Annotated in this window: 49 protein-coding genes (1 of these 49 cut by a window edge); 11 read left to right on the top strand and 38 right to left on the bottom strand. The window is 66.2% G+C overall.

Annotation, left to right across the window (positions count from 1 at the left end; all coding sequences use genetic code 11):
* Positions 1-67: 67 nt before the first annotated feature.
* From ACXJMY_RS20190 to ACXJMY_RS20180, 3 genes are all read right to left on the bottom strand, one after another.
* The gene (locus tag ACXJMY_RS20190; protein ID WP_456621095.1) at positions 68-1273 is read right to left on the bottom strand and encodes an NAD(P)/FAD-dependent oxidoreductase; all 1206 of its coding nucleotides are present in this window, start codon (positions 1271-1273) and stop codon (positions 68-70) included.
* 43 nt (positions 1274-1316) lie between these two features.
* Complete coding sequence (locus ACXJMY_RS20185) at positions 1317-2147, bottom strand: alpha/beta fold hydrolase (RefSeq protein ID WP_456621110.1); 831 nt, start codon at positions 2145-2147, stop codon at positions 1317-1319.
* A 258-nt stretch (positions 2148-2405) separates the two neighbouring features.
* Positions 2406-3356, bottom strand: coding sequence for a helix-turn-helix transcriptional regulator (locus ACXJMY_RS20180; protein ID WP_456621094.1), 951 nt, complete (start codon positions 3354-3356; stop codon positions 2406-2408).
* A gap of 480 nt (positions 3357-3836) precedes the next feature.
* Here ACXJMY_RS20180 and ACXJMY_RS20175 point away from each other — a divergent pair, with 480 nt between their 5' ends.
* Positions 3837-4769 carry a helix-turn-helix domain-containing protein gene (locus tag ACXJMY_RS20175; RefSeq protein WP_456621093.1) on the top strand — a complete coding sequence of 311 codons (933 nt, stop codon included), beginning with the start codon at positions 3837-3839 and terminating at the stop codon, positions 4767-4769.
* A 29-nt stretch (positions 4770-4798) separates the two neighbouring features.
* Here the strand turns inward: ACXJMY_RS20175 and ACXJMY_RS20170 are convergent, their stop codons facing one another.
* From ACXJMY_RS20170 to ACXJMY_RS20135, 8 genes are all read right to left on the bottom strand, one after another.
* Positions 4799-5725, bottom strand: a complete 927-nt coding sequence (locus ACXJMY_RS20170; RefSeq protein WP_456621092.1) for a catalase family peroxidase — start codon at positions 5723-5725, stop codon at positions 4799-4801.
* Between the two features lie 196 nt (positions 5726-5921).
* Positions 5922-6647, bottom strand: coding sequence for a phosphoribosyltransferase (locus ACXJMY_RS20165; protein WP_456621091.1), 726 nt, complete (start codon positions 6645-6647; stop codon positions 5922-5924).
* Between the two features lie 6 nt (positions 6648-6653).
* Entirely contained in the window at positions 6654-7886 is a 1233-nt protein-coding gene (locus tag ACXJMY_RS20160; RefSeq protein ID WP_456621090.1) for a hydantoinase/carbamoylase family amidase, read from the bottom strand.
* Positions 7879-8664 carry an ABC transporter ATP-binding protein gene (locus tag ACXJMY_RS20155; RefSeq protein WP_456621089.1) on the bottom strand — a complete coding sequence of 262 codons (786 nt, stop codon included), beginning with the start codon at positions 8662-8664 and terminating at the stop codon, positions 7879-7881. Before ACXJMY_RS20155 ends, ACXJMY_RS20160 begins: the two co-directional genes overlap by 8 nt.
* The gene (locus ACXJMY_RS20150; RefSeq protein ID WP_456621088.1) at positions 8661-9434 is read right to left on the bottom strand and encodes an ABC transporter permease; all 774 of its coding nucleotides are present in this window, start codon (positions 9432-9434) and stop codon (positions 8661-8663) included. The genes ACXJMY_RS20155 and ACXJMY_RS20150 overlap by 4 nt, the downstream gene beginning before the upstream one ends.
* Before the next feature lie 72 nt (positions 9435-9506).
* Positions 9507-10451: an ABC transporter substrate-binding protein gene (locus ACXJMY_RS20145; RefSeq protein WP_456621087.1), complete on the bottom strand. Its 945-nt coding sequence runs from the start codon at positions 10449-10451 to the stop codon at positions 9507-9509.
* A 115-nt stretch (positions 10452-10566) separates the two neighbouring features.
* On the bottom strand, positions 10567-11295 hold the full coding sequence (hutC, locus tag ACXJMY_RS20140) for a histidine utilization repressor (RefSeq protein WP_456621086.1): 729 nt from the start codon (positions 11293-11295) through the stop codon (positions 10567-10569).
* Positions 11292-12650 carry a formimidoylglutamate deiminase gene (locus ACXJMY_RS20135; protein WP_456621085.1) on the bottom strand — a complete coding sequence of 453 codons (1359 nt, stop codon included), beginning with the start codon at positions 12648-12650 and terminating at the stop codon, positions 11292-11294. Before ACXJMY_RS20135 ends, hutC begins: the two co-directional genes overlap by 4 nt.
* 83 nt (positions 12651-12733) lie before the next feature.
* On the opposite strand from ACXJMY_RS20135, the gene hutI reads away from it, so the two are divergent.
* The 3 genes from hutI to hutU are packed head-to-tail and all read left to right on the top strand — an operon-like array spanning position 12734 to position 17201.
* Entirely contained in the window at positions 12734-13948 is a 1215-nt protein-coding gene (gene hutI, locus ACXJMY_RS20130; RefSeq protein ID WP_456621084.1) for an imidazolonepropionase, read from the top strand.
* Entirely contained in the window at positions 13948-15504 is a 1557-nt protein-coding gene (gene hutH / locus ACXJMY_RS20125) for a histidine ammonia-lyase (RefSeq protein ID WP_456621083.1), read from the top strand. Before hutI ends, hutH begins: the two co-directional genes overlap by 1 nt.
* 26 nt (positions 15505-15530) lie before the next feature.
* Entirely contained in the window at positions 15531-17201 is a 1671-nt protein-coding gene (gene hutU / locus ACXJMY_RS20120; RefSeq protein ID WP_456621082.1) for a urocanate hydratase, read from the top strand.
* Between the two features lie 13 nt (positions 17202-17214).
* On the opposite strand, the gene ACXJMY_RS20115 is transcribed toward hutU, so the two are convergent.
* The 23 genes from ACXJMY_RS20115 to blaBJP all read right to left on the bottom strand — a co-directional run bounded on the left by ACXJMY_RS20115 (position 17215) and on the right by blaBJP (position 46386).
* Positions 17215-17736, bottom strand: a complete 522-nt coding sequence (locus ACXJMY_RS20115; RefSeq protein ID WP_456621081.1) for a hypothetical protein — start codon at positions 17734-17736, stop codon at positions 17215-17217.
* A gap of 17 nt (positions 17737-17753) precedes the next feature.
* A complete protein-coding gene (locus ACXJMY_RS20110) occupies positions 17754-20936 on the bottom strand; it encodes a DUF6519 domain-containing protein (protein ID WP_456621080.1) in 3183 nt (1060 codons plus the stop codon).
* A 21-nt stretch (positions 20937-20957) separates the two neighbouring features.
* A complete protein-coding gene (locus ACXJMY_RS20105; RefSeq protein WP_456621079.1) occupies positions 20958-23087 on the bottom strand; it encodes a hypothetical protein in 2130 nt (709 codons plus the stop codon).
* Positions 23084-25699: a putative baseplate assembly protein gene (locus ACXJMY_RS20100; RefSeq protein WP_456621078.1), complete on the bottom strand. Its 2616-nt coding sequence runs from the start codon at positions 25697-25699 to the stop codon at positions 23084-23086. The genes ACXJMY_RS20105 and ACXJMY_RS20100 overlap by 4 nt, the downstream gene beginning before the upstream one ends.
* Complete coding sequence (locus tag ACXJMY_RS20095; protein WP_456621077.1) at positions 25696-28242, bottom strand: putative baseplate assembly protein; 2547 nt, start codon at positions 28240-28242, stop codon at positions 25696-25698. Before ACXJMY_RS20095 ends, ACXJMY_RS20100 begins: the two co-directional genes overlap by 4 nt.
* The gene (locus tag ACXJMY_RS20090) at positions 28239-28610 is read right to left on the bottom strand and encodes a GPW/gp25 family protein (RefSeq protein ID WP_456621076.1); all 372 of its coding nucleotides are present in this window, start codon (positions 28608-28610) and stop codon (positions 28239-28241) included. Before ACXJMY_RS20090 ends, ACXJMY_RS20095 begins: the two co-directional genes overlap by 4 nt.
* Positions 28611-28622: 12 nt before the next feature.
* A complete protein-coding gene (locus ACXJMY_RS20085) occupies positions 28623-28937 on the bottom strand; it encodes a hypothetical protein (RefSeq protein WP_456621075.1) in 315 nt (104 codons plus the stop codon).
* A gap of 9 nt (positions 28938-28946) precedes the next feature.
* Entirely contained in the window at positions 28947-29459 is a 513-nt protein-coding gene (locus ACXJMY_RS20080; RefSeq protein ID WP_456621074.1) for a phage baseplate assembly protein V, read from the bottom strand.
* Positions 29456-30583: a hypothetical protein gene (locus tag ACXJMY_RS20075; protein ID WP_456621073.1), complete on the bottom strand. Its 1128-nt coding sequence runs from the start codon at positions 30581-30583 to the stop codon at positions 29456-29458. Before ACXJMY_RS20075 ends, ACXJMY_RS20080 begins: the two co-directional genes overlap by 4 nt.
* A gap of 11 nt (positions 30584-30594) precedes the next feature.
* Entirely contained in the window at positions 30595-30945 is a 351-nt protein-coding gene (locus tag ACXJMY_RS20070; RefSeq protein ID WP_456621072.1) for a Base plate wedge protein 53, read from the bottom strand.
* Positions 30946-30956: 11 nt separating this feature from the next.
* A complete protein-coding gene (locus tag ACXJMY_RS20065) occupies positions 30957-31622 on the bottom strand; it encodes a CIS tube protein (protein ID WP_456621071.1) in 666 nt (221 codons plus the stop codon).
* Positions 31619-32155 carry a hypothetical protein gene (locus ACXJMY_RS20060; protein WP_456621070.1) on the bottom strand — a complete coding sequence of 179 codons (537 nt, stop codon included), beginning with the start codon at positions 32153-32155 and terminating at the stop codon, positions 31619-31621. Before ACXJMY_RS20060 ends, ACXJMY_RS20065 begins: the two co-directional genes overlap by 4 nt.
* A gap of 3 nt (positions 32156-32158) precedes the next feature.
* On the bottom strand, positions 32159-34513 hold the full coding sequence (locus ACXJMY_RS20055) for an eCIS core domain-containing protein (protein WP_456621069.1): 2355 nt from the start codon (positions 34511-34513) through the stop codon (positions 32159-32161).
* A 226-nt stretch (positions 34514-34739) separates the two neighbouring features.
* A complete protein-coding gene (locus ACXJMY_RS20050; protein WP_456621068.1) occupies positions 34740-36707 on the bottom strand; it encodes an ATP-binding protein in 1968 nt (655 codons plus the stop codon).
* On the bottom strand, positions 36704-38053 hold the full coding sequence (locus tag ACXJMY_RS20045; protein WP_456621067.1) for a DUF4255 domain-containing protein: 1350 nt from the start codon (positions 38051-38053) through the stop codon (positions 36704-36706). Before ACXJMY_RS20045 ends, ACXJMY_RS20050 begins: the two co-directional genes overlap by 4 nt.
* Entirely contained in the window at positions 38050-38688 is a 639-nt protein-coding gene (locus ACXJMY_RS20040) for a hypothetical protein (protein WP_456621066.1), read from the bottom strand. The genes ACXJMY_RS20045 and ACXJMY_RS20040 overlap by 4 nt, the downstream gene beginning before the upstream one ends.
* Positions 38685-39395 (bottom strand): hypothetical protein, encoded by a 711-nt coding sequence (locus tag ACXJMY_RS20035; RefSeq protein WP_456621065.1) that lies wholly within the window; start codon positions 39393-39395, stop codon positions 38685-38687. Before ACXJMY_RS20035 ends, ACXJMY_RS20040 begins: the two co-directional genes overlap by 4 nt.
* A gap of 8 nt (positions 39396-39403) precedes the next feature.
* Positions 39404-39928, bottom strand: coding sequence for a phage tail protein (locus ACXJMY_RS20030; protein ID WP_456621064.1), 525 nt, complete (start codon positions 39926-39928; stop codon positions 39404-39406).
* Positions 39929-39952: 24 nt separating this feature from the next.
* On the bottom strand, positions 39953-41485 hold the full coding sequence (locus tag ACXJMY_RS20025) for a phage tail sheath family protein (RefSeq protein WP_456621063.1): 1533 nt from the start codon (positions 41483-41485) through the stop codon (positions 39953-39955).
* 36 nt (positions 41486-41521) lie between these two features.
* Positions 41522-41890, bottom strand: a complete 369-nt coding sequence (locus ACXJMY_RS20020; RefSeq protein WP_456621062.1) for a hypothetical protein — start codon at positions 41888-41890, stop codon at positions 41522-41524.
* Positions 41891-42136: 246 nt separating this feature from the next.
* The gene (locus ACXJMY_RS20015) at positions 42137-42916 is read right to left on the bottom strand and encodes a LuxR C-terminal-related transcriptional regulator (protein WP_456621061.1); all 780 of its coding nucleotides are present in this window, start codon (positions 42914-42916) and stop codon (positions 42137-42139) included.
* A 248-nt stretch (positions 42917-43164) separates the two neighbouring features.
* Positions 43165-45183, bottom strand: coding sequence for a putative bifunctional diguanylate cyclase/phosphodiesterase (locus tag ACXJMY_RS20010; RefSeq protein ID WP_456621060.1), 2019 nt, complete (start codon positions 45181-45183; stop codon positions 43165-43167).
* A gap of 318 nt (positions 45184-45501) precedes the next feature.
* Entirely contained in the window at positions 45502-46386 is an 885-nt protein-coding gene (gene blaBJP, locus ACXJMY_RS20005) for a BJP family subclass B3 metallo-beta-lactamase (RefSeq protein ID WP_456621059.1), read from the bottom strand.
* A 291-nt stretch (positions 46387-46677) separates the two neighbouring features.
* Here blaBJP and ACXJMY_RS20000 point away from each other — a divergent pair, with 291 nt between their 5' ends.
* Positions 46678-47787: an alpha/beta hydrolase gene (locus ACXJMY_RS20000; RefSeq protein WP_456621058.1), complete on the top strand. Its 1110-nt coding sequence runs from the start codon at positions 46678-46680 to the stop codon at positions 47785-47787.
* Positions 47788-47838: 51 nt separating this feature from the next.
* Positions 47839-47994 carry a hypothetical protein gene (locus ACXJMY_RS19995; RefSeq protein WP_456621057.1) on the top strand — a complete coding sequence of 52 codons (156 nt, stop codon included), beginning with the start codon at positions 47839-47841 and terminating at the stop codon, positions 47992-47994.
* 19 nt (positions 47995-48013) lie between these two features.
* Here the strand turns inward: ACXJMY_RS19995 and ACXJMY_RS19990 are convergent, their stop codons facing one another.
* Positions 48014-48286, bottom strand: coding sequence for a TonB-dependent receptor plug domain-containing protein (locus tag ACXJMY_RS19990; protein WP_456621056.1), 273 nt, complete (start codon positions 48284-48286; stop codon positions 48014-48016).
* A 63-nt stretch (positions 48287-48349) separates the two neighbouring features.
* Positions 48350-49729 carry a hypothetical protein gene (locus ACXJMY_RS19985; RefSeq protein ID WP_456621055.1) on the bottom strand — a complete coding sequence of 460 codons (1380 nt, stop codon included), beginning with the start codon at positions 49727-49729 and terminating at the stop codon, positions 48350-48352.
* Between the two features lie 373 nt (positions 49730-50102).
* On the opposite strand from ACXJMY_RS19985, the gene ACXJMY_RS19980 reads away from it, so the two are divergent.
* Positions 50103-50912 carry an extracellular solute-binding protein gene (locus tag ACXJMY_RS19980; RefSeq protein WP_456621054.1) on the top strand — a complete coding sequence of 270 codons (810 nt, stop codon included), beginning with the start codon at positions 50103-50105 and terminating at the stop codon, positions 50910-50912.
* Here the strand turns inward: ACXJMY_RS19980 and ACXJMY_RS19975 are convergent.
* Together ACXJMY_RS19975 and pstS are read right to left on the bottom strand one after the other, a co-directional pair.
* Complete coding sequence (locus tag ACXJMY_RS19975; protein WP_456621053.1) at positions 50886-51584, bottom strand: ABC transporter permease; 699 nt, start codon at positions 51582-51584, stop codon at positions 50886-50888. The genes ACXJMY_RS19980 and ACXJMY_RS19975 overlap by 27 nt on opposite strands.
* A gap of 257 nt (positions 51585-51841) precedes the next feature.
* Positions 51842-52897 (bottom strand): phosphate ABC transporter substrate-binding protein PstS, encoded by a 1056-nt coding sequence (gene pstS, locus ACXJMY_RS19970; RefSeq protein ID WP_456621052.1) that lies wholly within the window; start codon positions 52895-52897, stop codon positions 51842-51844.
* A 389-nt stretch (positions 52898-53286) separates the two neighbouring features.
* Between pstS and ACXJMY_RS19965 the strand changes: the two genes are divergently transcribed.
* From ACXJMY_RS19965 to ACXJMY_RS19950, 4 genes are all read left to right on the top strand, one after another.
* Positions 53287-54138, top strand: coding sequence for a 3-hydroxybutyryl-CoA dehydrogenase (locus tag ACXJMY_RS19965; RefSeq protein ID WP_028152200.1), 852 nt, complete (start codon positions 53287-53289; stop codon positions 54136-54138).
* A gap of 192 nt (positions 54139-54330) precedes the next feature.
* On the top strand, positions 54331-54795 hold the full coding sequence (locus ACXJMY_RS19960; RefSeq protein WP_456621051.1) for a group III truncated hemoglobin: 465 nt from the start codon (positions 54331-54333) through the stop codon (positions 54793-54795).
* 266 nt (positions 54796-55061) lie between these two features.
* Complete coding sequence (locus tag ACXJMY_RS19955) at positions 55062-55715, top strand: QcrA and Rieske domain-containing protein (protein WP_456621050.1); 654 nt, start codon at positions 55062-55064, stop codon at positions 55713-55715.
* Positions 55716-55844: 129 nt separating this feature from the next.
* On the top strand, positions 55845-57245 hold the 5' portion of the coding sequence (locus ACXJMY_RS19950) for a methanol/ethanol family PQQ-dependent dehydrogenase (RefSeq protein WP_456621109.1). Its footprint extends 327 nt past the window's final position; 1401 of the gene's 1728 nt are visible here — the first part of the coding sequence; the start codon lies at positions 55845-55847; its stop codon lies beyond the right edge, outside the window.

Raw genomic sequence — 57245 nt, 5'->3', positions numbered from 1 at the left:
AGCCCAGGAACGGTCGATCCTGAGCGGGCCGCGTCCTCGACGGGCGCGGCCCTTGTGCGAGCGGTGATCAGAGCTCGGTCACGCGTTCCGGATCGGCCGCGGCCAGCGCTGCGGCGCGTTCGGCCCGGGGCGGGTAGATCCAGACGGTATTGATCTCCTGCTTGGTCTTCTTGGCGGTTTCGCCGACCATCTCCACCGTCCGCTCCCAGCCGCGCGTGAACAGCGCGCCGGCTTCTCCGAGGTCGAGGCAGGTGACATAGGCCTTCTGATGATAGCGCCTGGTCGACACGCCCAGGAGTTCGGCGGCGGCGTTGTTGCCGGCGAAGGCGCCCATCCGCGTCGCGTGCTGGCACGACATCAGCGCGTAATTGCCGACATCGTCGCATGCCGCGCGGGCGGCATCGCCGGTGGCAAAGACCCCGGCTACCGCGGGCACGCGCAGATCGCGGTCGACCAGCAGCCGGCCGAACTTGTCGCGTTCGGCAGGGATCTGCGCGGTCAGTGGAGCGGCACGAATGCCGGCCGCCCAGATCACGGTCGCGGCCTCAATGTGCTCGCCGCTCGACAGCGTGACGCCGGATTTGTCGAGCGAAGCGACGCCGGCGCCGAGCCGGGTCTCCACTCCGAGCTTGCGCAGCGCATCTTCGATGACGGGGCGCGGACCCGGGCCCATGTCGGGCGCAATCGCCTCGTTGCGATCGACGATGATCACGCGCGGCTTGGCGTCCCTGCCGAGAATCTGACGCAGGCGCGCAGGCATCTCGGTCGCTGCCTCGATGCCGGTGAACCCGCCGCCGGCAACCACGACGGTGTCGCGTGCGTTCGAGGCCGGCCGGTTCGCCAGCCCGTGCAGGTGCCGGTCGAGGGCGATCGCATCTTCGAGCTGGTCGACGCTGAAGCCGTGCTCGGCAAGGCCGGGAACGTTGGGACGGAACAGCCGGCTGCCGGTGGCCACGACCAGCCGGTCATAGGTAAGCTGCTTCCTTGCGCCCTCGGCCGCCGCGATCTCGACCACCTTGGATCTGGTGTCGATCGTCTCGGCACTGCCTTGCACGTAGACGACGTCGATCGCCTTCAGCACGTCCTGGAGCGGCGCCGTCAGCGTCTCGGGCTTCGACTCATAGAGCCGCGGGCGTACCACCAGCGTCGGCTCGGGTGCGACCAGCGCGATCTCGAGCTTCTCGGGCGAAACGCCGTGGATGTCGCGCAGCCGGGCGGCGGAGAGGGCCGCGTACATGCCGGCGAAGCCGGCACCAATGATCACGAGGCGCATGTCAATTACTCCTTGGTTGGGGTATTCGAGTGAAGGCGTGGGACTACGCCGTCACGAATTTGAGCAGGTCGGCGTTGATGATGTCGGGATGTGTCGTGCACACGCCGTGCGGCAGCAGGTCGTAGATCTTCAGGGTGCTGCGCTTCAGGAGCCTGGCCGACAGTGGGGCCGAGTCCGCCACAGGCACGATCTGGTCGTCGCCACCGTGCAGGATGAGAGTCGGCACGGTGATGCTCTTCAGGTCCTCGCTGAAGTCGGTCTCGGAGAAGGCTTTGATGCAGTCGTAATGCGCCTTGGCGCTGCCCGTCATGCCCTGGCGCCACCAATTCCAGATGATGGCTTGCGATGGCTCTGCGCCCGGCCGGTTGTAGCCGTAGAAGGGGCCGCTCGCGAAATCGAGATAGAACCGCGATCTGTTGGCGGCGAGCTGGCGGCGCAAGCCGTCGAACACGTCGATCGGCAGGCCGCCGGGATTGGCTTCCGTCTTCAGCATCAAGGGCGGCACGGCGCCGATGAGCACCAGCCTGGCCACGCGATCGCCGCCATGGCGCGCGACGTAGCGCGCGGCCTCGCCGCCGCCGGTGGAGTGGCCGACGTGGACGGTATTGCGAAGATCGAGATGCTTGACGACCGCTGCGACGTCGGCCGCGTAGTGGTCCATGTCGTGCCCGTCGCTCACCTGGCTCGAGCGGCCGTGCCCGCGTCGATCATGCGCGACGACGCGAAAGCCCTTGCCGAGGAAGTACAGCATCTGGGCGTCCCAGTCGTCGGAGCTCAGCGGCCAGCCGTGGTGAAAGAAGATCGGCTGCGCGGACTTCGGTCCCCAGTCCTTGTAGAAAATCCGCACGCCGTCAGTGGTGGTGACCGACGTGATGGCGCCGCTTCCTTCGGTGGGGCGAGGCGAAGCTTTCGTCTCCTCACCCGCCGCCGAGGTTGAGCGGACGGTCATCGAAGCCGCGTACATCAGGGTGGTCGCGAGAATTTTACGCCGCGAGGTGTTTGCAAGCCGATTGACAGAGCTGATCCAGGCCATTTGCTCGTTCCCGTTACATTGCTGTGGACGGGACGAACATTAGCGAACCGGCTGTGCCGGCGACCCAGCGCGATTGAGGTCATTGCAGCGCGATTGCTGCTAACGCAGTCGTCTGCGCCAATCGCTGGGGGTCTCGCCGGTCAGCTTCCTGAACGCAGCGGCAAAGGCGGTCTGCGAGGAATAACCGAGCGCCACTGCGATCGAGATCACCGACGCGTCGCTGTCGCGCAGCATGTTCATGGCCTGCTCGAGCCGGTGTTGGCGCAGCCAGGCGTGGGGCGAAAGCCCGGTGCTGTCCTTGAAGGCGCGGCAGAAGTGGAAGCGCGACAGGCCGGCGTCCGAAGCGAGCGCCGCGAGCGAGACGTCGGCATCGCTGTCCGAACGCAAGCGTTCGATCGCACGAAGCAGCATCTTTGGCGGCAAGCCACCCCTGGCCGGCTGAACCGACGCTGGCGAGCCGGTGTGCGCAACCAGGAGGCGCGTGGCCAGGAGGTCCGTCAGTTGTTGCCTGAACAGCGTATCCAGGGCGTCATTGCCCTCCAGGACGTCGGCCGCGCTGAGGAGCAACCGGGACGTAACGGGGTCGGGATGCGCCGTTCGTTCCAGAAGATTGATCGGCGTGGCGGTGTCGGCCTCGTCGGCGACGCGTTCGAGCGTTGCGTGAGGAAGATAGAGCTGAACGACATTGACAGGTTTTGGAATATCCCACCGGGAGCTCGATCCTTCTGGAATGACGATCACGACCCCGGGACGAAACGTTCCGATCGCCACCGATCGTCCCGACCGCCGCTCCATGCGTTGCAGCGTGCCGTTGTAGGCCATGATGACGTGGTGGTTCATCGGCTCGACGACCTCGTGCAACGGGTCGTGCATCCAGTGGGCGATGCCGGCACCGGAGGCGTCCAACGCCATGCGAAATGGTGTGGTCCCGAGCACACGCGCCATCTCGACATCGGCGCGACGCCGGTCGTCGCCCCCCCGGACATCGTGGCGCGTCTCCGGCGCGATGGGCGGCTCCTCCGGGGACTGTCGCAAAATGGGCTTGCTCATGGGCTTCCGTTCGTGTTGAGAGGGGGCGTTTACGCCGCGCCGTGCGCACCCATGGCACCTGCTTTCGGCGTGCTGCGATCATGAGCAGCGACAGCGGGAGATTGTCGTTCGCGACGTCAGGTCTGTTGCAACCCGAGTTCGAGCGTTCTAGGCGGCACGAGAGGTCCGCGTCTTTCCTGAAGCTGCGCCGCGTTGCCTGATTCTGCTTCGAGGGGACCCTTGCCCGGCGATGTGAGACGCCGTGACGCATTTCGTCGTGCGTTTGTGAAAAGTCGTGATGGGATTCAGTGGCGCGTGTGGGGGCGGAACCATGCTGGATTTGTTACAAAATTGTCTTGCTGGCCGCCCAGGCGCGCCGGGGCTGGCTACCGCTCGCTGCGTGGCCGAGCGTGGACAGCCGTTCGCGAATATCCGATAATGGGATCCTGAAGTTGCGGGGCTGTGGCCTGCCCTGGGAATTCCACAGAAAGGTTCTATCCGATGACGCAGGCCGGCGCTTATGGACAGCGGCTCGGGAAATTCCTCCGCCTCGAAGACGCTCCGCCCTCGCTGATCACGCGTTCGCTGCGCAGCACCGAGCTCGCGGTCACAGAAACCCGGAATGACAACCCGACGCCGGGTCTGTCCGGCTCGCTGACCGCCGAGGACGCCTTTCTCGTCAGCCTGAAGCTTCACGACTATCCGGACTGCGAGCTCTGGGAGAGCGGCAAATGCGTCATGAAGGCGGATGTCCACGCCGGGACGACGTATCTGTATGACCTCAAGCGCGACCCACGCTACGTCATCGACAAGCCGTTCCACTCACTTTTCTTCTACATCCCGCGGTCGGCCCTCGACGGCATCTCCGAACAGTCCGGCGCGCCGCGCGTGGACCAGCTCGATTGTCGTATCGGCATCGGCCATGACGACGCAGTCATCCGTCATATCGGCGCCTCGCTCCAGCAAGGGCTGCGGCGCCCGGACGAGACCAACCAGCTTTTCATCGATCACATGATGCTGGCGCTGACTGCACACGTCGCGCAGACCTATGGCGGGCTCGAACGCGTTACCGAATCCAGCCGCGGCGGTCTCGCCCCGTGGCAGGTGAGGCGCGCCTGCGACAGGCTCGAGTCCGACCTCGGGGGCAAGCTCGCATTGCAGACCATCGCGGCCGAGCTCGGCCTCTCGATCAGCCATTTTTCGCGCGCATTCCGCATCTCCACCGGACTGCCTCCGCATCAGTGGCTGCTGCATCAGCGCGTGAAAGCCGCCAAGCAGTTGATGAGCGTTCGCGACCTGCCGCTCTCGGAGATCGCGATATCGGCGGGATTCGCCAATCAAAGTCATTTTACGCGGATATTTTCCGCGCTGGTCGGCGTCAGCCCGGGCGCGTGGCGGCGCCAAACGCTAGGCGGTTCGGACGGCGTGAGGTGATCTCGGCAAACGCCGGGCGCCTGTTCCCGTCAGCGACGCTTCGCGAGTGAGATGGTGTAGGCGGCGCGCCGCGCCGCGAAAATCTCGTCCGGCGGATGGGCGATGCCATCGGCGAGATTTGCCGGATTGAAGATGGATGCGTCGCAGGCCTCGCTCGGCTCAAGCCCCGTGATGACGATCGTACCCAGCCGCACCTCTTCGCGATTGTCCTCGTCCGGCCAGCGCGCGGTCACGTCCATCGTGGGATCGCCGGGACGGTCGAGCAGGGCCATCACGTTGAACCGAACATTGCCGGCAGTGATCCGCTTGTGCAGATCATCGCGCAGGAAGTCGGCCGGCTTCGTCTCGGCCTCTTGCTCCGTCAGGGTGATGTCACCGCGGGCCGGAACGATCTTGAACTTGATGAAGCGCGTCTCTCCGTTTGTGTTCGTCGCCGGAAAGGCGTGTACGCCCCAATAGGTCGTGCCGGCAAAGCTGCCGGGCAGCGGACGCGCGGCGATATAGTCTGCCTGATGCAGCGTTTCCGGATTCGCCGCCGAGAACGCCTTGATCTTCTCGATCGCCGGTTTGCCATCGGATCCGGGAATGCGCACCGTGAGGAAGGCGAGCATCTGATCGAGCGTCCTGGCGAAATGCACCGGCGCGCTTTCTGCGAGAATGTCGGAGCGATGGCCGTCGTCGCCAAGCTTGAAGCTGAAGCCGCGCAGCACGAGGTTGTTGGTGTCAGCCACGTTGGGATTGCCGCCGCCCACCGAGAAGCGCGCCAGCACGCGCGAGGGCTTCGTGAAGCTGAGGGATCTGGTGATCTCCGCCGCGCGATCCGATGGGGCATAGGTCCCGCGAACGCACCAGCCTTTGGCAAAACTCGCGCGCACCTTCGGCGGATCGCCGGCGACCATCTTCAGCGCGTCGACGATGGAGGCGGGCGTTGCTGCGCCGCCTGCGAGTTCGGACATAGGGGTGCCCCGGAGTCAGTCGTTTTCATCTATGCTGTAGACGTCATGAATGTCCGTCGTCTTTCCCAAAGCAATCATGTCTTGCTCATTCCGCTCAGCGAGTGAAGCGCGAGTTGCGCCGACGCTTGCGAGCCGAGTGGCAGCTTTTGCCGGGACAGGTTGCGCCGATAGCGGCGGCGAGCAGATGTCCGATCAATCAGGGGATGGCGGGCTGTGTCTCGACCAGCGGCATCCAGCCGGCCTCGCTGCGCTGGAACAGCGGACACCCGTAGACCGCGCGAACCGGAAGCGGCGCAGACAGTGCCGCGGTCGTTACCTCCCAGCGATTGGTCTGCTTCATCGCGACGACCATGCCGGCAATCTCGGCGCCGATCTTCCGCAACAGACGCACGGCGGCGACCGCGGTCGCGCCGGTCGAGATTGCGTCATCGACCAACACCACCCGGCGGCCTTCGATCAGGGGCAGCAGATTCGGATCCAGCCGCAGCTTTTTCCCGGCCTCGGGGCTGGTGATCGAAGTCACGGGCTCGGACAGCGCGTCATCATACCAGAATTTGCGGGAGTATCCGAGCGGGACATAGCGCGCCTGTCCGAGCCGTTCGGCCACCAGCGATGCAAACGCAAGACCCAGCGTCGGCAGCCCGACGATGATCTCGGCGTCGAATGCGCGCGCCTGTGTCGCCATATGGTCTGCCAGCGCCGCGACAACGAGATGTGAGGCCTGGTTGGCGATGAGCGAAGCGACGGCGCGCTCGCCATCGGGCAACCGGCGCAGCGGCAAGACGAGGATGCGGCCGCAAGGCAGCGTAGCGGGATAGCCGAAGCGATAAGGTGGCGTCGCCGAGAAGCGTGCGGGGATCTCCGGCGTCAGATCCTGCCAATAGCCGGTTGTAGACTCGATATGAGGTTCACGCCCGGTCATGTGCTGCTAGCCGCCGAGGATACGGCGGCAGGCGTCGACGAAGACCTGGGCGCCCGTCACGATATCCGCGTCGGCGGTGTTTTCGGTCCAATGGTGACTGATGCCGCCGATCGACGGCACGAACAGCATGCCGGCGGGCATGATCGTCGCCAGCATCTGCGCATCGTGGCCGGCACCGCTGGGCATGCGCAGCGAGCGCCCGCCGGCAAAGCCCTTGCTCGCGGCCTCGATGGCATCCTGAAAGCCGGAATTCATCATGGCGGGTGCGCCGGTGCGAAGCCGCTCGACGGTCACGGTGCAGCGGCCCTGCGTGTTGACCTCATCCGCCATCGTCCGCAACAGATCTTCCAGCCGCGCGATGACGGCAGGATCGTCGTCGCGGATCTGGAACAGCATTTCGGCCGCGCCCGGGATGATGCTCGGCGCGCCGGGATCGAGCGTGATGCGGCCGGTGGTCCAGACCGTGCGCGGTCCGCATGCGGCCGGGAAACGCTCATCGATGGCCACGCAGAATCTTGCCAGCGCCAGCCCGGCATCTTTTCGCACGGCCATGCGGGTGGTGCCGGCGTGGTTCTGTTCACCAGTGAAATTGATGCGGTATTGCCAGATGCCGACGATGGAGGTCACGACGCCGATCGCGAGATGGCCGCTTTCGAGCGTGTCGCCTTGCTCGATATGCGCCTCCAGATATCCGACGTGCCGCCCCGGCTCGGCGGCGATCCGCGTGCGCCCGGCGAGTCCCATCTCGCGGAGTGCGTCGCGCATGGTGCGGCCGCTGGTACGGTCCCGCGCAGCATCGATGTCGGCCTCGGTCACTTGCCCGATATAGGAGCGCGAGCCGAGGAAGCTCCCGAAATGACCTTCCTCGTCACACCATGCGGCGACTTCGACCGCGCCCGCAAGCGAGGGATCGGCATTGAGCACGCGCGCGGCTTCGAGCGCGTAGACGACGCCGAGCGGGCCGTCGAGCCAGCCGGCGTAGTTCTGGCTTTCCAGGTGCGAGCCCGCCAGCAGCTTCGGCCCGGGCTTCGTGCTGGTGCCGAAGACGTTGCCGATGCCGTCGATCGCCGCGGTGAGGCCGGCGTCGGGCAGCTTCTGCGCCAGCCAATCCAGTGACAGCCTGTGCGGCTCGGAGAAGGTCGGTTTGTGCACGCCGGTCTTGTAGGCGCCGATGGCGCGCAGCGCATTGAGATCGGCGAGAACGCGCATCCCATCGGCGCGCGACTGGGTGTCAGGCATGTTCGGCAACCTTCAGCGCCTCGGTTCGGATTTCCTCGACCAGCCGCTCCTTCAACTGGACGAATTCGGGCGTGGTCTTGATCTTGTAGGAGCGCGGATGCGGCAGATCGATCGCGATGTCGGCCTTGATGCGGCCGGGGCGCGCGCTCATGACGACGACGCGGCTGCCGAGGAAGATCGCTTCCTCGATGTCGTGGGTGACGAACAGCACGGTCTTCTGGTCGCGCTCCCAGATTCCGAGCAGCATTTCCTGCATCAAGGCGCGGGTCTGGTTGTCCAGCGCGCCGAAGGGCTCGTCGAGCAGCAGGATTTTCGGATCGTTGGCGAGCGCGCGGGCGATCGCGGTGCGTTGCTGCATGCCGCCCGAAAGCTGCTTCGGCCAGTGGTTCTCGAAGCCGGACAGTCCGACCTGGCGGATGAAGGCGTCGGCGATCTTGTTCCGATCGTCCTGCGACACGCCGCGCTCGCGCAGGCCGAAGGCGATGTTCTCGCGCACGGTCAGCCATGGAAACAGCGTGTAGGACTGAAACACCATGCCGCGATCGGCGCCCGGGCCGGTCACTTCGCGTCCATCGAGCACGACGCGTCCGCTGGTCGGGCGGTCGAGGCCGGCGACGATGCGAAGCAGCGTGGACTTGCCGCAGCCGGAGGGGCCGAGGATGGTGACGAAATCGTTGTTGCCGATCACAAGATCGGTCGGCTCCAGCGCCCTGGTCGGCGCATTGCCGTGGCGCGCGGGAAAGGTTCGCGAAACCTGCTCGATCTTCAGCGTCGTCATGCGAGCTTCCACGGGAAGAGCCAGGCATTGAATGCCTTGAACAGGAAGTCGGAGACGAGGCCGATCAGCCCGATGACGATGATGCCGAAGATGATCTGGCCGGTGTTGAGCAAGGCCTGGCTGTCGGTGATCATGTGGCCGATGCCGGAGGACGAGCCGATCAACTCGGCCACGATGACGTAGGTCCAGGCCCATCCCAGCACCAGTCGAAGGATTTCGGCGATCTCGGGAGCGGAGGAGGGCATCAGCACGCGCCGGATGATGCCGCGGTCGCTGGCCCCCAGCGTGTAGGCCGCTTCCACCAGATCGCGCCGCGTCGCGCCGACGGTCACCGCCACCATCAGGATGACCTGGAACACCGAGCCGATGAAGATGACGAGCAGCTTCTGCAATTCGCCGATGCCCGCCCACAGGATCAGGAGCGGGATGAAGGCGGAGGCGGGCAGATAGCGCGCGAAGGAGACGAACGGTTCGAAGAACGCCTCGACGGGCTTGTAGGCTCCCATCAGCACGCCGAACGGCACCGCAATGAGCGCGGCAAGCGCGAAGCCGCCGACGACGCGCCAGATGGTCATGCCGATGTCGAACAGGAAGCCTTGCTTGGCCAGCAAGTCATAACCTTCCTGGACCATTGTCAGTGGGTTCGCGAGGAAAGTTTTCGACACGTGGCCGCCAAACGTCGCCCACGACCAGAGGGCAACGAACACCACGAAGAAGGCAAGGCCGTAAGCCACGCGCTGATTCGACGTCACGGGATCCAGGGGACGCATCGACGATCTATCCGGTCGATAAACGGGTTTGCCGGCCCCGTCGCAAGACGGGGCCGGCAACTCCCGAGAGATTTACTTGATGTAGCTCGCGTCGAAGAGGTCCTCGACCTTCGGTGCGGCCTTGATGATGCCGATCTCGAGCAGGAGCTCGGCGGCTTCCTTGTTGAAGGTCAGGAAGTCGCCGGCGAAGAATTTCTGGTTCGCGGCCTTGTCCTGCCAGCGCAGGTACTTCGCCGAGTTGCCGAACGCTTCGCCGGTCTGCTTCACGTCGGCGCCCATGATCTCGTAGGCCTTGGCCTGGTCCTTGGCGATCATGTCGAGCGCCTCGAAATAGCTGTCGGCCAGCGCCTTGGCGGCCTTCGGGTTCTCGGCGAGGAACTTCGGCGTGCAGCCGAACGTGTCCATGACCATCGGATAGTCGAGCGTGGTCGCGATGATCTTGCCCTTGTCGGGCGCGGCGCGCACGGTCGACAGATACGGCTCGTAGGTCATCGCGGCGTCGTTCTGGCCGGAGACGAAGGCCTGCGCGGCGGCGGCCGGCTCCAGGTTCACGACGGTGACGTCCTTCACGGTGAGGCCGTTCTTCTTGAGCATCCAGGCCAGCGCGAAATACGGCGAGGTGCCCGGCGCGGAGGCGGCAACCGTCTTGCCCTTCAGGTCCTTGATCGCGGCGACGTCGTTGCGGACGGCCATGCCGTCGGCGCCATAGCTCTTGTCGAGCTGAAAAATCTGCTTGGTCGCAACGCCGTTGGCGTTCCAGGAGATCCAGGTCTCGACCGTGGTCGCCGCGCACTGGATGTCGCCGGAGGCGATGGCGAGGTGGCGGTCCTTCTGCGGGATCTTCTTGATGGTGACGTCGAGGCCGTTCTTCTTGAAGATGCCGGCCTCCTTCGCCAGCGTCAGCGGCGCAAAGCCGGTCCATCCGGAGATGCCGACGCCGACCTTGACGTCGTCGGCGAGCACCGGAGTGGAGGCCGCGAGGGCAATGATTGTCGCAAATACTTTCGAACTACGCATGATTGTCGTCCTCTTGCCGATCGATGGATTGACGTCCTGTTGATCTGTTCGTTTCGATCCGGAATGCATGGATCTTTGCCCGACGCGTTGCACGATTTGTGCCGACATTGTTCTCTCAGCCTCCCTTGAATCGGGCGACAAGGCGGTGAGAGTCACCGGGATAAAGCAGCCGCACCGCGGTGATCGTGCGCGCGCTGCGCCAGGTATAACGGTCGATCACGAGGCAGGGCGCGCCGACGGCGATGTCGAGCGCCTCCGCCGTGCGATCGTCCGCAACAATGGCGCTGATCGTATGCTCGGCCTCCGTCCATGGGACATGATGAAGCAGCCACGAGCCGGGCGGCTCGCGCGAGAAATCCGCGGTCGCGGCATCCGGTACGGACGCAAGATCGATCAGCCTGTCCTCGACGGCAAAAGGAACATTGTCGGCGCTGTGGCGGCAGGCAATTGCGATCACCCTGCCGGCTTTCTTGACGCCGAGACGCTCGCGGTCGGCCGCGGTCGCGACGCGCAGCTTGCGGCCGATTAGCTCGTAGCCGTAAGCGCGGCCGAGCCCGGTGATCTCGGCACGCATGTCGGCGATCTTGAGCACGGCCGACTGATGTTGCGGCCGACGCACGAAGGAGCCGGCGCGCCGCCGCCGCTCGATCAAATCGGCCTGCGCGAGCTCCGACAACGCCTTGTTCACGGTCATGCGCGAGCAGCCATAGCGCGCCACCAGCTCATGCTCGAACGGAATGCGGTGGCCCGGCGGCCATTCGCCGGTCAATATGCGCTTCTCGATGTCGGCCCGGATGCGCTTGTAGAGCGTCGGCTTGTCGGCGGCATCGGTGGCAAGGCTCATGCGAGGAGCCTCCGCACCGATGCGTTGAAGCGTTCGCGCGCGGCCTCGCGAAGCCTGTGCCGTCCCCCCTCGACGACCCTGTTGCCGCCGGCCCAGACGCAATCGATTGCGCCGCTGCCGGCCGCAAAAATCCAGCCGTCGATGACAGCGTCGCGCGAACGTCCCGCCAGCGACGGATGCGCCGCGTCCAGCGTGACGATGTCGGCGCGTGCGCCCGGCGCAAGGCCGACCGTCGCCTGCGCCAGGGCCTGCGCGCCGCCTGCGAGCGCATGATCCAACAGGGCGCGTCCCGTCGACACGCCTGCGCCGCCGGAGAGCACGTTGCGTTCGCGATGCTTGAGCCGCTGGCCATATTCGAGCTGGCGCAGCTCTTCGGCGACGCCGATCAGCACGTTGGAATCGGTGCCGACGCCGAACCGGCCGCCGGCGTCGAGGAATTCGCGCGCCGGAAAAATGCCGTCGCCGAGGCTCGCCTCGGTGACAGGGCAGAGGCCAGCGACCGCGCCGGTCCTCGCCAATGCGCCGATCTCCTCATTCGTCGTGTGGGTGGCGTGAATGAGGCACCAGCGCTGGTCGACGGCCGCGTGCTCCAGCAACCACTGCACCGGCCGGCGGCCAGACCAGGCCAGGCAATCCTCGACCTCCTTGACCTGTTCGGCGACGTGAATATGCACCGGCCCGCCGTCCGCGAGCGGAATGATCGCTGCGAGTTCCTCCGGCGTCACCGCGCGCAAGCTGTGCGGGGCGATGCCGATATTGGCACCCGGCAATTCCGCGATCGCCTTGCGCGACGCCGCCATCAACGCCGCGAACCGATCGACCGAGCAGATGAAGCGGCGCTGGCCCGTGTGCGGAGCTGTGCCTCCAAATGAGCCATGCGCATAAAAACTCGGCAGCAGCGTGAGGCCGATGCCGGAAGCATCGGACGCCTGTGCGATGCGTGCAGCCATCTCGGCGAGGTCGGCATAGGGCGAGCCGTCGCGGTCATGATGGAGATAATGGAATTCGCCGACGCGGGTGAAACCCTGCTCGAGCATCTCGACATAAAGCAGCGTCGCAACAGCCGTGACGTCGTCCGGTGTCATCGCGAGCGCGAAACGATACATTGTCTCGCGCCAGGTCCAGAACGTATCGGTCGAGGTCCCGCGCTGCTCGGCCAGTCCCGCCATGCCGCGCTGAAAGGCGTGGCTGTGCAGGCTCGCCAATCCCGGAACCGCGATCTGGTGGCGCTCGTCGCCCGCGGCCGGCGCCACGCCCGGCGTCACCGCGGCAATCGCGCCGGCGGTGACGACCACCTGCACGTCATGGGCCCAGCCCGAGGGCAGGAGCGCGGAGGCGAAATGCAGTCGGGTCATGATTACACGCCGGCTGGACAGAACGGCGACACGATTATATGTCTAGACATATAAGTCAAGCATCCCACGAAGGGACCCATTGCATGGCAGAGCGCTTCGACCGGATCTGGCACAACGCCCGGCTCGCCACGCTGCGCGCCGACCGGCCCGATCTCGGCGACATCGAGCACGGCCTGATCGCCGCGCGCGGCGGCCACATCGTCTATGCGGGCGCAGAGGCGGATTTTCCTGCGGATGCGGACGCAATCAAGCGGATCGATTGCGAGGGACGCTGGATCACGCCCGGCCTCGTCGACTGCCATACCCATCTCGTCTATGGCGGCAACCGCGCGCACGAGTTCGAGCTGCGTCTGAAGGGCGCCAGCTATGAGGAGATCGCACGCGCCGGCGGCGGCATCGTCTCGACCGTGGTCGCGACCCGCAAGGCGAGCGAGGCCGACCTCGTCGCCAGTGCGCTGCCGCGGCTCGATGCGCTGATTGGCGAGGGCGCAACGACGATCGAGATCAAGTCCGGCTATGGCCTCGATACCGAGACCGAGATGCGGCAGCTTGCTGCGGCCCGCAACCTCGGCCGCCAGCGGCGGGTTGCGATCCGTACCTCCTTCCTTGGCGCACATGCGCTGCCGGCCGAGGCCGACGGCGACAAGGACCGCTACATCGATCTCGTCTGCAGGGAGATGCTGCCGGCCGTTGCAAAGGCCGGCCTCGCCGATGCCGTCGATGCCTTCATGGAGGGCATCGCCTTCTCGAACGAGCAGACGGCGCGCGTATTCGAGACGGCGAGGGGTTTGGGGCTGCCGGTCAAGCTCCATGCCGATCAGCTGTCGAATCTCGGTGGCGCCGCGCTCGCCGCAAGATTCTCCGCACTGTCGGCGGATCATCTGGAGCACACGGATGAGGCCGGCGCGGCTGCGATGGCGAAGGCCGGAACGGTGGCCGTGCTGCTGCCGGGCGCCTTCTATTTCATCCGGGAGACCGAGAGGCCGCCGGTCGAGACGTTCCGCCAGCACGGCGTCCACATGGCGCTTGCAACCGACTGCAATCCCGGCAGCTCGCCACTGACCTCGCTTCTGCTCGCCATGAACATGGGCGCGACGCTGTTCCGGATGACAGTCGCCGAGTGCCTCGCCGGCATCACCCGCGAAGGCGCACGCGCGCTTGGCGTGCTGCACGAAACGGGTACGCTCGAAGCCGGCAAATGGTGCGACCTCGCAATCTGGGACATCGAGCGGCCTGCCGAGCTGGTCTATCGCATCGGCTTCAATCCGCTGCACCGCCGGGTCTGGAGAGGACAGTGATGGCGCCGGGCGCAGCGATCGTCGTCCAACCGGGAGCGGTCAGCCTCGACGATCTCGCGCGCGTGCTCGAAGGCGCGCCTGTCGTTCTCGACCCATCGTTCTGGCCGTGCGTCGAAGCCGCTGCCGAGATCGTTGCGAAGGCGGCGCGGGCCGACGTCCCGGTCTACGGCATCAACACCGGCTTCGGGAAGCTGGCATCGAAGCGCATTCCGCCCGACCAGACCACGCTGCTCCAGCGCAACCTGATCGTCTCGCATTGCTGCGGCGTCGGGCCAGCGACGCCCGAACCGATCGTGCGGCTGATGATGGCGCTGAAGATCATCTCGCTCGGGCGCGGCGCCTCCGGTGTGAGGCCCGAGGTGATCGAGCAGTTGCAGGAAATGCTGGCGCGGCGCGTCTATCCTCTGGTGCCGCAGCAGGGCTCGGTCGGCGCCTCCGGCGATCTCGCGCCGCTCGCGCACATGACCGCCGTGATGATCGGCGAGGGGCAGGCGATCGTCGGTGGCAGGACAGTCCCTGGCCACGAGGCGCTCGCCACGGCCGGCCTCGCGCCGTTGACGCTCGGCCCCAAGGAGGGGCTCGCGCTGATCAACGGCACGCAGTTCTCGACCGCCTACGCCATCTCCGGCGTGCTGCGCGCGTTTCGCCTGGCCCGCGCCGCGCTCGTGACCGGCGCGCTATCGGTCGATGCGGCGATGGCCTCGACGGCACCGTTCCGTCCCGAGATCCAGGCGCTGCGTGGCCATGCCGGGCAGATCGCTGCGGCCGCAACGCTGATGGCGCTGCTCGACGGCAGCGACATCCGGCAATCGCATCTCGAAGGCGACGAGCGCGTGCAGGATCCTTATTGCCTACGCTGCCAGCCGCAGGTCTCGGGTGCCGCGCTCGACCTGATCACCCAGGCCGCACGCACCTTGATCGTCGAGGCCAACGCCGTCACCGACAATCCGCTGGTGCTGGTCGAGACCGGCGAGATCGTCTCGGGCGGCAATTTTCACGCCGAGCCGGTGGCGTTTGCCGCCGACACGATCGCGCTCGCGCTGTCGGAGATCGGCGCCATCAGCGAGCGGCGCATCGCCACCCTGGTCGATCCGGCGCTGAATTTCGGGCTGCCGCCATTCCTGACGCCCGATCCCGGCATCAATTCCGGCTTCATGATCGCCGAGGTCACGGCCGCCGCGCTCTATGCCGAGAACAAGCAGCGCGCGGCTGCCTGCTCGATCGATTCGACGCCGACCAGCGCCAACCAGGAAGACCACGTCTCGATGGCCGCGCATGCCGCGCGCAGGCTGTCCGACATGGCCGACAATCTCGCCGCCATCCTCGGCATCGAGCTCCTGGTCGCCGCGCAAGGCATCACGTTGCGCGCGCCGCATGCCACGAGCGCGGCACTCGTTGCCGTCATTGCCGCGTTGCGTGAAGAGGTGCCTGCGCTCGGCGCCGACCGTTACATGGCCGGCGATCTCGCCAAGGCGGCTGCGCTGATTGAATCCGATGCATTGCCTTCTGCTGCGCTCTCCGCACTCTCCAATGATCCATTTCCAAGATTTGACTGACAAGACTTGGCTGAAGAGGTTTTCGCATGAACCGTCGACTGGACAACGACCGCACCATCCGCGCCCCGCGCGGCAGCGAGATCAGCGCGAAGAGCTGGCTGACGGAAGCGCCGCTTCGCATGCTCATGAACAATCTCGATCCCGAAGTGGCAGAGCGCCCGAGTGAGCTCGTCGTCTATGGCGGCATCGGCCGCGCCGCGCGCGACTGGGAGAGCTTTGACCGGATCGTTGCTTCGCTGCGCAAGCTCGAGGGCAACGAGACCCTGTTGGTTCAATCCGGCAAGCCGGTCGGCGTTTTCCGCACCCACGCGGATGCCCCGCGCGTCTTGATCGCGAACTCGAACCTGGTGCCGCACTGGGCGACGCTCGATCATTTCAACGAGCTCGATCGCAAGGGCCTGATGATGTACGGCCAGATGACGGCGGGCTCCTGGATCTATATCGGCAGCCAGGGCATCGTGCAGGGCACCTACGAGACCTTCGTCGAGGTCGGCCGCCGCCATTATGGCGGCAGCCTCGCCGGCAAATGGATCCTCACCGCCGGCCTCGGCGGCATGGGCGGCGCGCAGCCGCTGGCCGCGACCATGGCCGGCGCCTCGATGCTCGCGGTCGAATGCCAGCCGAGCCGCATCGAGATGCGGCTGCGCACCGGCTATCTCGATCGGCAGGCCGCAACGCTCGACGAAGCGCTGGCGATGATGGCGGAGTCTGCCAAGACGCAGAAGCCGGTCTCGGTCGGCCTGCTCGGCAACGCGGCCGAGATCTTTCCGGAACTGGTGCGTCGCGGCGTCAAGCCGGACATCGTCACCGACCAGACCAGCGCCCACGATCCGATCAATGGCTACCTGCCGAAGGGCTGGACGCTGGCCGAGTGGGAAGCCAAGCGTGCCGCCGATCCCAAGGCGGTCGAGCGTGCGTCGAAGACCTCGATGGTCGATCACGTCCAGGCGATGCTCGATTTCCACGCGCAGGGAATACCGACCCTCGACTACGGCAACAACATCCGGCAGATGGCGCAGGACATGGGTCTGAAGAACGCCTTCGATTTCCCCGGCTTCGTACCCGCCTATATCCGCCCGTTGTTCTGTCGCGGCATCGGACCGTTCCGCTGGGCCGCGCTCTCAGGCGATCCCGAGGACATCTTCAAGACCGACGCCAAGGTCAAGGAGCTGATGCCCGATGACAAGCATCTGCACAACTGGCTCGACATGGCCAAGGCGCGCATCAAGTTCCAGGGGCTGCCGGCGCGGATCTGCTGGGTCGGCCTCGGCGATCGTCATCGCCTCGGCCTTGCCTTCAACGAGATGGTCGCGCGCGGCGAATTGAAGGCGCCGGTCGTGATTGGCCGCGATCATCTCGACAGCGGCTCGGTGGCGAGTCCGAACCGGGAGACCGAGGCGATGCGCGACGGTTCGGACGCGGTGTCCGACTGGCCGCTGCTCAACGCGCTGCTCAATTGCGCCAGYGGCGCGACATGGGTCTCGCTGCATCATGGCGGCGGCGTCGGCATCGGCTATTCGCAGCATGCCGGCATGGTGATCGTGGCCGACGGCACGCCGGACGCTGCAAGGCGGATCGAGCGCGTGCTGTGGAACGATCCCGCGACCGGCGTCATGCGCCATGCCGATGCGGGCTACGACACAGCGGTCGAGTGCGCGCGCGCCAGCGGGCTCGACCTGCCGAGCCTGGCGAGGTAATCGGCGCTGCGCATCATCCAAAGGTCTTGCCGAGCTCGGTGAGCTTGGCGGTCGCGGCCTTGCCGACATCCGTGATGGTTTTCTCCGCCCGTGCCGCCAGCTCGCGGTCGGCTTCAAAACTCTTTCTGACGGTGTTGGCGGTCTCACGGATCTGGCTGCCGACGGTCGGGTCGGTCAACAGCTTCTTCACCGTACCGTCGTCGAACGCCTTGATGGTCAGGTCCTGGGCTGCGATGCGCGCATTGTTGCCGGCCGAGGTCTCCTCCAGTGCGAGGCGGAGCGCCTTGTCCAGGAGCTCGTGCAGGGCTGCGAGCGGGCCTTCGGCTGCCGAGCTGGTCGTGCTGACCTTGAAGCCCGGCGTATCCGGCACGAACAGTATGGTTCCGGGCGCGAGCTTGTTGAGATCGGCATGTGGGTTGGCTTCCTGCAAAGCCTTCAGCGCGGCCTCGCTGCGCACGTTGCTGAGATTGGCGTGCAAGAGTTTTTCGCTGACGGTCTTCAGCTTCGTTTCATCTCCGACAATGAAGGTGCGCATCGAAATATCTCCCGAAACTATCCGATTACGTTGAGCGGCGCCCACGGCGTGTTGGCGATGCCGCCGGGGATGGCGATGTTGCCGGTGGTGATGTTGCCGAGCACGGTCACCGCGCGCGCGGCGGTGAGGCGGATCGAGCTTTCGCCGCCGCGCACACGGTTCGAGCTGATGATGGCAACCGTGCTTTCCAGCGACACGGCGATGGCCTTGTTGCTCACCTCCACGCGGTTGTCGCTGAACAGGCACTCCTGGCCGGCGACCACCAGCACCGCCGGCGCCGGCCCGCGCGCGGTCAGCGTGTTGCCGATGATGCCGGCGCGCGCGCCCTCGGTGTCGTTGCCGGCGAGACTCGCCCTGACGAACGCATAGTCGGCGCCGAGCGCAAGGATGCGCCCGTCGCCGAGCCGGATCGCGACCTTGTCGCCGGCCTGCGCGAACGGCACCTTCGGATTGACCTCGGCCGTGGTCAACGCAAACCAGTTGCCGGCCGAATCGCCGGTGACCGTCGTGAAGTCGCGCTGCACGGTGTTATGGCTGACCTCGATCTGGGTCTGCGGTGCGCGCAGCATGATGCCGGCGCTGGTGCCGACAAAGCCTTTGGCGGGCGCGACTTCGACGATCTCGTTGCCGCTCACGCGCGGGCGGTTGACGCCGAAGGTGAGAACGCCGGCGCGCAGCTCGGACTTCACCGCCTGGAGCCCGATCGCCCGGACCAGATTGCCCGCGATCGTCGCGCTCTCGGCGCGGATGACCTCGATGCCGACCACGGTGCCGCCGTCGCTCTCGGTGGCCGGCCCGATATCGCGGATATGGTTGTTCTCGATCGAGACTGCCGCAGCGTCGGTCGCGCCGCCGAGCATGATCCCGGCCCCGCATGCGTCGATCGCGTTGAGCTTGATGATCAGGTCCTGAGCCGCAGCAATCACCTTGATCCCCGCGGTGCCGAATCCGTTGATCTGGTTGGCGAGGATGTGGGCGGTGGCGGTGCTGCGGCGGTCGAGCCCGGGGATCAGCCTGATCCCGACATGGTCGCCCGTCGACCAGTTGCGCAACGCGTTGTCCTCGACCCAGAGCCCGGCCGCGGCACAGGCGATGCCGTGTGCGCTGACATTCAAGCTGTTGCCGTCGATTGCGAGTGAGGCGCCAGGAAGCGCAAAACCCTCTGCGGCGATTGCAGTATCGGTGCAGCCGATGATTTCATTGTGCGCGATTCGTGTCGCAAGAAGATGCAGCACCTCGTCGGTGAAAACGATGGCGCCGCGCTGGCACAGGAGGATATTGTCCTCGATCGTCACCGCCGCCGTCAGCAGGAAGCCGGCACCGTCCTCGACCTCCTTGAGCGCGCCGCCGGCAATGGCAACGGGTGCGAAGATCGCGTTTTCTGCAAGCTTCGCCCCGCCAATCAGGCCGCGCAGCATCACCGCTGGAAGCTGCGCATTCTCGCCACCGAGCGCCGCGATTGCGAGTCGGGTCAGGCCGAGGCCGATGCAGGTCGAGACGTCGATCGTTGGCTTCCGATTGAACGAGATGATTGCGAGGTCTTCGATCGCGATCGCAAGACTGTCCTGGATCGCGAAGGCGCCGGCCGGCGCCAGCAACAGCGTTGCCGGGCCCTTGCCGACGATGCGCACCGATTGCGCATGGTTGACCGTCACGGCCTCTTTCAACACGTAGCGGCCGGGGCCGAGACAGATGGTGCCGCCGGTCTCGCGCACCTTGTTGACGGCGTCCTGGATGGTGAAGCTGCCGCTCTCATGCTGCTCGACCGTGACGCAGGCCGTGCAGGCGCAGTCGTGGCCTTCGCCCTTGGGCGGCCAAGGGTTGCGGCAGTCGGTCACGCTCTTGGCGCCGACATCCCAGATGCCGAGCCGCGCAAAATGGTGATGGATGCCGCGCGGCGGGGCGCGATCGAGCTTCTCGACGCTGGCATCCGCCGTGCGCGCGGCGAAGGCCCACCAGTCGCCGGCGTGAAAGCCCGAAGCACCGGTCGAATCGAAGCTCACGGTGACGCCGTCCTCAAGCAGGACCGTCGTGCCCGCGGCCGGCACCTTGATCGTGCCGGTCGATCCGGCGGCATCGAGATCGCCGATCTGCACCGGCGTTCCGCTTGGGTCGGTCCGGAACACTTTTCCCTTGTGATCCCAGCGGCGCACCCGCAGGTTGGTCTGCTTCGGCCAGTCACTGTTGGGGAAGCCCGGCGGCAGCATCAGCGCCGGCAAGGCCGGCGTGAAACTGATGCGGCGGGTTGCCTCGGTCACCGTGATGCGGCGCATCACGCCGGACTCTTGCGAAAACTCCCGGGCGTCGTCGATGATCTCGACCCAGTCGCCGGTGTTGAAGCGCAGCACGTCGTCGCGCCCGAGGCTATCGAGCTCGAGCTCGGTCGACGACACGACGCTGGCAACACGCGAGCCGATGCTGGCATTCTCGCGCGACCATTTGAAGGTCGCAGTGCCGCCCGGCTGGCCGGGATCGTGGATCTCGACCCGGTAGAGCTGGTTCTCCAGTCCACGGAAGCCGCCGGTCGGCGGCAGCTCGCAAGGATCGGTCACCGGCGCCGCGTCGAACGTGCCGGTCGTGAGCACGGCGGTCGACGGCGCGATCACTGCATTCCAGCCGGGTACGTCCTCGTCCGGCGTAGCACAACTGGTGTTGGCGCCGGCATCGGTGTCGAGCACCCGCACCTGCCACACCGTCTGGAGCCGTGAACTGGTCTCGACTCCGACGGCGATCTCGACCAGCTCCGGCCGCTCCAGATAGGTCAGCTCGCGCTCCCAGACGTCGAGATAGACGAGATGGCGGCCGGCGGTCGGCAGCGGCGGCCGCACCGCGGCCGGCAGATAGGGCTGCGTCGCATAGGTCAGCTTGTCGGTGAACACCGTCTCGGCCATGAGGTCGTCGAACAGGCGCTTGTCGGGATCGGCAAGACCGTGGTTTTCCGCAAGCAGACCGTCGACATAAAGCCGCCCCTTGCCGATCTCCAGCGTGTTGCCGGCAACGCCCAGCTTGAATGCGTCAGGCGTGGTCGAGGAGACCGTGGCGCGGCCGAGCGTGTCGCTCGCGAGTGCCCGGAGCCTGCGGTCGAGAATCGCCATCAGTTCGTTGGCGTCGCCGTCCAGCAGCACCGCGCCCTGCTTCAGCTCCAGGCCGGCAAAATCGAGCAGCGGGTCGAGACGGACGCGTGAGAAGTCGGCACCCATGATAGCCTCCGATGCACTCGGTCAACTCGCGAAGAACAGGCCCGCGTGCAGCCCGAAACGTAGATATTCGTCGAGCCGCAGCCTGAGATTGGCCTCGCGCTGCGGTTCGAATAATGCGTTGAGCACGCCGATCTCGCTGTCATTGTCGCCGCCCGCGCGGATCGCGAGGCTGGTGGTGCGGCGCAGTTGCGCATAGCCGGGATCGCCGTAGCGCAGCGACGTGAACAGCGGCAGCGCGGCAGGCGCTGCGTCGTTCGGCACGCAATGGAAGCGCCGCGGCGCGATCGAGCCCGGCGGTACGTAGCAGAAGCGGACACAGTCCTCCTGGCGGCGCTGGACCAGCAGCGGCGCGATCCATTTCTCCGCGGGCTTCGGGCCGAGCTTTGCGAAGAAGATGGTGTTGGAGGCGAGCTTGAGCAGCTTGCTGTGAACCTTGCCGATCAATGTGCATTGGGCGACGGTCAATTCGGCACCAGTGTCGCCGGCATCGTCAGCGGCGAAAGCGACGTTCTCCGGTGCTCCGGCATCGATGATGCAATCGGTCAGCGTCACCTCGGCGTCAGTGACGGCGTGGATCGGTCCGACGATACAACGCTCCAATGTCACCTTGGCGAAGGGATGCTCGATGATCAGGCTGGGCTTGCCCGGCGACACTGGACTGCCGTCTCCCGCCAGTGTGAGCCCGGGCACCAGCGTGCAGTCGCGCAGCACCAGTTCGCGCGGTTCGACGTCGGCGAAGGCCGCCAGCCGCAGCGCCCCGCCGGAAATCACGAGACCGTCGAGCGTGAGCCGGCCGCGCGCGCCGATGTCGAGCGCGATCTCGCCGCCCGCCGCCAGCAGCGGCCGGGTCTGGTCATGGGCGGCGACCACGGCATGGTGCGGCGTGGCATCGCCGAGGACACCGTCGACCTTGAACGTCGGTGTCTCCTTGTAGGTCAGGCTGTCGCCGATGGTGAGCCGGCCGCCGGTCGCGATCAGGTCGAGCTTCGCCTGCCAGGCGCCGCCGGCGTTGACGGCCTGCTGGTTGCCGACATCACCCTCGGCCGGGACACGCGGATATTCGCCGCCGCCGATCTGGCGTGCGGTGCCGTAGTGGAAGGTCGCAAGCAGCGGCCCGTCGGCGGCGTCGCCGAGCAGGACGCGGCCGCGCTCGGGATCGAAGCCGATCGTGCCCGCCGTCACCTGCGCCTCATGCGCCCAGCCGATGACATTGCCGCCGCCGTCCAGGATGTCGCGGAGGTCGCAGACGCGGACCTTGGCGGTGGGAACGGGGACCGGAGGCGTACCAGGTGTGAAGAATACCAGGCTCTCGCCGTCGCCATAATCGTCGTCGCGTTGCGCATCCGGCTGTGCGCTCGCCTGCGCCGCGCGCACCGCCATCGCCATCAGCCGCACCGACAACGGCTCCGGCACGTTGACGGGCTCGGCCAGATGGGAAATGTCGGGCTCGGCCTGCGCGAAGCGGAACAGCCGCATGTCCGCGCCGAGCGGGTTGAAGCGGAATTTTCGTCCGCTCGCATCGCCGGCGTCAGGCGTCAACGGCACCGCCGTGAGCGACAGCGACAACAGCCGCCACAGGAAGATGCCGATATTGGGAATGTTGTAGCGCCCCGCGCCAGTCTCCGGCCGCCGCATCTCGGCGGTGTGCGCAATGCCGTTGAAGGCGCCGTCGCGCGGGAACAGCGCCGCCGTGTCGCGCAGATTGCAGGTCGCCGGCGCATGCAGCCGGATGTGCTTCATGTATTGCGTGGTGGTAAGCTGCTCGAAGAATTCGACCGCGTGCGCCGGCCAGCCGGTGACGTCCTGCGCGAGCTCCTCCAGCATCAGCGCGGTGCCTTTGCGGCGGCGGAAGGCGATGGTGTCGGCGACTTCGGCGCGCGGCGAGGTCAGCTCCGTGCCGAGCCCGCGCAGCGGCCGGTAGCCGATGAGGTCGCCGATATAGGGCGTGACCCATTCGGCGCAGGTCTCGATGAACTGGTCGTCGTAGAGCTGCTCGATGGACTCTTCCAGCGTGGCGAATTCGCGCGCAAACGCCGCAAGCAGAGCCTGAAGCGGGCCGGCCTTGGCCGGATCGTCCGCCTGGGCCGCATCGCGCAGCCGATGCAGCGCCGGTAGCAGGCCGTAGAGCCGTTCGGCGGTGAGGCTGTTCATGCCATCTCCTCCAGCAGGTCGAACGGCGCCGGGTTCAGCGTCAGGAGCTCACTTGGCTTCGCCACGCCCTGGTCGACATGCATCCGCGCCGCCAGCAGCCGGGCCTGACGCGATGGAATGGTCTGGGCAGAGGGCGAGCTGCCGCCATAGAGCCTGACGAGGTCGATGGCGAGTACGCCGGGCACCGATTGCGCCACGGCAATCACGTCGGACTGCTGCACCGGCTGGCCGAGCTCGCGGGCGTCGAAGGCGAAGTGCGCGCGGAGCGCCGCCTCGACTGCGGCCAGCATGGCCTTGGCATCGAAATCGGGATCGCGCTTGACCTTCAATCCGACCCGGAAGGCGTTGGCCTGGTAGGGCAGCAGCGCCACCGCGACATGCGGGTCGCCGCCGGCCTTCAGCGCCGCCAGCAGGTTGGTCCAGACCGGGCTTGCGGAATTGACGGGCGCATCGGGCGGCCCCGCGATGGTGATGGCGACGGTCTTGCCGCGCGGCAGTTGCAGCACCTGCGCCTGAGCCTTGGCAATGCCGGTGAAGGCGCGGGCAAAATCCTCGTAGTCGAGCACCGACACCACGCGGCCGAGCGTGCGGGCGCCGAGCGGAATGCTGCGCCTTGCCGCTTCCGCCGGCTCCGGATCGTTGCCGCCTTCGGCTGCGAGCGGGTTGCTCACGCCTTTGAGCCCGAGCGGGCGCGACAACAACTGGCTCAGCGTCTCGGCGCGGACATTGCCGGCTGCGCCGATGCCCTTGCGATAGGTGGCGCGAACGTTGTTGAGCCCGCTCGGCAGCCGCGCGCCGTTTGCACCGTTGCCGAACTTCACGAGGTTGCGGCCTTGCTCGTCGACATCGAGCGCAAAGGCGCGATCCGTCGCGGCCACACCGTACAGCGTCGTGCGCTCGTGCCACTCGATCTCGCCGACCCGCAGCGTCAACTCGCTCGCTGCGCCGCTTTCATTGGCCGCTGCACGATAAGTCAGCGGCACCTGCTTCAGCTCGAACTGCTGGAATGGCCGCGCCGCATCACCCGAGCCGAGGATCTGCGTGACCGTTTCGCCATGCGAGGCGGGCACCACATTGCCATGCACGACGACGCTGCCGCGGTCGAGATGACCGGCGAGCGGCGGATCGATCTGAAGCGTGCAGCGGCCGGCATCGCCGCCCTGGACAGACACCAGAGTGGCCTGCACGACCACGGCCTGGCCGTCCGAGGCGCGATTGCCGCGCACGATCAGCCGCCGGCCGGCGACGAGACCATCGGCGCTGACCGCGACGGGGATGCTATTGCCCGTCACCGCATCGTCGACAGGATAGGGGGCGAGCGTAAGTTGTTCGGACTGCACGAAGGCGGTGCAGCGGCGAACTTCATCCTCGTATGTGTCGTAGTGCGCGCCGTGCAACGCGAGCCTTGTCACCTTGCCAGCCAGGGCGAACTGAGCACGGGAGACCGAAGTGATGTTGGTCACCTGAAAGAGATCGATGGAGGGTGACAGGCCGATCACGATGACATCGATCTTGCCCAACGCCTTGCTGTTGAAGGTTCCGGGAATCGTGAGAACGGCGTAGTCGCCGACGCGCACCTCCGGGTAGACCGTATCGAGGTCGATGCTGCCGCCGGCCGGCGAGATCGAATAGTCGGGCCAGTCGTCGTTCTCGGGCTTCCCGGGATAGTTGTTGTGAAACTCGGTCGACATTGATGCCCACATCGGCGCGTTGTGGCCGAAGGCCGCGGCGCGCTTGCGCAGTGCGTAGACTTTGGAGATCTGAGCAGCCGTGACCTCCGAGAGTCCGACTTTCCAGGTGACCTTGGTGCGATCGAAATCCGATTGCAGCTCGACGCTGTCGATGAAGCGGAACTCCCAATTGCTGTCGTTCTTGCCCGGCGCGAAGGCGTCTCCGACGATCAGCAGCGCGTCGCCCGGCTTCAGATTGTTGCGCTGGCCGGTGAGGTACATGGCCGTGTCGCCCTTGCCGGGCCGCCGCGTCTCCGCCATCCACGGCCGGATCGCGTTCCAGGCCGGCCTTGCCGTGTCGAGCCGCTCGACGGTCTCGAACGTCTGCGGCTTCTCGTCCGGCCCCGGTATGCTCTGCACCTTCAGGCCGATATCGAGCGAGACCTGCGCGGGCACGCCGGTGATGAAGCTGCCGGGCTCCGGCGACAGCTTTGGCGGCGGCGTCGGCGGGGTTTCCAGGGTGAAGGCAAGCCAGGTCTCGGCGGCAACGCCGGGGCGCAGCCGGTAACCGATCAGCCGGCCCATCTCCTGAAGCGACACCCGTTCCAGCGCGGTCCGGAGATAGGATTCGTTGGCGATGCGCTCCTGGTAGAAGGTGAGCACGTCGGCGGCGCAGGCGAAGGCGTCGATCAGGCCGATGGTGAAATCGTCGTCGTCGCGGCTGTGAAGCTTGCCAAGTGGCGCGAACGCGGCGGACGACAGCGCCGCGTGGAGACTGTCGCTGAACTGCGCGTAATCGCCGATCCGGTAGGCGATGGCGGAGAGGCCATAGCGGTTGGAGATGCCCTGCGGCGTCTCGGCTTCGACGCCGGCGCAGCAGCCGCAGCTCTCGCTGCCGGAAGGCAGGGCATGCGGCTTGATGGTAGGGACCGGTAGCGTCATTTGCCGCCTCCCGCTTCGATGACGAGCCGGCCGCGCTCGCGGAAATTCGGATTGTTGGCGAGCTGTGCAATCTCGAGACTGCCGATCGGGATCACCTCGTCATCCAGCGATGTCGCAAGCGGGGAGATCAGCCGCTGGAATTTTTCCGCCTGCACCGCCTCGACACCCTCGACCGCCTGCGCCGCCGCGATGACGCGGCTGAGATAGACGGGATCGCCGAAGGAGAAATTGTCGGGGTGGAACAGGCCGAGCGTACCGTCCGGCAGCACCGTGCTCGACAGCACCGCGCGCACGGCCTGCGCGACCTCGGCGCGGAAATAATCCGGCTTGACGCAGACATGCAGTGTGACATCGAGCGGGACGTAACGCGGCGTCCGCACTTCGAGATCGTAGCCTGCCATCCTGAACCGTTCGAGATGGTTGCGCAGTTGCGCGGCGAAGGGGGCGTCGACCGGGCTGCCTCCGAAGCGGTCGGGCGTCACGAACACAGTGTGCCAGCTCCCGGTCCAGCGGAACGTCGCGGCGGCGCGCTGCACGTCGGCACGCCGTTCGGCCGCGGCCGCGTAGTCGGCTGCCGTCACCGCGCGCTCCTGGGTGCGGAACGCCTGCGGCGCATCGCGCCGCGCCGCCTCGATGTCCTCGGGCTCGACGCCGCCGGCTGCGGCGAGCGGATTGCGTATCGCCGCGAACACGCCGTCCGTGGTGCTGACGATATGCGCGATGGCTTCCGCGCCGACATTGCCGGCGGCCCCGTTGCCGATCCGGTAGGTCACCGTGAACGCGGTATCCGCCGCCGGACGTTTGCCGAGCAGGCCATCGCCGAACCGCACCAGGGCGCGGCGGTGATTGTCGATCTCGACCACGACATGGGGCGCGTTGCCGGCGCTGTCGATGAGATCGCGCCGCGGCAGCCAGTGCTCCGTGGTGCCCGCGACCTGTCCCGTGAGATCGACCAGGGCAGGCATGGCGTCGCGCGGCGACAGCAACCGGAACGCGCTCGCCGGCCACCACGCCTTGCCGGCCGCGACGGCAACGGCCAGCAGCGCGCCGAGATCGAAGGATTGCGTCAACGGGCTGCTCGCCAGCACCGGGTGGAACCGTGCCGGCACCACGATGTCCGGCGCCGAGGTGCAGCAATCGCCTGCCGTGGCCGAGGCCTGCTTCAGCGTGGTGCGCGGCATCACGCCGAGCTGCTCGGGCGCCAGCGTGCGGCCGTGATCGACGAGCACGATGTTGCCGCGTGCGACGCTGATCGCAAGCTCGGGGCGATCTGCCACCGTCAGGCAGAGCGGGAAGGGCAGTGCGTCGGTCTCGCTCCAGGCGATCTCGGTGACGTCAACCGGACCATCGACCGCTGGCTCGTCGAACAGCCCGCCGGAGGGATCGCTCGCGAGGACGACCTCGGTCAGGCGCACCGCCCAGCGATGCGCAGGATCGGCATCGTCGGCAGACAGTGTCGTTGGGCTGATGACCTCCTCGAGGATCAGGATGTCGCCGACATCGAGCGTATCGATATGGCCGCGCAGCGTCGCCCGCGTGGTGCCGCGTGGCAGGCAGCAGCCATTATTGCCCCAGGCGTAGAAGGTGAGGCTGTTCTGCTGCTGGTCGAGCATGGCGGGCGCAACCGTTTCGAAAACCTCGGCGCCGCCCTCGATTGCATCGTTGAGCGCGCGCGAGCCCGGCGTCAGCACCACGTCGAGCCCGGGCACGCGGGTCAGGAGCTGCGTGCCCTTGGGCAGTACGATGTCCTGCCCATCCACGTCGAAATGCACGAAGGCGCGTGCGTTGCAGCCCTCGTGCAGGTGATAGTCGACCAGCCGCGCATGGCGCCGCACCGAGATGCGCTGCCGCGCGGTGGCCAGATAGGCCTCGTTGGCCACAGCATCCTGGCGATAGGCGAGATTGTCGGCGGCATAGGCGAGCAGCTCGACCAGGGTCACGCCGAGATCGGCGGCCGAGCGCTCCTGCCATCCCGGCACCAACAGGCTCAGCCGGTCCAGCATCAGCCGGCGAAACCCCTGATAGTCGCGCGCGAGATAGTCGATGTCCGGCCGCGGGCGCGGAGCGGGCGCGCAGGGCACGGTCTCGGCGCAATCATAGTCGGAGGAACATTCGACCTTGAAGGTGAAGTCGATCGCCGACAGCTTTGGATCGTAGCCGGCCGGAGGCAATGTCGAGCCGGAATTGGCGAAGACGCCGAACGTGTAGATCGAATAATCGCCGCTGCCGTCGGTGCGGACCACCAGCGTGCGGGCGAGATCGTCGATGGTGTCGACCAGGCCGGGCTCGGCCTCCGCCGGCAGCGCATCGGCCGGCGCGCACCAGACCACGCCGACGGTTGCGATCCGCTCGCCGCCGGTGATCCGCAGATTGTCCGGCGAGAGCGTGAAGCCGGGATGCAGGAGCCGCACCAGAAGGGTCTGCTGCCGCGGCGCGCCGGGCGGCGAGGCGAGATCGAGCACCTCGATGAACTCGATGGCATTGGCGCTGCCCTTGGCTTTGAGCACTTCGAGCCGGCGCGGATCGCAGCAATGTTGCTTCATGCCGCGCCTCCCGGAACCGCGAAGCTCCCGACATGGCTGGTGCGGTCGGCCAGCACCACGTAGCGGACCTCGGCGCGCAGCACCGCATCGTCATTGGTCACCTCGACGGACGTGACGGCGATCAGATGCGAAAGGTGCTGATGCAGCGCGGCCTGCGCCAGCATCTGGGTGGTCGCGGCGAGCGTCACCGAATTGGGCTCGAACACCAGCGCGATCAGGCCCGCGCCGAAATCCGGCCGCATCACCCGCTCGCCCTGCATCGTGAACAACACCTGCTCGATCAGGTCGCGGATGTGATCGGGGCGCGCGGTCGTGGCGGTGCGGCCCTGGTTGTCGGTGTGATAGGGGAAATCGAGCTCGTTGCCCACGTCGTCCTCCCCTCAGGTTGCCAGCACGCGTGTCTGCGCGACGACGGGCAGCATCGGCGTGCCGGTCGGCGTGCAGACCGATTGCCCCATCATCGTCGCGGCCGGCGCGCCGCCGATCATCACCCGCGCCGCGCCCATCACCATCTGCGCGGTGACGCAGGGCGGCGCCGAGCCGGTGAGCGAGCAGGCCGCGATCGCATAGGGGCTGGTGAGATTGACCGCGGGCTGGCCCGACAGCAGCACCCGCGGGAAGGGCGACAGCGGCGTGGCCTGTCCGGCATGGCTGCACAATACGGTGGCGCCGAGATGCAGCACGGGAGCGGGCATGTGCGTCTCCTAGATCACGGTAAGCGCGCCGACATTCACGTCGACGGTCGGGCCGGTCATGGTGATGATCGCGCCCTTGCCATTGGAAATGGTGATGCCGACGTCGCTGACCGAGATCATCGCGCCGGTGGTGGTCTGCATCAGGATGCCGCCGGTCGGCCCGGGCACGTCGCTGATGGTGAGGCCGTTCTTCAGCGGGGTTTGCAGGGTGATGCCGGGCACGCCGGGCGGCACCGCATGCGCCAGCACCGGCACCTCCGCCGCACTGCCCCAGTAGCATCCGACCCAGATCGGATAGTCGGGGTCGCCGCGCTCGAACTCGACCCAGACCCCGGCGCCGATGATCGGCACGGAGAAGAAGCCGGCATTGATGCCGGCGGTCGGCACGCAGGGCATCGCCCAGCTCGTCGGTATGACGGCGCCGACGTCGGGCACCATCACCTGGATCCGGCCGATCTGGAGCGGGTCGACATTGTTGATCACCACCGCGCGATATTTTCCGAAGAGGGGCGCATCACTCATGTCGGCACCTGCGGGACGGTCGAGATCAGCGCGTTGCGTGCAAGCGAGAAGGATTGCTTGTAGGAGCCGCGCTCGATCTCGTGGGTGACGGTCTTGACGTAATAGAGCCCGTCGAACGGCAGGCCCGCGCCGCGCACGCCGACCAGCTGCCGCGACTTCAGCACGCGGCCGTATCTGGCGACGTCGAGCTTGCCGCTGCCGAATACGCTGTCGCTGTGCTGGCTCGCATAGGCGAGCCCGGCCATCAGCGCTTGCGGTGCGGAGAGATGCGCCGTGTTGGCGAGTTTCTCGATCTTGGGCGGCAGGGGCGGCACCGCGCCGAGCGGTGGGCTCATCGGCGTGATGTCGGGGATCGGCACCGGGATCGGCGCCTTGCTGTTGCTCTCCTGGAAGAACACGATCGGCATGATCTTGCGCTCCTTGTCGAAGTTGAAGGAGATGTCCTCCACATTGGTCAGCGCATCCATGTTGGTGGTGAGTGCGGCTTGCGGCGCGCCGAAGCGGATCTCCGGTCCCCAATAGGCCTTCGAGGCGCCGGGCGCGGGGCCCGCCTCGAGATAGAAGACGTAGCCGGCTTCGGTCGCGAGCCGCTTGACGTAGGCGTAGTCGCTGCCCTTCTGCTGCGGGATCTGCTGCACCGGGATCGGCGGGATATCGAGGACGCTCGGGATCACCATCGGGATCACGCCGAGCGCCGCGTATTTGGCGAGGATCGCCAGCACCCGCACCGAGGGCGGCATTGCCGGGAAGGGCAGGCCGGGCAGCTCGATGATATCCATCAGCGCCGACATGTCCTTGCCCTTGATCACCAGCTTGCCGATGCCGCCGCTGCCGGGCTGGGTCTCGACATTGGTGACCATGCCGTCGATGACGGACTCGGCCGTGCCGTTGATGGTGACGACCAGCACCACGCGGAGCAGAGGTGGCAGCGCGCCGCCGCCGGCGAGCAGGAAGATGGTGCGCAGCGGCGAGCGCGCCGGCAGGTCGAAAGTCAGCTCGAAGCCGCTCTGCGCATCGCCCGATCCGATCTCGACCTTGGCATGGGTCAGCGTTTCCAGCACCTCGCGCGGCGCCGGCACCGGCGCCGGGCCGATCTGGAGCGAAAGCTGGACGCCGCCCTGCATCATCGGCCTCCTTACAGCCCGTTCGGGCGGGGAATCTGCACGCGCTCACCGGGTGTGTCGGTGAGCTCGAACGGATCGGTCACGACATTGGCGTCGGCGATGCGCCAGTACAGCTCGGGATCGCCGAGCATGGTGGATGCGAGCGTGTCGGGCCGCTCGCCGGCGTTGACGATGTGCTCGCCGGCGATGCCGATGTCGCGGCCGTGCGGGATGAATCGGCGCAGCACATAAGCGACGCCGGGATCGTCGGCGCTGCGCTTCAACCGCCCGATCGCCGCGCCGTGATAGCGGCTGTTCGGCGGAAACGTATTGTCCGGAAACGCGCCGGCGTCGATCAGCATCTGGACGGGATCCGAGGACATGTTGTGCTCCGTCAGGGCAGGCTGGTGAGACCGAGCGAACCCAGTGAGGCGCCGCCGGTGAGGCCGGCGAGCGTTTCGCGGGTGCGCAGGTAATTGAGAAAGATGGTGCCGCCGCGGTGCGAGAAGCCGAGGTCGTCGGTGCTCATCACGTGCAGGCCGAGCGAGACCTTTGCGCGGATCGGGTTGAGCGAGGGGTCGAACGCCTCCTCGACGATGGAGAATTCGGCCACGCGCACCGGCGCGATCCGGTTCTTGCTCCAGACGAACAGCACGAGCGGCGCCTCCGGCGGCAGGATCTCGAGCGTGCCGCCGTCGGCCTGGCTTGCGACGCCGAGCAGATCGTCGACGCTCGGGTTGACCAGGGCCTCGAGCACCGCGAGCTGCGGCGCGATGCCGAAGGCGACCGCGGTGGCATGGGCGTCGGGATCGGCAAGCTGGTCGGTCGCGTCGATCTCGGCGTCGAGCTTGATGGTCTCGATCGCTGGCCCCTTGAGCCGGAACGGCTGCGCCCGCGCATTGCCTGCGCCGTCGCCGCCCGTGCCCTGCACCTGGTAGCTGCGGCTCAGCGTGTCCGGATTGTACTGGAGCGCGATCTGCCGCCGCACCGTGCCGCCGCCCGGCGCCAGCACCACGAGCCCGCCCTTGATCAATTTCGGCGACGAGGTGAGGCCGGTCATGGCGAGTCGTCCTGCGACGGCGGCAACAGCTTCATTTCCAGATCGAGCCGCAAGCTTCGTTGATAGTGTTCGAGGCTCGCCGGTGCGAACCCGGCAATCCGCAGCAGCACGGCGTTTGCGGGATTGACAAAGAGCGTGAGGCCACGCTGGGCGTAGACAAATTCGCTGCGCTTGATTTCGAGCGTCCCCAGAAACGAGTCGAGCTTCGCGTCCGGCTCGCCCAGGGCGTCGAGCAGGGACGGAAGCGGTTCGGGGAGGCTGACATCGGTCGCGTCGATGAGGATCACCGCATCGTCGTCGACCCACACGCGAACGCCGCGCGCAAAGCCTTCGGCGGTGGCGCTGAACCAGTTCGCGCGGCGTTGCTCGCTGCCGAGCCGCCCCTGGCCCTGCCGGGAGCGATCGAGATCGAACACCGTTGCGACGTCGTCCAGCGACGTCGGGCTTGCGAAGCCTGTGAAGGAGCGCAGCGATCGGCTGGCGAAGATCTGCAGCGGCCGCAGTGCAAGGTCGGAGATGCGCGCGGCCGGCATGGCTCAGCCTCCGATCTTTGTGACGTCGCCCTGGAAATAGGCGGCGTAGAGATTGCGGATACCGACGACGTTGACGAGCTTTACGGCTTCGGCATAGGAATCGTAGCGCCGACGCGAAGCCGGCAAGACCTTGATTGGATCGAGCTTGGCGTTCTCCGGTCCCTCGACCGCCACGCGCAGCGCCGGATCGTTGACGCGCGGTGCGACGTTCTCCCAAACGACCTCATCGAGGAATGAATCGACGCCCTCGATCAGGGTGTTGTACTGATTGGACGTGCTGCCAAAACTCTTGGCGAAGTCGTTGTAGGCCTTGGCGCGCAAGGTATGGATGTATTCGTGGATCAGCGTCTGGAACATATCCCAGAGGAAATCCCGGTCCTCGTTGCGCGTGCCCTTCTTGAAGATCTGGATGTTGACCTCGCCGTCGCCAGCCGAAGCGACCCAGCCGCGCTCGATTTCGTTGATCTGCTTGACCTGGTCGTCCGTGCCGGTGAATTCGTCAGCGAGCTTGCTGATGATCTTTGCCTCGTCGTTGACCGGAGCCTTCTTGTCGTCGAACGCCGGCGAGGCGTTGAACTTGCGATTGATGGCCCTGATGTTCCGGTTGGCCTGGAAGAAATACAGAATCATCCGCCGCGCCTTGGCGCGCTTCTGGTCGTCGTCCAGTGTCGCGAGCTCGGCCTCGGTATCGGCGAACAGGTCGTGGATGCTGCCGCGCGTGGTGTCCGTGTCGGCCTTCAGTTCGGGATGCGGGCGGTCGTAATAGTCACCGAACACCTTGTCGGTCTCTGCCTTGCTGGCCTTTCCAATCCGTTCGAATTCCTTGAGCTCGTGGGTCTCTGATTTGTCTTTGTGCTCGTCGGGTCCCCGATCCTTGACGACCTTGTTCCAATAGGCCTTGATCAGTTTTGGAAGCAGATCACGCAGCGCGTCTTCGTATTCTTGCTTGCCGGTGTCGCTGTTGTCGAAGGTGCGCGCGCTGCCGTCGGGGGCGAGCTGCACGTCCGGTTTGAGTGCCTTGGTTATCTCGGCCTTCTGTGCGGCGCCGGGAGCAACTGTCTTGGACAGGGCCTTGCCGCTGGTGGTCAGGGCGATGTCGCGCGACACGCGCTGGAGCACGAGGTCGTAGCCCTTGAGCTTTCCATGGGTGACGCTGGCTCTGAGTTGCAGGTTCAACTTTTTGTCCTCATCCGTCTCCGCGGCGACCTTTTCGTCGAGATCGTCGGCCTGGCGGCCGAGTACTGCACGCTCTCGACTGATATCCTGTATCGCCTTGTCTCGCGCTTTCGGCTCGAGCGCGAAGATCTCTGCGGCGACGCTGTCGACCTGGTCATTGCTCGTTGCGGCATCGAGCCGGTGCTTGAGGCCGGCCGCGTCGTAGGCGAACACCGGCGAGCCCTTGCCCGGATCGCCCTGCGGCTCGACGTTTCCCTTGAGCAGGGCGGCGCGACCGCCACGGAAGCGGGCGGCGAAGAACCGGGTCAGTTGCTTGTAGTTGTCGCCGTCGATGTCGGATTCGAGCTCGGTGACACTGAGTTTTCCTGAACCGAACATGATCCGCAGGGCGGCGATGTCGCTCAGCTCGAGCAGGTCGAGGATTGCTTCCTCGTCGCCGCCGAGCGTCGGGCCATCCTGCATCTCCTGGATCAACAGCGCCTTCTGAAGTGGATCGAGCTTGAACCCGGCCTGGCCTGCCTTCCACCGGCGGACGATGGCGCGTGCCTTGTTGTCACTGTCGAAGCTGCCTTCGTGCTCATTGGCCTGGGTGATCTTGTCGAGGTAGGCGAGCAGCTCCTTGTCGCCGAAATTGCCCTCGGCGCCGAAGAACACGGCGATCGACTCGTACCAGGCGAGCCGCTGCACCGCCACAGGCGGCGCGGTCTCGCCGTGCTGCTGCACCACATGGGCGAGCTCGTGCGCCAGAATGTGCCGGCCACGCGGGGTGTGTGGATTGTATGCGCCGTCGCCGAACACGATGTGCGCGCCCGCGGTATAGGCGGTCGCGCGGATTGCACGGGCCGAAGCCGCGGCTTGCGCGTCGGTGTGGATCCGCACATGGCTGAAGTCGGAACGGAATTGTCGCTCCATCGTCTCGCGGGGAGCGCCGAGCGGGGAGCCCGGCGATCCGACGACCTCCGATACTTCGGACGGCGCCGTCTGTCCCTCCGGGCGCGAGCCGCGTGACAATGGCGACAGCGTGGGCGCCCGATCGCCGGCTGCGGCGGGGCGCAGCACGTTCTCGGCCGCGCGCTCGGCTTCGGCCTCGAAGCGGTCGCGGCTCGGACGAAGTTCAAGCGAAGGCGCTCGCGCGGGCGAGGATTGTTTTGGGAGCGCCTTCGGTGCGGCATGCACGGTCATGGCCGGCCTCGCGAATTGCCGGCGCCGGGCGCGCTGGGCAATCGTGCCGCGACGCGATCGGCGACCGCGCGCGGTGCGGCGCCATGCTCGGCGTCAGCCACGGTGCCGGACCCTGTGAGCCGGTGTTGCAAGGCTTGGCCGATTGCGTCGGCGAGTCCTGCAGCTTCAGAGCGCCGCGATGCATCGACGATGAGGCGTCCGATCCGAATCTCGATGCCGGCATGTTTCATGGCGCGACTCCCGGCCAGGGCCGCTCGAGCTTTGAGAACTCGGCGCGCACCGCGGCGTTGATCGCGTCCTGTTCGATCGGTCCGCCACCGGCGGCGGCCAGGAATGCGGCGTTCAGCGCGATCGCGCGGATATTGCCGCCGGTCAGTTGCAGCCTCGCCAGCCCAGCGAAATCCACCTCGCCGAGCGGCGCATCGGCGGGGAACTGCATCCGCCACAATCGTTCGCGCGCTCCGGGGTCCGGGAAGGGGAACTGGATCACGTAACGGATGCGGCGCAGGAAGGCGCGGTCGAGCGCACTCTTCATGTTGGTGGTGAGGATCACGAGCCCGCGATAGGTCTCGATCCGCTGCAACAAATAGGCGATCTCGATATTGGCGAAGCGGTCGTGGCTGTCGCGCACGTCGCTGCGCTTGCCGAACAGCGCGTCGGCCTCGTCGAACAGGAGAATTGCGCCGCTGTTCTCCGCGGCCTCGAACAGCCGGCTCAGATTCTTCTCGGTCTCGCCGATATATTTGCTGACGACGCTGGCCAGGTCGATGCGGTAGAGATCGAGCCCGGCGGCGCCGGCGATCGCTTCGGCCGCGTAGGTCTTGCCGGTTCCGGACTCGCCGGCGAACAGCGCGGCGGCGCCCAGGCCGCGGCCATTGTGCGCGGCAAAGCCCCAATCGCCATGGACGCGCGGCCGGTGCTGCAATTCGGCGGCGATGGCGCGGAGCTGCGCGATCACCACCGGTGGCGCGACCAGATCGTCGAAATGAGCGCTTGTCTCGATCCGCTGCGCCAGCGCGTCCAGCCCGCCGCGCACTGCGGCGCGGCAGAGCCGCCACACCGTGGGCCCGAGCCTGGCCGGCTCGGCCTCCGTTTCGGCCAGCGCCTCGGCGACCACCAGGCGCAGCTCGGCAGCGGGTACGTTGAACTGCCCAAGGGCCGGGCGCAATGCGCCCGTGAGCGCGGCGGCCTGCTCGCGCGGGAGCCCGCGCAATGCACCGGCTTGCCGGGTGGCCGCGGGCGCATCCGGCACCAGAAGCCGCAATGTGCGCCGCTGCCGCAGTCGCGACAGGCGGGCCGGCTCGGGTGCGTTGAGCACGATCGCAGGTCCCATCAGATGGTCGAGCAGCGTCGCGGCGCGCGTCTCGGCGTCGGCCGGCTCGGTCGCGCAGTCGAGCTCGAGCAGGATGATGGCATCGCAGAGCGCCGCCTCGCGGTCGAGCAGGCAAGCGGTCGCGGCAAGCTCGCGCGGATCGTGCGGCAGGTTACGGACTTGCAGCCTCAAGATGTTTGCGCCGAGGTCGGCCAGCGCGTCGCGCGCGACGTCGCGCTGCGGCTCGATCTCGCTGCGGGGATGGTTTAGCGCGACCAGAGCCGCCGTTCCGGAGCCGAGGGCGTGCGCGATGCTGCGCGCCAGCGGCGCGTCGGGCTCGATCGGTCCGGCAGACTCGCACCGGGCAAGCCCGATCAGCCGCGTGTCCATCGCGGCGACGCCGGTCAGGTAATGCAGCACCCGCTCGTCGATCTGGATCGGCCGGCGCGGCGGTGCCTCGCGGCCCTCGCACTCGATCAGACGCCAGCGCCGCAACGGCCGCAACGGCGACAACGCGTCCCAATGCGGCTCGGCGAGCACCTGCATGGCGAAGTTGAGCGTCGGCTGCGCGGCCGTAACGCCGCCGTGCGCCCGCGCCATTGCCTCGCCGACAAGGCGGCGCAGCGCGCTGTCGAGCTCGACACCGGCTGCGAGCAGCACGACGTCGCGCTCGAAGGACGAAAGGCCGAACAGCTTCGTCAGCGCATCGAGTGCGGGCTCGAAGCCGTCGGCATCCTCCGGCAGACCCGGTTCGGTATCACACGGCGTTTCCCCCAATTGTCGCGCGAGGCGCAAGCGCAGCGCGACAAGCTGCGCCGCCAGCCATTTCTGGTTGAGGCTGGCCCAATCGGACGCCGGTTGTGTTCTGTCGTGCATGTTCATGCCGGCACGCTGAGGGTTTGCGATGCATCGAAGGCGGGTGCGTCGCCGCTGAGATCGAGCAGAAGGCTGTCGACGCCGTCCACGCGCAGCCGCGCCGGATAGGTGCCCGCGGGAAGCGTCGCGGGGAAATCGAACACCAGCGGGTCGGTGGCCGCGCTGCGCGGATTGGCCGTGGCCTCCACCGTGCCGAGAATGAGACTGGCGCGCTGGTGCGGCTGCACCTGGGGGCGGGAGAACAGGGTGACGGCCACGCGCGGCGGTCCAACCTTGCGCACCACGGTCGCGGCCGGCAGCGCAAGCGCCGCATCGGCCGCGATCACCAGGGCGGGTGCGATGATCAGGCCTACGGCATTGGTGTCGCGTTCGTTGGCTTCGCCGGCCGGCAGGAAACGTAGTGTGAGGCTCCATTGCCCCGGCGCGAGCGCGGCTTGCGCGGCCGCATCGTTCGGCAGCGTCAGGGTAAGCTCGGTGCCGTCCGCATTGGGCGCGCCCGGCGCGAGCTCGATCGCGCCGGGAAACAGCGAATTGACCAGCCGCACGCGGAAATTGCTGCCGATCAGGCGGATGCCGGAGAGCACCACCGGCTCGCCGAGCCGCGCGCCGCTCTGTTTCAACTGCGCCGTTGCCGCAAACAGCGTCGGCAGTGGTGGCAGCAGGTCGGGATTGACGACGACGCCGCGGTCGCGCTTGGTCGCGGGATCGATGATCCCGCGCGACAGCACCGGCAGCGGCGAAAGTGCGGGCTTGGTGGCTTCGATCAGCACCACCGACACCACATAGGCGGCCGAGGGCCGGTAGTGCGACTGGATTGCCGCCCACAGCCTCGACATTTCCTCCGGCCCCATCACGGCCGGTGTGACCTTGATCAGCTCGGCCTGATCGGCGAGGTCGGCGGCGGCGAGTGCCTGGAACGCCGGCGGCAGCATCGCGACGTCGAGCGGGTTCGGGTTGAGCGCGCGCCGCACTGCGGCGCGGTCGAGCACGGGGCGCTCGTGCAGCAGATGCATGCCGTAGCCGAGCAGGATCTCGGCCTGGCAATCGACCCGCGCATAGGCCGTCAGCAGATAATGCAGATCAAGCGCGAGCGGCGCGTTGGTCAGTCGTTCGCCGCTCGTCGACGACCGCGACGGCAGGGCGCGGTTGCGCCAGCCCGGGTTTGGCGTGACCTGATGCAGGAACAGGTTCAGCCGCGGCAGCTCCTCGGCGCTGCTGAGGTCGATCGTGTCGGGCGCGACCGCGCTGACATTGACCGTGCCCCCGACGGCGGGCCCGGCCTCGATCAGCCCGTTGTCGAGCAGGTTGCGCAGCACCGCGCTGACCGCGCCGATCGCGAGCGGTGAGCTCATGCGCGGCCTCCCGGCGTCGGGCGGTGCAAATAGTCGGACAGCGACACCGACGGCTTTGGCGCCGGCTTGGCGGTGCGCGCCGCGCGCGGCGGCTCCGGCGAGCGGATGTCGATGCGGTCGATGGTGACCTTGATCACGGGCGGCGTTTCGCGCCGGCGTTGCGACTGGTCGGCGAGCACGGCGTGGCCGAGCGGAGGCACCGTTGAGGGTGGTGGGGTTTCGTGTCGGCGCTGCGATGCATCCCGCACAATGGTCTCGCGCGGCTGCGTCACGCGCGGCGGCGGACGAGGGCCTGTCTCGGTCGCTGGTCCTGGCGGCGCAGCATCCGAGTGAACCGGCCGCGTCTCGGTATCGATCTTGACGACGGGGGGCAGCCGCGATCCACCTTCGTCTGTGTCGGTCCGCGCGCGATGCGGCTGTCGCGTTTCCGTGGGAGGATCGTCCATGATGATGGCACGCCGCGGCGTCGCATCCGGTGGCGAAGGCAATGGCTGCGCCTCGTCCGACCACGTCTCACGTACCGGATCATCATCGGTGCGTGCCGTGGCAAAGCGCGGTGGCAGGGCAACGCGCGCCGCGCCGGGGATCGGCTCGCCGCGGCCGAGGCGCACGAGATTCTGCAAGAGGCCGGTCATGATGCGCCTACCAGTTGCAGATAGGCGGCACGGCGGGTGTGCGGCAGCGCCAGCACCTCGGCTTCGCTCCAGCCATATTCGCGCGCGAGCGCATCGACCTCGAGCAAGGTGCGCTCGGCGGCTGCCTGCACCTCGGCCCACAGCGCCGGCGCGATATCGATCACGGCCTGCCAGAAGTGGCCGCAATCGGGACAGTCGAGCGCGAAGGCGAGGACCGCGCCGGGATCACAGCGCTCGAGCTCGGCCTCGATCCGGTCCACAATGTCCTGGCCGGGCATCGTCGGCTGCGCCTCGCCAAGGCAGCATGTCAGCAACATCCCGGCCGCGGCTGCGGAGTCCGGCGCTGCGGCCAGGCTGGCGAGATCGGACAGCGTCGGCAGCCGCAATGTCAGTTCGCCGCCGTCGCCTGCGATCCGCGGCGATGCGGCGTCGGGCGGTGGTGCAAGCCCGGCCGCGAGCGTTGCGCTGTCGGCCACGAATTCACACTCCGTCTGGCAGGCGGGGCAGGCCGCACGCAGCCGCCATGGCGCGCCGAACAATCTTGTCCGCAAGGCCAGCAGCGCGGCATTGCCCGCCCCGATCGAGTCCGTTGGCGCCGCGCCGGCGGCCGCGAACAGGGCATTGTCGCGCTGACGCCACGCGCGGCCGGCGGCCCGGTCCCACAGCGCCAGAATGTCCTGTTCGTGTTGCGCGGCTGCGGACGGCATGAGCAGCCTCAGGCCTGATCGGACAAGGTGGGCTCGGATGGCTCGGCGACCGCCGGATCGCGCTCCCAACCCTCGTTCTCCAGCTTGATGTGTTGGATGGCCACCGCATTGGCGTTGGCGTCGAGATCGGGCAGCGACTGATATTCCGAGACCCAGCAGCGGAAGATCTTGTAGGCGAGCGCGAGCTGCCCGGCCTCGTTGTAGACCTCGAGAATGATGTCCTTGCGAAAATTCTTCAGCGAGACCTCGGCGCCGAGGCCGGCGCCGAAATGCCAGACCCGGTTGGCCCATCTCTCGAACTCGGTGTCGTGGGTGACGCCGCGATCGAGCGTGATCGCTTCGAACTTGCTGCGGCCGGGCGACTTGCGTCCGGTCGAGGGATCGCCGCCCTCGCGGTGCTCGACCACCTCGGTGGTGCGCTTCAGCGCCGACACCTTGCTGATGCCGGCAACGTAGCGGCCGTCCCATTTCACGCGGAACTTGAAGTTCTTGTAGGGATCAAAGCGCTCCGGATTGACCGAGAACTGTGCCATGCGTTTGCCTCAGCTTTTCCTGCCTCAGGTTGGGATGTCACCGGCGATCTGCTGGATCTTGATGACGACGAACTCGGCGGGCTTCAGCGGCGCGAAGCCGACGATGATGTTGACGATGCCGAGATTGATGTCGGCCTGCGTCGTGGTCTCGCGGTCGCATTTGACGAAATAGGCTTCGCGCGGCGTACGGCCCTGGAATGCGCCCTGCCGGAACAGCCCCTGCATGAAGGCGCCGATGTTGAGCCGGATCTGCGCCCAGAGCGGCTCGTCATTTGGCTCGAACACCACCCATTGCGTGCCGCGATACAGGCTCTCCTCGAGAAACAGCGCCATGCGCCGCACCGGCACGTATTTCCATTCCGAGCCGCGGTCGTTCTGTCCGTGCAGCGTGCGCGCGCCCCAGACCACGTTGCCGTAGACTGGCAGCGTGCGCAGGCAGTTGATGCCGATCGGATTGAGCTGGCCGTTCTCGGCGTCACTCAGCGTCAGCGCGAAGCCGACGGCGCCGTTGACGCTGGCATCGCTGCCGGCCGGCGCCTTCCAGACCCCGCGCGTGGCGTCGGTCCGGGCATAGACGCCGGCGACGAAACCGCAGGGCGGGAAATCGCGCACGACGCCCGATTGCAGCGGATCGGACTGCATCACCCAGGGATAGTACAGCGCAGAATAGTTGCCGGGCGCGCTGATGAGGCCGACCTCGCCCTTCGTGGGGTTGGCCATGTTGGCGACCGTCTCGCCCTGGAGGCTGTCGATGATCAGGAACGCGCGGCGGGTGAGACAGCGCTGTTGCAGGGTGCCGAGCGCGGTCTGGGTCGCGCCGTTGACGTTGGTGAGACCGGGAACGCAGACCAGGTTGAACAGATCGATACGATCGACGATCCCGCCGAGGGCGAACAAGGGAGCGAGCGCCGTGAGGAACGGCCCGTCAGTGGCGGCGAGGACCGTACCGTCGGCGCCCCCTGCAAAGGCCTTCGGGGTCGAGGCCGGATTCGGCACGGTCGTCGACGCGGTGGTCAGTTGATCCATGAAGGCCGAGCGGCCATTGACGACGTTCGGCGCATAGCGCGGATCGGTCTTGTCCATCGACAGATCCTGGAATGATTCCACGACCGCCGTGCTTGGCGTCGGACCGATGACGTCGAGCTGGAACCGGGTGTTGTTGTCGGCACGCAGCGTCAGCTTGACGCTGTAGGCGTGGGCCCATTGGCCCGGCGAGCTTGCCTTGATGCCGAGATCGCCGATCGGGCAGGTTGCGGTCAATGCGTCGGTCGCGGGCACCGGCGGATTGGACTGCATCGCGATGCGCACGATGTAGGCGTCGCTGCCGCCATTGTCGAAGAAGTGGCGCACGGCGTAGCCGAGATAGGCGCGGCGGTCGAGCCCGCCATAGGCGCGCTCGTAGTCGGCGAAGCTCGAGATCCGGACGGCGCGGTCGATGGGGCCGCGCGGCGCCCACCCGATGAACAGTGCGATCGACGTCGCCACGCCCGAGATCGAGCGCACGCCGCTGGAGATTTCCTCGATATAGACGCCGGGTTGCAGAAGGGCTGAGGGCATGTGGGCTCCTGTGGGTTGGCGGTCCGTCTCGCTCGGTCAGACCGCAGCGATGTTCTTGCCTCGCCGTCGGGCGAGCCCGCGGCGCGGCCTGCGCCCGTGCCCGGGCGGATCGCGGATCGCCTGCGACAGCGATTCTGCCGTAATTTCCTCGATGAAGGTGCGGTGTGGCCGCAGCTCGTACAGCGCGCCGCTCTCGCCGCTTGCGACGATCGTCACGACCTTCAGCCGTGGTCGGCTGCGCAAGAGGCTCGCGAGCCTGTCGCGCTCGTCCGCGGCCGTCTGGGCCATCACGACGACGTCGGCACGGGTGCGGCGGGCCTCTGCCGCGAGGTTGGTGTCGTCGGTCATGCCGACCACCGCCAATGCGGGATCTTTTGCGACAACATGCTCGAGAATGTCGGTCATCAGCCCGGGGAATCCCGCAATGAGAATGCGTCTCTGTCGCAATGGCCACCTTTGCCACGAGCCTTGCACAAGGCGCGGCGGCACGATTGAGCCAAAGGGTTCAGTGAGGATGCAGGCGATGGTCTGGACCGTGTGTGCCGCGCGGGGCCTGGCTCTGCCGCGCCGGGCGCGCCGCGGGAACGGCGACACGCTGATCTTGCGCGGGCCGGTGGCCGCTATTGCACCGGACGGTCTAGGCCATAAGGTCTAGCGGATCTGGATCCGCGAGCGCGCGGGTGACGGCGCACCGGCTGCGTGCAGATGCTTGCTGATCTCGCCGCGGCGGCGGATCTGCAATTTGCTGAGCACGTTGTGCATGTGGTTCTTGACTGTCGAATCGCGGATTCGCAAGGCGCGCGCGATCTCCTTGTTCGACAGCCCCTCGCCGACGAAGCGGATGATCTCGTGCTCGCGCGGCGTCAGCGTGTCGACGCCGGCGGCAGGCTCTCGCACCGCGGCCCGGGCCGACAGCAGCGCCAGCCGGCCGAACAGCGCGGCGGCGACCTTGGGCGAGCACACGAGCTCGTCGCGCATCGCGTTGTGGATGGCCGCGACCACATCGCCGATCGAGCCGTCGCACAGCACGAAGCCGGATACGCCGGCCTCGGCGCAGGCGAGGATGTCCTGCTCGACCTCGGCGACCGCGATGGCGACGACCTTCAGCGCCGGCGACAGGGCGCGACAGGCCGTCGATCGCCGCAGGCCTTGCGCTGTCGCGATGTCGACCAGCAGCACCTGTGCGCCGCTGTCGATGACCTGCTCCGGCGGGGTCGACAGATCGCCGTGTCCGGTGACGCGCAGGCATTCCTGCCGCGCCAGGCACGAACTCAGGCCTTCGCAGAGCAGGCGTACGTTACTGAGGATGAAGACGCAGACGGGCGCGCCGCCGCCGTTTGGCTCGGCCGATGGCTGCGATGGATGTGAAATGGCGCCGTGGGACTGCGGCGGGGCAGCGTGCCCTGCCGGGACTGACGCATTGGACGACATGCCTGCCTCCCGATTGCCAACTCACAACCGTGTTTGCCGCCGCGCCCAGTTGAAAGCCAAAGATCAAAAAAGTTGTATCTTTAGTATCTTTCCCCTTGAAATTGAGTATTGCGCGTTTTGCGGACGCTGACAAGTATTGACATTAGATGCCCGCCTGCCGAGGGCGTTTCGACGCATGTGAACTGGACCATTGACAGGCGCTGGTTCAATTCGTCAGCGCTACATGCGTCGATTGTGGCATGTCCGCCTCAGGCCAGGATCTGGGCTCCGGGCATCGCGCCGCCGTCAAGGCGCTGCCATTCCTTCGCGAGATAATCGTCGATCGCATCGCGCGGCATGGGCTTTGCGAAATAATAGCCCTGGATGAAGTCGCAGCCGAGCCGGCGCAGGCTGTCCAGCTGGGCGCGGGTCTCGACGCCCTCGACAACGCAGGCGATTTCCATGTCGTCGCACAGGCCGGTGAGCGACTTGATGATCTTGTGGCTGACCGGATTGTCGTTGATGTCGGCGACGAAGCTGCGGTCGACCTTGATCTTGTCGAGCGGCAGGCGGTGCACGTGGCTCAGCGACGAATAGCCGGTGCCGAAATCGTCGAGCGAAATGCCGCAACCCATCGCCTTCAGCGCGGCGATCGATTGCTGCGCGCGCACGAAGTCGAAGGTGACGGCGGTCTCGGTGATCTCGAAATCGATCCGGCGCGGCGGCACGCCGCTTCTCTCGATGATGGTGATCAGCGGCAGAATCCCCTCGGCCGAACAGATGTCGTGGGCGGAGAGGTTGAACGACACGTGGATTTCATCGGGCCAGCTCTTCGCGGCTGCGAGCGCGCGAACCAGGAGCGCCTGCGTCAGGGGACGGATCAGGCCGATGCGTTCGGCTGCGGGAATGAAGTCGGCCGGCGAGACCTGGCCGAGGCGGGGGCTGTGCCAGCGCGACAGCACCTCGAAGCCCGCGGTGTGCTCGCTCATGGCATCCACGATCGGCTGGAATACCAGCTCCATCTCGGTGTCGAAATCGGATGTGCGCAGCAGGTTCTCGATGACGCCGCGGCTGCGGATCTCGGCCTCGAGCTCGCTCGAGAAGATCACGGTGCGGCCGCGCAGATGGCGCTTGGCGTGATAGAGCGAATAGTCGGCGCATTCATAGAGCGCCTCCGACGTCGTCGCGGAGTGCGGAAACAGGGCAAAGCCGATCGAGCAGGATAATCCGGTATGCGCGGTATCGAGCTGGTAGGGCAGCTTGACCCGATCGCCGATGCGTTCGCCAAGCCGCGCCAGATCGGCCTCCTCGGGGTCGCCGCACACCACGAGGCCGAACTCGTCGCCGCCGAGCCGGGCGAATTCGACCCGCTGCGGGCCAAAGCCCTCGCAAACCTCGCGGATGCGCCGGCCCGCCTCGATCAGGACGCGGTCTCCGACCGAGTGGCCGTAATTGTCGTTGATCGGCTTGAAGCCGTCGAGGTCGATGATCCCGACCGCGAGGCGAACATTTCTGCGTTCGGCGTCGCCGAAGGCGCTCGCAAGCTCCGCGAAGAAGCGGCGGCGGTTCGGCAGCTCGGTGAGGGAATCGAGATTGGCGAGACGGAAATTTTCGTCCGAGAGGGCTTGCGTCGCCGCCTGCTGTGCGAGCAGCGACTTGCGGCTGGCGACGAGGTCGGCGAAGTCGCGATAATAGATCACCAGCACCGTCACCATCGCGCCCGAGACCAGGAGGTTGTTGACCGCGATCGCCTTCAGGGTCGGCTCACCCGTGGCGAAGAAGAACAGCACATAGGGCACGTCGACGACCAGCGTCACGATCAGCGCCGCCGACCGCAGATGCATCAGCGAGAAGATGCAGCCGATCACGGTCACGGCCATGTAGAAGGCGACCTGGCTCTTGGCGAAGGGATCGCCGTAAGGATAGAGCGCGAAGGACCAGGCGGTGAAGCCGGCGCCGATCGGCAGCGTCATCCAGTTGGTCGCGCGCAGATTGCGCAGGATGTCGGCGTCGCTGCGCACGAGATGGCGCTGGCGCAGCCACCAGACGGTGCGGAGCGCTGCAAGCACGGTCAGCACGCTCGGCACGATCATCGTCAGCCAGTCCGGCGCCACGTTCACATAGGTATAGGCGACCGCGATCGTGTTGCTGATCAGGATGAAGTAGAGCAGCGGGATCTGCTTGGAGAAGGCTTCGAACTGCGCGCGCGTCAGGTCCGGGTTGTCGGCCGGCACGCGAAACAGCCGCATGGCGGCGGCGAGGTGAGTCTTCAAATCGACGACAGGCATTGCAATACGCGCCCCGGATTCCTTCAAAACGGGGGGATATTTGCACGGCGGGGGTAAAGGGCGCGTTAGGCGGGTTCCGCGGCAAGAGCCCGCGCAGGTTGCGCGCTGCCGCGGAATTTTACGGCCGCGCGCATTGGTGAGGCCGCGTTAAGGATATGCGGCGGCAGAGACATGCATCGTCCCCGATAACCGCAGCTACGTTCTGCTAACCATGTGCAATCGCGACGGCGCGGTCGAGCGTATTGCCGCGCGCTCGGCCGGCGCATTTGATTCACCTCTCCTCGCCGCGGAGAGGTGAAGAGAGGCGTATGACAGCCGCTATTTCTTCTCGAGCGCGGCCGTCTGCTTGGCGAGCTGCTTGTCGAACTCCTCCGACAGGCCGGTCGCGTAGGTCGCGAGCTCGCCCGGCTTGACGAACGGGTTCGGCGCGCCGTCCTTCATCTCGGCGCGCTTGGCCTGCATGCCATAGACTTCGGGATGCGGTCCAAGCAGCACGTCGATCTTCATCGCCTTTACCTTGGCATAAATCGCGCGGTAGTCGTCGACGATGCCGGCGTGGGTCGGTTGACCGACCAGCCGGTTCAACGCGACCGTGCCGCTGCAGAAGAACAGCACCTCGCGGTCCTGGTTACCGTCCTTGACGGTCATTTCCCAACTCGTGCAGCCCGGCGAGTGGCCGGGCGTTGAATGCGCCGTCAGTGTGGTGTCGCCGAGCGTGACCTTGTCGCCCTCCTTGACGGCACGGTCGACCTTGACGGCGGGGAAGACGAGGTCCTCGTTCTTTTCGTCGCCGGGATAGTAGCCACCTTCGAGCAGCGGCTTGTCGCGCTCGCCGGCCACGAGCTGCGCGCCGGTCTCCTTCTTGATCTCGGCGAAGCCGCCGGTGTGGTCGAAATGCGCGTGGGTGTTGAGAATGTACTTGATGTCGGCGACCTTGAGACCGAGCTTTGCGATGTTGTCCTTGATCATGCCGGTCGACTCCGGAAGCGCCGTATCCATCAGGATCAGGCCTTGCGAGGTCTTGATCACGTAGACGGCGATGCCGTCGGTGCCGACATAATAGATGTTGCCGATGAGCTGGAACGGCTCGAACGGCGTGGTCCATTTCTTGGTGACTGCCGTCAGGAAATCCTTGACGGTCTGTGCCTGCACGCCGGTTGCCGACAGCGCCAATGCGCACAGTGCGGCCGTGAACGCTCTCATGATCTGCCTCCCGTATTGTTCTTGTTGGTTCTTGTTCGTTCTTGTTGTTTCGATCGGACGCAGCCTGGGTGCCTTCCCGACGGGCCGCAAGCTACGTCGTGACCGGCCTGTCGGCAACGGTTTCATGTCCGGAATATTTCACGTCCCGTGCGGGAATAACGGTTCGCGGCCGGTTTAAGTATGGCGGCCATCGCGGCAACGCGGGCCGCCCGGGTTTGACCGCTTGCCGGTCACCCGGCATACTTCGCCTTCAAGACGAGCCAACAAGACTCGTCGGCACCGGGAGCTGAAATGATCAGGATCTTGCCCGTCCTCGCGGTGACGCTGATTTCCGCTGCCTCCTTCACGTCAGTCGCCATGTCGCAGCCGGCCTGCGTGACCCAGGACATGGCCGTGCCGTCCGGTGCCAACACCACCGACAAGGCGGCGCCCTTCTTCATCGATACGACGGGCCTTGACTTCAAGACAGCGCCGCCGACGCGCGATCCGTCGAACCCCAATTATCCGCGCGCGACCGAGTTGCCTGACGGAACGCTGCCGCCGCCTGGCGCCGAGGGCAATTTCATCATCGGCCCGACCCACAATCCGGCGCCGGAGACGATCGCGAAAGAGGGCGTGCCGCGCGGTACGACGAAGTCGTTCACGCTGACCTCGAAGGACAGCACGATCTACAATCCCGGCCTGATCCGCGACGATGTCGCCGGTTGTACCAATTCCTCGATCATGACGACCGTCACCGCGCCGGACGACAAATCGCACATGATCGTCACCACGAGCCATCCCGGCATCTGGTCGCGCACGATCGACGTCTACGTGCCGGCGCAATATGTCCGCGGCACCGAGGCGCCGTTCATCGTGGTCGGCGACGGCGGCTCCAACGCCTACAAGGATCTCGCCACCACCCTCGACAATCTGATCGTGCAGCGCCGCGTGCCGCCGATGATCGCGATCCAGATCGGCAATGGCGGCCAGGATGCGCAGGGCAGCCAGCGCGGGCGCGAATATGATGCGGTGTCAGGTGTGTACGCGCAGTTCGTCGAGCGCGAGGTGCTGCCGCTGGTCGAGAAGAACGCCGACGTCAAGCTCACCAAAAATCCCGACGGGCGCGCGACCATGGGGCTGAGCTCGAGCGGTGCTGCAGCCTTCACCATGGCGTGGTTCTATCCCGACCTCTATCACCGCGTGCTGGCGTTCTCGCCGACGATGGTCAACCAGCAATGGCCGCATGATCCGTCTCTGCGCGGCGGCGCCTGGGAATATCACAGCGCATGGACGGGGCCGGCCGGTCCCAATCTCATCTCCAAGGCCGGCGTGCTCACGCCGGCTGAGCCGCCCGGGGTGCCGCTGATCGTTGCCGCGCCGACCAAGCCGATCCGCTTCTGGTTCTTCGGTGGCGACTAGGACCTGTTCTATCCCAATCCCACCATTCCCGACGGGATGCACGACTGGACGTTGTCGAACGCGCTGATGGCGAAGGTGCTGGCGGAGAAGGGCTACCACTACCAGTTCCTGTTCGTGCGCAACGCCAAGCACGTCGATCGGCCGACGATCGCGCAAACCCTGCCGGCGGCGCTGGAATGGGTCTGGAAAGGCTATCCGATTCCCTGAGCCAAAGTGCCTGGGATGCCTAGCGCCCGATCGTCACGCCCGCGGTGGAGCGCATGGCGTCCCTCAGGCTTCTTGCGTTCATGTCGTCGAGGACCTGCCGCGTCAGCACGGTGGTCTGGCCGGGCGTGTTGAGGACGGTCTCGCCGCGGGAGGACGAGAGCCGGTCGGCCTTGTAGGGCGCGACCGGATCGGTGGCGGGCGCGTGGTGCGCCCGCTTGCCGGAAGCGGCAAAGGCTCCATGCGAGACGCAGAGTGCGGCGATCACGATCAGTCGCAACAATTTTGCGGGCATGCGATCTCCCCTATTTGGGATATCAGCCTAGCATATGGCGAGCGTGGCCGCGGTGGAAAAGGATCAGGCGAGAGCGGCCTGGCGTTCCCGCACGGGTTCGCGGACCCGGTCGGGTTTCCCGGGCTCGGCGAGCCGGGTGAAGCTGCGCTGGCTCGCATGCGCGGGCGCTTCGACGATGACGCCCTCGCACACGATCTGCCCGCCGAGCATCTTGAATTCGAGCTTGTCGTAGCGCGGCATGGTCTCGCCGGGCTCGGGCGGCAGCAGCTCGACACGTCCCTGGATGTTGAGCGTGGCGTCGCCGGTGCCATGAAGCCGCGGATTCCACATCCTGATCCCGGTTTCCGCCCAGCGCCGCCGGATCAGCGTGGTGCGGTCGACGGGTTCCGCGGCTCTGGCAGGGGCCTTCGGTGCGCTGCGGGTCTCCGGTGAGGGGGTCTCCGGTGAGGGGGTCTCGAGGACCGGTTCCGGCGCGACATGCGTGACGACGCTCGCTGTGTCGGCAGAGGAACCCTCCGCGGCGATGGCTGCGATCGGGGCAGGATCGTTGGCCGGGACCGGCTCGATCTCCATTGCGACGACAGCGAAGGGAGCGGCGTCGATGCTGTTCTCGGAGACCTCCGCCGCCGAGACTTCGCTGTCCGCAAGCGCGACACACGAATCCTCCACGACAGCCGGCTCAACATCAGCGACGTCGAAGGAGGTATCGTCGTTGACGGCGAGAACAGGGACATCAATCGGAGGGATCTCGATGTCTATGGACGAGACCAGCGCCTCCTCTACGACGACAAGCTCGACCTCGGTCGAGAGGTCGGCAGTTGCATCGCTGCTGATGACAGGCTCGGGCGCGTTGGCCTGCTGGCTCTCGGCCTCGACAGGCGACAGCCGCGCCTCTGCAACGATGACGGGTTCGACGTTCGCCGGGGGTTCCGCAGACGGGGCGCTGCTGACGAGCTCGGGAGCATCGACCGGCTCGCTCTCGACAAACGGCACCGATGTCTCTTCTACGACGACGGGTGCGACGTTGGTCTGGAGCTCTGCAGGCGGATCGCTGCTGACGAGCTCATGAGCATCGACGGCCTCGCTCTCCACCTCGACTGACGAGACCGAAACCTCTTGGACGACGACCGACTCGACCTCTGTCGGCGTTTCCGGGGATGAATCGTCGGTGACGCTGATATCCGTCGGCGCTGCGGACGAGCTCTCCGGGATGACCGAGATAGCGGTGCCATCCCCGGCGGCCGGAGTCGCAACGGCGGTCTCGGTGTCACCGCACAGCGGGTTAGTGCTGCTGCTGTCGGGAGCCGGAACATCTTCTGCGATGTCGGCAACGATTGCCGGCGAGTCGCTTGCCGCGATCGGTGCGACGTCGATGCTGCCGCGGTGCGGCAAGGGCCTAAGCCGGGTGAACGCCCATTTCACCGCAGGAATGCGGCGCAGCAACGATATCAGTCTCGAAAGCACAGGGAGTTGTCCAAGAGGTACTCGGCGTGAGGCAATCGCTGATTCGCCAGCAATGCAAAAACTGCCCCGGCCGTCACATCGATGTCAATGTAGGTGGGACCAATTGCAGAACATCCGTGCGTCCACCGCGCGGGAAACGCGACTGCCGTGTCGCGCTTTCGGGCGATCCACGATTGCAACGCCGACCGTGTTGCATCCTTCATTCGAAATGCATCGATGCGAGCGTATGCGTGACAAACCGTCTCGCCGTTATGCGGTACCGCCCCGACCGCTGATCCTGAGCCGAACGTGGGGCTTCCCAGCGTCGTCCTCCCTGGCGTAATTTGAAACGTCTGGAGAGTGAGGACAACGCATGAGGAAGCTTGCCGCCATCGCAGCGGTTCTGGTCTGGTCGACGTGCGCTTACGCGCAGGATCGCACCATCACCGTCGCCTCGACGACGTCGACCGAACAGTCGGGCTTGTTCGGCTACCTGCTGCCCCTGTTCTCGAAAGCCGAGGGCGTCAATGTGAAGGTCGTTGCCGTCGGCACCGGCCAGGCGCTGGACATCGGGCGGCGGGGCGATGCCGACGTGGTGTTCGTCCATGACAGGCCCGCAGAAGACAGGTTCATGTCGGAAGGGCAGGGCGTGAAGCGTTTCGACGTCATGTACAACGACTTCATCATCGTCGGGCCGAAGAGCGATCCGGCGCAGATTGCCGGTGGCAAGGACGTCGCTGATGCGCTGCGCAAGATCGCGGCGGCGAAGGCGCCGTTCATCTCGCGCGGCGACAAGTCCGGCACGCACGCGGCCGAGCTCAGGCTGTGGAAGGAGGCGGGTGTCGACCTCAGTGCCGGCAAGGACAGCTGGTATCGCGAGATCGGTCAGGGCATGGGGCCGGCGCTGAACATGGCCTCATCCTCGAACGCCTATCTGCTGTCGGATCGCGGCACCTGGCTGTCGTTCAAGAACCGCGGCGAGCTCGCCGTCCTGACCGAGGGCGACAAGCGGCTCTTCAACCAGTACGGCGTCATGCTGGTGAATCCGGCAAAGCATCCCGACGTGAAGGCACAGGACGGACAGGCCTTCATCGACTGGCTGGTCTCGCCGAAGGGGCAGGACGCGATCGCCGGCTACAAGGTCGGCGGCGAGCAGCTATTTTTCCCCAACGCGTCCCACTAGCAGGAAGGCGACGGTCGATACCGCCACGCTGAGCGCGAGCAGGATCAGCCCGAGCCCGAGCGCCAGCGGCAGGTCGCCCTTGCTGGTCTCCAGGGCGATGGCGGTCGTCATCGTGCGCGTGAAGCCGCGGATGTTGCCGCCGACGATGATGATGGCGCCCACCTCCGCGATCGCGCGCCCGAAGGCCGCCAGAAAAGCCGTCATCAGCGAGGTCCGGCCGAGCGCAAGCAGGAGTGCCATGCTGCGCAGCACCGACAGCCCGTCGATCCGCGCCAGATCGCCATATTCCGCCCACAGCAGGCTCGCCGGCCTGTGCACCAGTGCGACCACGATCGGCGTGGCGAGCAGCGTCTGCGCGATCACCATCCCGGTTGGCGTGAACAGCAGGCCGGCTGCTCCGAGCGGGCCCGACCGCGACAGCAGCAGATAGAGGCCAAGCCCGACCACGACCGGCGGAAGGCCGAGCAGCGCGTTGGTCAGCACGATGATGACCTGCCGTCCACCGAAGCGGGCGATCGCCAGAAAGGCCCCGAAGGGTGCGCCGATCAGCACCGCGAGGATGCTGGCGGTCAGGCTGACGCGCAACGACAATGCGACGATGCCGAGGAGCTCGGCATCGGCCTCGCCGATGAGCGAGAAGGCGGCGGCGACGGAGCGCGCGAAGTCGTTCATTCGGCCTGACGCTTCGGCGTCCGGCAAAGTGCCTCTGGATCGTCGATATCGACGCTACGCAATCGCTTCACGGGCTGGTCTCTGTGAGTCTTGTTGACGTCTACAGAATACCCGGGAGAGACGATTTGGAAACGCGTTTCATTCGGAAAATGGATGTGTGTGCGCCTGATGCCGGCTCCCGGGACGTAGATCCTAGGGCCGCTTGGCCTGTCAATCGGGGATCCGGTGCAATCTGCCCCGAACCTCCATCTCAAAGCTCAGCGCTTGACGTTAGCCGAGGCCGCGACCGTGGGGGCTGCCCCAAAGCTCAGTTGCCAGTACCGTTCGATCTGATCAACCAAGGCGGGCGGCAGCGGAACGTAATTGAGCGTTTCAGCCTGCGGCTTGCCGTTCTCCAGCGACCAGCGCACAAAGTCGATGGCGGCTGCCGACCGTTCCGGCGATTTCGGGGTCTTCGGCATCAGCACGAATGTCGTGGCGGTGATGGGGTAGGCGTCTTCACCCGGCGCGTTGGTGAGCACGAGATGGAAATCCTTCTCCGCCTTCCAGTCCGCGCTCGAGGCCGCCGCCTGGAACGATGCGGCGTCGGGGACGACGAAATTGCCGGCACCGTTCTGCACGATTCCGAAGGAAATCCTGTCGAGCCGTTGCAGCGCGTAGGTGTATTCGAGGTAACCGATCGAGCCGGGAACGAGACTGACGAGCGAGGCGACGCCGTCATTGCCCTTTCCTCCCAACCCGACTGGCCACTCGACCGAGGTGCCTTCGCCCACGGTCGTCTTCCATTGTGGGCTGATCTTCGAGAGGTAGTTCGACCAGTTGAACGTCGTTCCCGATCCGTCGACGCGATGAACCACCGTGATCGCCGCGCTCGGGAGTCTGATGTCGGGGTTGATCGCCCGTATCGCCGGATCGTTCCAGGATTTGAGCTTGCCGAGATAGATGTCCGCGAGCACCTGCCCGGTGAAGCGAATCTGGCCGGGCTTGACACCATCGATGTTGACCACGGGCACGACACCCCCGATCACGATCGGGAATTGCATCATGCCGAGCCTGTCCAACTCCTTGGGATCGAGCGGCATGTCGCTCGCGCCGAAATCGACGGCTTCCTTCTTGATCAAGCCGACGCCAATGCTCGAGCCGACCGCCTGGTAGCTGACGGTGTTGCCTGTCTTCGCCTTGTAGGCGTCGATCCATTTCGCCATCACGGGCGAAACGAAGGTTGAGCCTGCGCCCTTGGTCTCGGCAGCCGGACTTTGCGTGGCGATCACGAGGGCGGTGAGGATGATCGGTAGTCCGAGATGTTTCATCATGCCCCGACGCTAGCAGGCCGGGCGCGAAGCTGGTGTGGCCTATGTCACAAAAATGTCGTGGAACGTTTTGCTGCCACTTTACCGAAATTCGTTTTTGCTGAAGGGCCGCTGCGCAGCGGGCCGGGATGGTCCCAAGCCTGCGTCCGGCCTGTCCGCGCCGTCGGCTCTATCCAGAGGCGGGATACGGCGCAAAACTTGAGTAAGCGGTGCGCAAGAGCCTAAATCGTGCCCTTTCGCGACGGAAGGCCGGCTTTATTCCCGCCATGGATGCTTTAAGGAAGGGGCAGGATCAGGTCGCACCCGCCCGGCGGCGGTGCTAGAGCCTGATGCAGGAACAAGAGGCGGGGGCCAGCGCTGGCACGCCCCGCAGGATGAGAAGGATGTAAGCAATGATCAATACCGTTGGCATCATCGGGGCAGGGACCATGGGGAACGGCATCGCGCAGATTTGCGCTGCGGCCGGCCTTTCGGTCGTGATGGTCGACATTTCCGATGCGGCGGTGAACCGCGGATTGTCGACCGTGGGCGGCAGCCTCGAGCGCCTGGTCAAGAAGGAGAAGATGTCGGCGGCGGATCGCGAGGCGGCGCTGAAGCGCATCACCGGCACGACCGACCGCGCCAAGCTCGCCGATTGCGATCTGGTGATCGAGGCCGCGACCGAGAACGAAGAGCTCAAGGTCAAGATCCTGAAGGATCTCTGCGCGACGCTGTCGCCGCGCACGCTGCTCGCGACCAACACCTCGTCGATCTCGATCACCAAGCTCGCCGCCGCAACCGATCGCCCCGACCGCTTCATCGGCATGCACTTCTTCAACCCGGTGCCGGTGATGGCGCTCTTGGAGCTCATCCGCGGCTTGCAGACCTCCGACGACACCCACGCCAAGGCGCTCGACTTCGCCAAGCGCGTCGGCAAGGTGGCGATCACGGCGAAGAACAGCCCGGGCTTCGCCGTCAACCGCATTCTCTGCCCGATGATCAACGAGGCGATCTTCGCGCTTCAGGAAGGGATCGCGACCGCGGAGGAGATCGATGCCGGCATGAAGCTCGGCTGCAACCATCCGATCGGACCGCTGGCGCTGGCCGATCTGGTCGGGCTCGATACCATGCTGTCGGTGATGGAGGTCTTTTACAAAGGCTTCAACGACCCCAAATACCGTCCGGCTCCCTTGCTCAAGGAAATGGTCGATGCCGGCCATCTCGGCCGCAAGACCGGTCAGGGCTTCTACACCTACGGCGCCTGATTTTGGCGCGGGCGGCGGGCGTTCGGAGCATGATCCGGAAAAGTGCGTAGCGGTTTTCCGACAAGATCATGCTCAAGATATAACGCCCGCCGGCAGTCCCGCAATTTGCGCTGCGGCAAAGACGACGCGCGTGATTGGCCCGACAATGTTGCACGGGCGGCTGCGGGAACAACGGAACGGATAACGAAGGATATGTCGGATCGACTAAAGGCCGAGCGGGAAGCTGCGGCCGCGCGGCGGAACCTGCTGGTCCAGGATGCGATCGAGCGCACCGGGATCACCGAAGAGATGATCGGGGAACTCGTCACTCGCTTCTACGGGCGCGTGCGCGAGGACAAGCTGCTGGGGCCGGTATTCGCGGTCGTGCGGAATTGGGACGAGCACCTCGCCAAGCTCAAGGATTTCTGGTCGTCGGTCGTGCTGATGACCGGCCGCTATCACGGTTCACCGATGCGGGCGCATCTGCCCCTGAGCCTGGTCGGCGATCATTTCGACCGCTGGCTCGACCTGTTCGAGCAGACCGCGCGTGAAGCCTGTCCACCCGCAGCGGCCGCGCTCTTCATCGACAAGGCACGGCGCATCGCCGACAGCTTTGAGATGGCATCGGCGACTGTTGCCGGGCGTATCGCTTCGCCCCGGCACGTGCTCCGCTCCTAGAATACAAAATACCTGCCTGAGAAACGTACAACCGAATTGATGTTCGTTGACATCGCGGCGCACGTTGGCGCGTTGCACCAATTCCGAGAGCATCGGTCTGATCTGCAAAATCATCATGCCTATCGCGCGGTGTGACGTTGCAATCGAAAATATGCGCGTGAATGCGCTTGTTTGCATTCAATCAGCGCGAGCAAAGCCATATTGATGCACTGCGGCGCAAAATCTCCGCCTTCTTTTCGGCAGAGTTCCAGCGCCTGCTCGCGCACATGTCGAGTGCATCTTTCAACGCAACCTCTTCATCCTCCGACGACACTGCGCAGCCCGAAGCCGACGCGCGCCCGGAGCAAACGCGGCGCGCGCTCCTGATGGGCGCGCTCGTCACCACGACGTGCCTCGCCTGTTCCACGCAGTTGCGCGCGGGCGAGGATCCGCCTGGTTCCGACGAGCGGCCGCAGAAGGGCGATCTGCTCGTCTTCTCCGAAGGCGACCAGGAGGGAAAGCTCATCACCGCGGCCGATCTGCCGGCCGGCGGACCACCGGTCCATGCCTGGCCGAAGGATCCCACGACATCGGTGGTGCGCAGCGCCTCCCGCCTCAACGAGATCCTGATCATCCGGCTCGATCCCGCCGAGCTCGACGAGAAGACGCGCGCGCGCGCCATCGACGGCATCATCGCCTATTCGGCGATCTGTTCCCATGCCGGCTGTCCCGTCACCGCCTGGGTCAAGAGCGATGTCGGTGACAAGGAGGTGTTCAAATGCATGTGCCACAACTCCGAATACGATCCCCGCGCGGGCGCGCAGGTGGTGTTCGGGCCGGCACCGCGGCGGCTCGCCGCGCTGCCGCTGACGCTCGCTGACGGCTCGCTCAGCGTCGCCGGCAACTTCGTCGGAAAGGTAGGTGGCGCGCAGCCAGGATGATGGACGGTGCGGGTTGTGCCCGCGTCACGAGAGGCCGCATCCGCCGATGGGCGGACGACGGAACGAACGACAAGAATTCAACACAAGAATTCAAGCGGATGAAAAAGGGGAACGTCCATGAAAACGTCCATGACCAGGAAGCAATGGTTACTGTCTGGCTTCGTCGCCTTCACCTGCCTCGCCTCCACCGCCGCCGTCGCGGGCCCGATCGAGAACTACTCTCCGGTCACCGCGCAGCGCCTGGAAAATCCTGAACCCGCCAACTGGATGCTCTATCGGCGCACCTATGACGGGCAGGGTTACAGCCCGCTCGACCAGATCAACATCTCGAACGTGAAAAATCTCACGCCGGTATGGACCTTTGCCACCGGCGTGGTCGAAGGCCACGAGGCGCCGCCGATCATCAACAACGGCGTGATGTTCGTGGCGACCCCGATGGGCCAGGTGATCGCGCTGAACGCCAAGACCGGCGACGAGTACTGGCGTTACAAGCGGCAGCTCCCCGATGATCTCTTCCAGCTGCACCCGACCAGCCGCGGCGTCGGCCTCTGGGAGGACAAGCTCTATCTCGCCACTACTGACGACCATGTCGTCGCGCTCGACGCCAAGACCGGCAAGGTGGTGTGGGACACCAAGGTCCAGGACTACAAGAAGGGCCAGTACATGACCCTGATGCCGCTGATCGTCGACGGCAAGGTCATCGTCGGCGGCTCCGGCGGCGAGTTCGGCGTGCGCGGCTATGTCGCCGCCTATGACGCCAAGGACGGCAAGGAATTGTGGCGGACCTACACCATTCCCGGCGAAGGCGAGCCCGGTCATGACACCTGGCAGGGCGACGACTGGAAGAACGGCGGCGGCTCGGCCTGGATGACCGGCAATTACGACAAGGAGACCAAGACGATCTACTGGGGCGTCGGCAACGCGGCGCCGTGGCCGGGCGAGACCCATCCCGGTGACAATCTCTACACCTCGTCGGTGCTTGCGCTCGACCCCAACACCGGCAAGATCAAGACCTATCACCAGTATCACCAGAACGATTCCTGGGACTGGGACGAGGTCGAAGCGCCGATGCTGATCGACCTGCAACGCGATGGCCGCAACATCAAGAGCCTGGTCCATCCGGGCCGCGACGCGATCTTCTGGGTGCTCGAGCGCACGCCGACCAAGATCAACTACGTGGCAGGCTGGCCGTTCGTCTCCACCGACGTCTGGAAGGGCATCGATGCCGAAACCGGCAAGCCGATCGTCGATCCCGCGCACAAGCCGGTGATTGGCAAGCGCGTCGAGTTCTGTCCCTCTCTATGGGGCGGCAAGGACTGGCCGTCGGCGGCCTACAGCCAGAGGACCGGCCTGGTCTACGTGCCCGCCAACGAGAACTTCTGCGGCGGCTTCACCGGCGAGAAGGTCGCGCTCAAGCCGGGCGAGCTCTGGCTCGGTACCAAGCCGGAAGATATTGGGCTGAAGACAAAGCCGGGCGCGGATCATTTTGGCGAGCTGCAGGCCTGGGATCCCGTCACCGGCAAGAAGGTG

The sequence above is a fragment of the Bradyrhizobium sp. P5_C12 genome, assembly GCF_054049735.1.
Note: the sequence above shows the minus strand (reverse complement) of the source record. Positions and strands in the feature narration are given on the sequence as shown.

Excerpts from the sequence above, each read along its gene's own strand:
- ACXJMY_RS19975 (WP_456621053.1), bottom strand. The coding sequence starts at position 51,584 with ATGAACGACTTCGCGCGCTCCGTCGCCGCCGCCTTCTCGCTCATCGGC.
- ACXJMY_RS19965 (WP_028152200.1), top strand. The coding sequence starts at position 53,287 with ATGATCAATACCGTTGGCATCATCGGGGCAGGGACCATGGGGAACGGC.
- ACXJMY_RS20180 (WP_456621094.1), bottom strand. The coding sequence starts at position 3,356 with ATGAGCAAGCCCATTTTGCGACAGTCCCCGGAGGAGCCGCCCATCGCG.
- ACXJMY_RS20095 (WP_456621077.1), bottom strand. The coding sequence starts at position 28,242 with ATGAAGCAACATTGCTGCGATCCGCGCCGGCTCGAAGTGCTCAAAGCC.
- ACXJMY_RS20020 (WP_456621062.1), bottom strand. The coding sequence starts at position 41,890 with ATGACCGACATTCTCGAGCATGTTGTCGCAAAAGATCCCGCATTGGCG.
- ACXJMY_RS20105 (WP_456621079.1), bottom strand. The coding sequence starts at position 23,087 with ATGAACAGCCTCACCGCCGAACGGCTCTACGGCCTGCTACCGGCGCTG.
- ACXJMY_RS20060 (WP_456621070.1), bottom strand. The coding sequence starts at position 32,155 with ATGCCGGCCGCGCGCATCTCCGACCTTGCACTGCGGCCGCTGCAGATC.
- ACXJMY_RS20170 (WP_456621092.1), bottom strand. The coding sequence starts at position 5,725 with ATGTCCGAACTCGCAGGCGGCGCAGCAACGCCCGCCTCCATCGTCGAC.
- ACXJMY_RS20160 (WP_456621090.1), bottom strand. The coding sequence starts at position 7,886 with ATGCCTGACACCCAGTCGCGCGCCGATGGGATGCGCGTTCTCGCCGAT.
- ACXJMY_RS19980 (WP_456621054.1), top strand. The coding sequence starts at position 50,103 with ATGAGGAAGCTTGCCGCCATCGCAGCGGTTCTGGTCTGGTCGACGTGC.
- ACXJMY_RS20010 (WP_456621060.1), bottom strand. The coding sequence starts at position 45,183 with ATGCCTGTCGTCGATTTGAAGACTCACCTCGCCGCCGCCATGCGGCTG.
- ACXJMY_RS20035 (WP_456621065.1), bottom strand. The coding sequence starts at position 39,395 with ATGCCGTCCGCAGCCGCGCAACACGAACAGGACATTCTGGCGCTGTGG.
- hutH (WP_456621083.1), top strand. The coding sequence starts at position 13,948 with ATGGCGCCGGGCGCAGCGATCGTCGTCCAACCGGGAGCGGTCAGCCTC.
- ACXJMY_RS20055 (WP_456621069.1), bottom strand. The coding sequence starts at position 34,513 with ATGACCGTGCATGCCGCACCGAAGGCGCTCCCAAAACAATCCTCGCCC.
- ACXJMY_RS20045 (WP_456621067.1), bottom strand. The coding sequence starts at position 38,053 with ATGAGCTCACCGCTCGCGATCGGCGCGGTCAGCGCGGTGCTGCGCAAC.
- ACXJMY_RS20070 (WP_456621072.1), bottom strand. The coding sequence starts at position 30,945 with ATGTCCTCGGATCCCGTCCAGATGCTGATCGACGCCGGCGCGTTTCCG.
- pstS (WP_456621052.1), bottom strand. The coding sequence starts at position 52,897 with ATGATGAAACATCTCGGACTACCGATCATCCTCACCGCCCTCGTGATC.
- ACXJMY_RS19990 (WP_456621056.1), bottom strand. The coding sequence starts at position 48,286 with ATGCCCGCAAAATTGTTGCGACTGATCGTGATCGCCGCACTCTGCGTC.
- hutI (WP_456621084.1), top strand. The coding sequence starts at position 12,734 with ATGGCAGAGCGCTTCGACCGGATCTGGCACAACGCCCGGCTCGCCACG.
- ACXJMY_RS19955 (WP_456621050.1), top strand. The coding sequence starts at position 55,062 with ATGTCGAGTGCATCTTTCAACGCAACCTCTTCATCCTCCGACGACACT.
- ACXJMY_RS20050 (WP_456621068.1), bottom strand. The coding sequence starts at position 36,707 with ATGAACATGCACGACAGAACACAACCGGCGTCCGATTGGGCCAGCCTC.
- ACXJMY_RS20135 (WP_456621085.1), bottom strand. The coding sequence starts at position 12,650 with ATGACCCGACTGCATTTCGCCTCCGCGCTCCTGCCCTCGGGCTGGGCC.
- ACXJMY_RS20040 (WP_456621066.1), bottom strand. The coding sequence starts at position 38,688 with ATGACCGGCCTCTTGCAGAATCTCGTGCGCCTCGGCCGCGGCGAGCCG.
- ACXJMY_RS20150 (WP_456621088.1), bottom strand. The coding sequence starts at position 9,434 with ATGCGTCCCCTGGATCCCGTGACGTCGAATCAGCGCGTGGCTTACGGC.
- ACXJMY_RS20075 (WP_456621073.1), bottom strand. The coding sequence starts at position 30,583 with ATGCAGGGCGGCGTCCAGCTTTCGCTCCAGATCGGCCCGGCGCCGGTG.
- ACXJMY_RS20155 (WP_456621089.1), bottom strand. The coding sequence starts at position 8,664 with ATGACGACGCTGAAGATCGAGCAGGTTTCGCGAACCTTTCCCGCGCGC.
- ACXJMY_RS20165 (WP_456621091.1), bottom strand. The coding sequence starts at position 6,647 with ATGACCGGGCGTGAACCTCATATCGAGTCTACAACCGGCTATTGGCAG.
- ACXJMY_RS19960 (WP_456621051.1), top strand. The coding sequence starts at position 54,331 with ATGTCGGATCGACTAAAGGCCGAGCGGGAAGCTGCGGCCGCGCGGCGG.
- ACXJMY_RS20100 (WP_456621078.1), bottom strand. The coding sequence starts at position 25,699 with ATGACGCTACCGGTCCCTACCATCAAGCCGCATGCCCTGCCTTCCGGC.
- ACXJMY_RS20190 (WP_456621095.1), bottom strand. The coding sequence starts at position 1,273 with ATGCGCCTCGTGATCATTGGTGCCGGCTTCGCCGGCATGTACGCGGCC.
- ACXJMY_RS20145 (WP_456621087.1), bottom strand. The coding sequence starts at position 10,451 with ATGCGTAGTTCGAAAGTATTTGCGACAATCATTGCCCTCGCGGCCTCC.
- ACXJMY_RS20115 (WP_456621081.1), bottom strand. The coding sequence starts at position 17,736 with ATGCGCACCTTCATTGTCGGAGATGAAACGAAGCTGAAGACCGTCAGC.
- ACXJMY_RS20065 (WP_456621071.1), bottom strand. The coding sequence starts at position 31,622 with ATGACCGGCCTCACCTCGTCGCCGAAATTGATCAAGGGCGGGCTCGTG.
- ACXJMY_RS20030 (WP_456621064.1), bottom strand. The coding sequence starts at position 39,928 with ATGGCACAGTTCTCGGTCAATCCGGAGCGCTTTGATCCCTACAAGAAC.
- ACXJMY_RS20175 (WP_456621093.1), top strand. The coding sequence starts at position 3,837 with ATGACGCAGGCCGGCGCTTATGGACAGCGGCTCGGGAAATTCCTCCGC.
- blaBJP (WP_456621059.1), bottom strand. The coding sequence starts at position 46,386 with ATGAGAGCGTTCACGGCCGCACTGTGCGCATTGGCGCTGTCGGCAACC.
- ACXJMY_RS20085 (WP_456621075.1), bottom strand. The coding sequence starts at position 28,937 with ATGCCCGCTCCCGTGCTGCATCTCGGCGCCACCGTATTGTGCAGCCAT.
- ACXJMY_RS20025 (WP_456621063.1), bottom strand. The coding sequence starts at position 41,485 with ATGCCCTCAGCCCTTCTGCAACCCGGCGTCTATATCGAGGAAATCTCC.
- ACXJMY_RS20015 (WP_456621061.1), bottom strand. The coding sequence starts at position 42,916 with ATGTCGTCCAATGCGTCAGTCCCGGCAGGGCACGCTGCCCCGCCGCAG.
- hutC (WP_456621086.1), bottom strand. The coding sequence starts at position 11,295 with ATGAGCCTTGCCACCGATGCCGCCGACAAGCCGACGCTCTACAAGCGC.
- ACXJMY_RS20000 (WP_456621058.1), top strand. The coding sequence starts at position 46,678 with ATGATCAGGATCTTGCCCGTCCTCGCGGTGACGCTGATTTCCGCTGCC.
- ACXJMY_RS20110 (WP_456621080.1), bottom strand. The coding sequence starts at position 20,936 with ATGGGTGCCGACTTCTCACGCGTCCGTCTCGACCCGCTGCTCGATTTT.
- ACXJMY_RS20080 (WP_456621074.1), bottom strand. The coding sequence starts at position 29,459 with ATGAGTGATGCGCCCCTCTTCGGAAAATATCGCGCGGTGGTGATCAAC.